We start from the raw sequence: 55225 nt of genomic DNA on the forward strand, positions 1-55225 counted from the left end.
ATAGCCTGTAAACCATGTCCCCGGTTAGAAATGTAAACGATGTCCCCGGTTTGTACCGGGGCAAGCCCGCTCACTACAACAGCTCGTCCATATCTCGGCCGCTTAATAAGCGGCTGATCATTTCCATCGAAAACCCGCGATAACTCAGGAAACGCCCCTGCTTCGCACGCTCTTTGGCATCCACCGGCAGATGCCCGGAGAACTTACGCCGCCAGGTGTCTTCCAACTGCGCCTGCCAACTGATACCGCACTCACGCAGGGCGAGGTCGATATCAGCACGTTGCAAGCCACGCTGGCCCAGCTCTTCGCGAATTCGCACAGGGCCGTAGCCAGAACGGGCTCGATAGGAAATAAAGCTTTCTAGGTAACGGGATTCGGAAAGCAGCCCCTCTTCCGTCAAACGGTCAAGGGTGGTTTCGATCATCTCAGGCTCTGCGCCGCGCTGACGCAGTTTACGCGTCAGCTCGACTCGACCATGCTCGCGGCGAGCGAGCAGGTCCATTGCAGTGCGCCGAACGGCGACGAGTGTATCCAGTACAACAGTCATCGTTTGCTTCAGATGTCAGTGTCGGCTTCTTCCATCTCGTCAACCGGTTCGCGGTTGGCGGCAGCTTTCACGTCAGGCGCTGCAGACAGCAGCTTGTCGCGGATCTGCTTCTCAAGCGTGGCGGCGATATCCGGGTTATCCGCCAGGAACTTGGCCGAGTTGGCCTTACCCTGACCGATCTTGCTGCCGTTGTAGGCATACCAGGCACCGGACTTCTCGACGAAGCCGTGCAGCACGCCCAGGTCGATCATCTCGCCGTTCAGGTAGATACCCTTGCCGTAGAGAATCTGGAACTCAGCCTGACGGAATGGCGGAGCCACCTTGTTCTTCACGACTTTAACGCGGGTTTCGCTACCGACAACCTCGTCACCTTCCTTCACCGCGCCAGTACGACGGATATCCAGACGGACCGAAGCATAGAACTTCAGCGCGTTACCACCGGTGGTGGTTTCCGGGCTGCCGAACATCACGCCGATCTTCATACGGATCTGGTTGATGAAGATCACCAGGCAGTTCGCGTTCTTGATGTTACCGGTGATTTTACGCAGCGCCTGGGACATCAGACGGGCTTGCAGGCCCACGTGCATGTCGCCCATTTCGCCTTCGATTTCAGCCTTGGGTACCAAGGCCGCCACGGAGTCGACCACGATCACGTCGATGGCGTTGGAGCGCACCAGCATGTCGGTGATTTCAAGGGCCTGCTCACCGGTGTCCGGCTGGGAAACCAGCAGGTCGTCAACGTTGACGCCCAGTTTGCCGGCGTATTCAGGGTCCAGGGCGTGCTCGGCGTCGACGAACGCGCAGGTAGCACCCATTTTTTGCGCCTGGGCAATCACCGACAGGGTCAGGGTAGTTTTACCGGAAGATTCAGGACCGTAGATTTCAACGATACGACCTTTTGGCAGACCGCCAATGCCGAGCGCGATGTCCAGACCCAGAGAGCCAGTGGAAATAGCCGGGATCGCCTGACGGTCGTGATCGCCCATACGCATTACGGCACCCTTGCCGAATTGACGTTCGATCTGACCCAGGGCCGCAGCCAAGGCTTTCTTCTTGTTGTCGTCCATTAAAGTCCTCACGTAATCAATAAGGCCTGGCGGCCAACACCTGTATAAGTAGACAGTATTGTTCCACAAAGATCCGAGATCGCCTACCCCTGATTTTCTATTTCTGCTGCAGCTCGTCGCATCAAGCCCTCCAGCGCGGCCTTTACCGTCTGTCGACGGACCTCATCCCGGTTACCGGGGAAGTGCGCCAGCTCACTCGTTACTTCGTCGCCCACACCGAACGCCAGCCATACCGTGCCCACCGGCTTGTCCGGCGAGCCGCCATCCGGCCCCGCCACCCCGCTGACCGCCACCGCAAAACGCGCCAGGCTTTTTTCCTGGGCACCCCGGACCATCGCCTCCACCACTTCCTGGCTGACGGCGCCAACCTTGCGAAACAGTGCTTCCGGCACATTCAGCTGCCGTGTCTTCTGTCGATTGGAATAGGTGACGTAACCCGCCTCGAACCAGGCCGAACTGCCCGGTATCCGTGTGATGGCCTCGGCTATACCGCCACCGGTGCAGGACTCGGCGGTGGTGACGTGGGCATTGAGCAACTGCAAACGGCGGCCCAATTCAGCAGCCAGTTGAGTGATTTCCTTCACGGTCGTCTCCAGGGATGGGCGGGGGGTTCGCCTACCCTACAGGAGCCCATCGGCCATGCAAGTTACAGCGTGCATCAAGAAACTACCGGGCGACGGCCTGCACATACGCCTGACAGGCACGCAAGGCAATCAGGGCGTTATCACCGTCGTCGGTGATGCCGATAATTCTTTGAGCATGCGCTGGGTCAAGTCGGGCTCGCGGGGCTGCATGAACCACGCCGCCGGAGGTGGCGGTGGCCGGCATTGCGCAACCGTTGGCGGGGTCGCTGGCGTCGAGAAGGACTGACAACCGCACATCAGCAGTGGCCAGGCGGTCACGCAAAGCAGTCTGGTTGCGTTGGGCATCGCTTAACTCCCGGGTGTGTTGTTGGTCGTTGGCGTTGAGTTGTTGCTCCAGGGCCAGCCGCCTGGATTGCTCAGCTTCCGCGTTTTGGTAGGCGGACCTGAGTTGCAGGTTGACGGTGTTAGCTTGAGACGCTAATTCACGCTCGATCTGTTCCTCATAACGCCAGGTTTGGATTTGCCAGGCAACGCCCCCGCTCGCGGCCATTGCGGTCAGTACCAACAAACCCAGAAGGGTCTGAGCGGGTGTCAACTCAACACCTTCGACGCCAACTGATATAGCGCTAGACGATCAGTTGCACCGTTTGGGACTTTACCCTTGCCGCCCGTGTTGATAATGCTGCCAATATTCTGCACATCACCGATGTCGGCCAGTGCATTTAGCCCATGGACAGACCAAAACCAGGCAGCGGACATCGACGCATATTGCGGCAGCTCCAACAGCTGCGGTTGATGGATCAGATCCAAGCCAAGCGCCTTCGCGCAGAGCGCGTAATTGGCCCGCCCGGTGACCTGGATCAGACCACGCCCACGAAACTTGAAACCGTCCCCTGCCACAGTGTTGCCCAGGTCAATACGTCCTTCGTACCGTGCCTGCTGAGCTGTTGGCCCCCACAGCTCCTTGAGCCAGCGCAACTGGCCAGACTCGTGCCCGACTTGAGCAATAAAGGCAGCCATGCGTTGTGGAGTATCAATGCCATATGCATCCATGGCGAGGTTCAGTACAGGAACAAAAACGCCGGCTTTTCGGCCGGCGTTGGGAAGAATCTGCAGTAACTGCTGTTGTGTCATCGGCATGAAATCCTCCGGATGATAAAAACTCGCTCAAGCAAGCCGTTCACGCTTCAAGTCCAGGCTCGACACTGACCACGTCTAAAGCTGCCTTGCGCTTGTACATAACGTCGGCAGGGATAGGTCGATCACGTTCGTATTTGGCGATCACCTGCCAATCGGTGGATTGCAGGTAAGCGACCGCTTTCATCCTGGCAACCTGGGGGTCTTCGACAGTCGTGCCGATTTTCTGAATGAATGTCAGTTTTATCAGGCTCATGCTTGAACCTCGATGGGGCGGATAACCGGATCGGCAATGATCAACGCCTTTGGAATAGAGACAGGCCCGTCTCGCGTGACTGCCAGTGGTTCCGGGTGACGCATCGATTCTGGCGAGTCACCGCTTACCGGCAACTTGAGAGTCAAACTCAACACACCGTTGCTACGCTCGATCACCGACATGGGCGCCAACCAGTCACACTCGATATCACTCGCTTTAACTTGGTACCCCTCAGGGATCAGCGACAAATCGAGGACATCTTCTCCAACAGTCAAAAGTTCCCCCTTGAGGCTCGCTGTCAGCTCGCCGTCCATCAGAACGGCAAATAGATTGATGATGATCACTTCCAAGCCCCCACTACCTGTATCTTGAAATTCGTAAACTGCTGCGCTGTCGCGCCGTTACGACAAGTAAACCCTACAGAGCCGCCATCAGCGTTGACCCACTTTGTATTGACGCCGTAGTGGTCGTAACTGATGGTGGGTTGAAAATTGACCTCGCACACGGCGAAGCGCGGATCCACAACTCGAATCGGGAGCGCCACCAGCTGACTGATGATGTCTCCCGGTTGCAGCGTTACACTCGTGCCCGTCCAGATATTGATCACAACCTTGCCGTTCTTGTAACGCCAAACCGCAGCGTTACCGTTCATGATGGTCAAGTCCATCAACCCGCTGTTATCGCTGTCATTGACCGGACGCAATGCGCTGGAGCTGTCCATCACCAGCCTCCAGGGCCCCCAGCGGGTGTCGCCAGTGCCATAGCCGGTACGTCTGTAAGCGTTCTGTGTAGTGCCAGGCGCACCGGTCAAACCAACAAAATCCTGGAATACCTGATCGTTCGGATTAAGGACAGTGTTCACAATTCCATAGGTAAAACCAGGAGGGATTGTTCCAGCCGTGTTGACGGTCACGTACCCGTATCCCGGCACCTGAGCGGTAGAAACGTCGTCGATGTTGGTGACATAGGTATAGGGATTAAAGGTCTTTAGCCGCTGGCGTATTACCAATGCACTCGCAATATCCAAATCACCATAGATTCCGCTTTGCCAGGGTTTTGCCATCGTCCCTTGAGCAAATTGACGGCTCCACTCACGTTCACTGAGCAGGTCGAATGCGACTTGCCGTACATAGCCGCCGCCGGCACCGCTTACGGTCTGGATGATGAAAACGTAGCTAGATGGCAGTGAGTACCCGCCATTACCGAACATGAACAGACCGTTGATCGCAGGCAATGCGTCGGCGCTATCAGTAGGTTTCATAGAAATGGGAGCACTGGCTCCCCAACCGCTTGCCTTGGCCAATGCATCGCCTCTGTACAGCTCTTCGGTCATTGCATTGAGCTTGACCATTGCACTGCGTGGCGTGTCACCGCCAACTCCCGTCGGAAGCGCACCTAGGTTAATTTCCTGTCGTGCCATTTGAGCCTCTCAAAGACAAACTATAAAAAAACCCGCTCATGGACGGGTTCTGGGAAGCGCGGATATCTCTCAGGGATATCTATCGATCAGAACGCCGGAACTACCGCACAGACGGGCTCCGGCAATTCGGCATGAAGGGACATTGCACCGACAAGATCATGGGGCTGCCCTTGCTTGAACAACTTCACCGTCATGATCTTTCGCGCATAGGAAATAACAGCCGAAACATCTTTTTCATCGTTTCCCATGCTGTAGCCCCAACCGTTGCTACGGGAATCAACAGGAATCAGCCCCAGCGTGCCGCGTATTTCGTAGACCCCCACAGCCGTACGCTTTGACGTGACCTTAAGAGTGCTTTGCGGGGTGACCAGACAAATACCCTGCCCATCCTTTAATTCAATAACTGCTCTCATATTCAAATCGCCTTTATCGTGCCATCGGCCTGCCTTGCGCAGTTGGCGGTATTCAAGGTACTGATGACCGTCAGCTCGCCCATATTCATGCTGGCGGTGGGCGGTGCTATATCGGCTACTGTGGTCCAGCCGGACATATAAGCCGTAGACACCTCAAGCGCACCGGTCTGGATCGAGTACATGGCAAAACGCGGCAGGTAGACCTTTCCGGGAAAACCGATATAGATGGAAATCAGGCCTGTCTCCGGACGCCGGTAAACGCTGACCTTCAACGCCGGTCCACCCTGCAGGTTGCCGATGCTCGAAGAAGCTGAGTTCAACAATGCAACGCCGGTGTTAAACGCCCCTTGGTAGTAATACCAGGAGAGATCCAAGGTAAAGGGACTGGTGTAGCCGTTGATGCAGCCTATACAACGAATCAGCGGCGATTCGGTCTCGGTATAGGGCATGGTGGTATGAACGGTCAGCGAGGAGACCAGTGAGCCGTTGACCTTGCCCGCCTCCGTGATGTTCTGCCCGACCAGGCGTTCACCATCAGCCTGGAACGCGCGTGATTTAAGGCCCAGACGCTGTTGGCTGGCAGCCAGGCCTGGTCCGTCTGTCAGGACCTTTTGCCAGGGTTGCCACACGCCCAGGACTTCGACCCTGACCCACTTGGAGCCGTCGGTAACAACGACGTACTCCTGCATCGTGTAGCCGATTCCTGCCTCGTTGACGGTCAACCAGCCGTTCACACCTGTTGGCGTATGCAGACCCGAAACCGAGTAGTAGGTACCCACCGAGCGAACGACATCCAGATCGGCTTGAGCAAGCATATTGTAGCCACCCACACCAAAATCGCCGACCCGTACGACACGACCTACTGTGTGGTCGTCAGGTCCCGTGGTCAGCGTGGCGGTCGCAGCGGTGCCGAGTGCTTCGACGCGGCTGTAGAGTTCCTGCGTCATGGCGTTGATTTTTACGTTGGCGCTGCGAGGCGTGTCTCCGCCAACTCCGGCGGGACGCGTGCCCAAATCTATTTCCTGCCTAGCCATACATCCTCCTGTCGTAACACTTCAAAAAACGCGAAACAATCACTTGCTTTGACAACCCTCAAACTCAGTGCTCTCATTAAAATAAGGCTTAAGGAACACCAACAAGCAAAGGCCAATTTAACTTTGGCGCGCTGACTTTCCCTGTAACTATTGATAACTCAATAGTTGCTCTAGACACGTCTGGAAACCCAACACTCACCGACGACAAACTCATGCCCGACAGAAAGTCCTGCCTGTACATATTCATCAAAAAATATGAGTCCTTACCATATGTCCAAGCAAGGCTATACACCCACACCCGGAACACAAAGCTCATGTCCATATAATAGCTAGACACCCAATCTTGAACACCACCAACAAACCTCATAACTTTATAATTACTATCGAATACGACTTGCCCGCCCTTATCAAAAACCTGCATTCCATAACCGCCGGTAGCAGGTGGGTGAGCTACACAAGCACAGTATCTTCCAGAATACGCAAGACCGACCGTAGGATAATCACCTGCAAAATAAACTGAAAAACCCGTCCATGCCCCTGCACTTCCCGCATGAACTATCGGAAAATATACACCCGCCCCATCCGGAGATATAAATACCAACGGGGGTCTAGGCGAATTAATCGCCGAGTTATAATTCACATAGATCCAGCAGCCTTTAATGTTAGGCGAAGCTGCGGCATAAGAGCCTGACGACATGACATGCAACAATGAGTTCTCATCATCAATTATCGTCTGATCCTTATTGCCAACACACAATATCCCATAACTCATTTATAGTGTACCGCCATGATAGAATATTCCTGATTTGCAAATTGGCCGCCAAAGCTAGCCACCCATTGCGCATCCAAAACTTCGAATTTTATGGCTGCTTCGGGATACACACCGACTATCGAGTAACCCGGCATAACTGTTTGCTCGATTCCGTATGCCTCGACCATGACAACGCCTTTAAGAGGATCAAACCTTGGTAAAGGTATGACAGGCCCGTCAACAGGCAAACCTTTTCCTTGTATGAGAGACACAGCCCTCATCGTGTTTGAGTCGAGACCTAAATATTCAGCCCCATTAGAATCGTAAAATCTAATACCCTGCGTCATGCATTCAAATCTCCAATTTTTATTCTGAGATTTCCATCTGCGTCGTAAATTTTGTCGACATTGGGACGAACTTCACGACGGCCACCCGCCCCTGAGCTATTAAGCTCAAATAAGCCAGACTTATCTAAAACCCATACCGGTTTGCCGTTAGCACCCAATGCATTAGATTGAATAGTTTCGCCAATTTTAGCGTTTGTAATCGTCCCATTTTTAATAAATGCGGAATCAATATAAGTGGCGCCATTTTCGACTGCAAAAGGAACGGAGCGACCGCCCTTTACTTTTTCGTTATAAATTGCAAACTTATCCGCAGAAATCAAAAACTGGCTTTCGACTACTCCACTGGTGCCCGTTTCAAGTCCCAAACCCACGCCTGCATATTTGTATCCCCCTCCCGTCGCAATCTCCATCCGCACAGACCAATTCGCCGCCAACTTGCCATTAGTATCCGCAATAGCCGAAGCGTTGGTTTGAACACTGACCGACTGCTGGTTAACTGTGGTCTTGACTGTTTCGATACTCTGCGCAAGAGCTCCATCCACTCCAGCCAACGTTTTCAATTGGGTTTCAATCAAAGAAACATTGTCATTGAACTTCGTATCCAACCGCGTAACCCGCTGGGCAAGTGCTTCGTCTCTCGAAGCCGACGCACTGTCCACATTAGTGATACTCGCCCGGTTCTGATTAACCTTCACCTCCAAAGCATCCGTCTTCAGCGCCTGGGCAATATCACCTTCGGCAATCGCCGACATCACCGACCAGGCGCCTGCCAGGGAAGTGTCATCACCGGCAAAAGACTTCTCGTCATCACCCGCCATCTTCGGATTGACCTGGGCATATACCCCATCGCTTTTCTCCGAAGTGCTGGTGACCTTGCCATCCAAAGTGGTGACCTGGCTTTTCAAACCGTTCAATGCGGTGGACGTGGCGGTCAAACCACTGACCGGATCATCCACCTTGGCGCGCACGCTGTTGAGTTGCGAGGCTTGGGCGGTGAGTTTGCCGTCCACCGTTTCAATCGCGGTTTTATTCTGTTGAATCTGCAGCGCCAAGGCGTTGGTGGTTTGCACCAGAGTGCCTATGTCCAGCCAATAGATCGTATTCGGCGGCGGACTGCCTGCGGGCACGGCCTGAAGCGCCTGGTAGAGATGATTGCCTTGACGAACAAACTCACCGCTGGCGTAAGCCTTGGTTGTGTCATACAGCAATGCATCCGTCACTTGATCGACCAACGCTTGCAGCTCTTTGCGGGTCTTATCCAGACGCTCGTTGACTGAACCTGCTCCCGGCCCATCGATCAACTCGATGCGATCCAACAGGTGCTTGCCCAGCTCCGTCTCACTGATTTGCCCAGCAATCAAATCCAGGATGGGGGAAGCATCAGAGCTGGCTTGCCCGTTGACACCTGCACCCGTCGGAAACCACGGCCCAATATTCCCCGTGCGATCCACCAACCGAGCCCAGAAAAACAACGAAGTACCCGCGCCCAACCCCATCAACGTCAGATCCGTCTGCGGATACGCGTAATCCCCCAACTTGGTCGCCAACGCCAGATCCGCAGTCTTCCCATACCAGATCTCCGTGCGCTGCAAATCCGCTGTACTCACGTCTTGCGGAATCTGCCACTTCACCTTGATCGCAAACACCAACGACTCGGTGGTCAACGCCGCGACGGTTGGCGGCAAGGTGGTTTTGCCGTTGAGCACGGTCTCGATCGATTCGCTGTACAACGAGCCGATATCCAGCGCATTGATCGCCCGCACCTTGGCCACATAACGCCCGGCGTAAATACCGGAAACTTCAATCGAGGTGCCGCCGGTGCGCCCGGCATAGATCCACTCGCCATCGTTTTTACGCCAGTAAACTTCGAAGGCGATGGCATTGGCAGGGCGCTGCCATTCGATGGTCATCACGTTGACCGCACTGCCCTGCTCGACAAAATGGTCGTTACTGACCTTCACCCCCGTGGGCGCCGCTTGCACGCTGGGCGGAATCACCGTGATCGGCGGGCTGTCGATTTTGGCGCCGTTGTCGATGGCGGTGAATTTGCTCGGCACGTGCTTGACCGCGCTGAGGCTGTATTTGATTTCGTTATCCGAAAAATCTTCGGAAATCGACAGCACGCGAAACTGTTGCAACGCCAGGGTCGCGGAGTCGATTGCCCAGATCGATTGGGCCGGAGGCAGAGCGTCGAGCCGGGTTTGCAGCACGACCTGTTGCTCATCCGCGCTGCTGGCGCTGACGGCTTTGACCACTCGGGAAACCGCCTTGCCGTTGGGCATCACCAGAGTGATGGTATCGCCTGCAGCCGCTGTGACTTCGGCGTCCAGGGTCAAGGTGTCGAGCGTCGCATCACGCAGGCGCCCACCAATGCGGCGGCCGGCGCGATCGTTGTCAGCCACGCGGATGATCTGCCCAGGGCGGGCCAATGTGCCGTCGAGGCCGACCGAGAACGTCACGCTCTCGGTTTCCAGGCGATTGGTCAGCAACGCCCATTTGCCGATGCGCTGGGCCTGGGCCTGCGACGTGCAACCGGTGGCGCTGATTTCGGTTTGCTGGATGCCATAACGGGCGATGCCGTCGGCGTCGTCGACGTATTGCACTTTCTGCCGGTAGAAATCCGTCGGGTCGTTCCAGCTGACCAGTGCCACGGTGTAGCGGGTCTTTTTCGCTGAACCACCGTAGATGAACTGACCGCCGATCACGTTAGCATTGGAATAGGTGTAGACCGGGTCTTCCGGCATGTCCGCCACCGCCATGACCGAGCCTGCGCCCCAATAGGACATGCCTCGGAACGTAGTCGCCAAGTCCTGCAGGACCTTCAATGCATCGGCACGCACTGACAGGTACAGGTTGCAGGTGAAACGCGGTTCGGTACCGCCCTTGCCGTCGGACACCGGTTGGTCGCAGTACTGGCCGATGCGGTACAGCTCCCATTTATCCACTTGGCCGGCGTTGAGCAGGTGGCCGAGGCCATAACGCTGGTGCAGCAGCAGGTCGTAGTAGATCCAGGCCGGGTTGTCGGTCCAGGCGGATTTGAAGGTGCCGTCCCACACACCGGCATATACGCGGGTTTGTGGATCATAGTTGCTCGGCACCTTGATGATCCGGCCGCGCAGTTCGAAAGAGCGTGACGGGATCGATTGAAATTGTGCAGCATCAAATTGCAGGCCGATCAGCGCCGAGCCCGGGTAGCGCAGTTTGGCGTCAATCACTTCGGTGGAGGATTCCACAGTGGTGGTATCGGCAATCGCACCGCTGGTGGAGTTCGGCGTGATTCGGCGCACGCGCAGGGTCCAACCACTCTTGGCGGGCGGCAGGTCAACGCGGTGGGAGCGCTCGTATTTGGTGGTGGTCTTGCCGCTGAACGCCGCCGCCAGAACCTGCACGAAGGCGCCGCCATCGGTGGACAGATCGATAGCGTACTGCACGGTGTAGCCGTTGGTATCGCCGTTACTGGTGTTGGTCTGCGAAAGCCGCGTGACCGCCAGGCGCACACGCACCGCCGACAGTTGCAGGTTGGAATAGGACTTGGTCCAGGGCTGGTCGCTGCGCAGCTCAATGGATACCGGGCTTTCGTTCTCCACCGCGGGGAAACCCGGGATATGAGTCTGGTCCTGGCTACCGTTGCGCGTATCGAGGGTCACACCACTGAAGTTGAGGCTGCCATCGGCGTTGGCCAGTGGCGTCTCGTCGAGGAACACCGAGCGCTTATCGTTTTTCAAACCGACAATCTCGCCTTCGCTGACGAGATCGAGGATACGGGCATAGGCCGTACTTTGCAGGCTGTCTGGCGCCTCCACGGAGGGACGGGGCTTGGAAGCGCCGCCTTTGCTGCCAGCGAGAGTGAAGTCAGTCATGGCTTTCCTTCAGGCGAAATAAAGCCCGCACAGTGGCGGGCTGGTTGAAGAGGAAGAACGTTAGAGTTGATCTTGGGCGTAGATCCCGGCGCTGATCACGCAGCTCCCAACGATCAACTGCCCGTAGAGCAGGCCAACCGGATTGCCCTGAGCGTTGGTGTTGACCGGGCCGTTGAAGCTGTAGCTCGGGCGGTTGTCGGGACTGTCCTGGGCTGAAAGCCCTTTGGGCGGCGGCGACAACATTTGCATGACGCCGCCCATCGCCATGGACGCGCCTGCCATCATCATCATGCTGGCGGCGGGACCGGTGATAAAACCAAACGGGTTGTAATACGCCACGGCGATCAGCACGGCACCAATGATGGTCTGCAACCCACCGGCACGCTTTGAGCCGGTCAACACAGGAGCGATACGGATCACGTCCTTGCCGAGCGGCTTCTGGATATCATCCTCTGCGATGTTGCGCTTGCCATTGAATACGGCGAAACGCAGCCCTTTGTCCGCGCTCTGCAGCATGTAGCGTTCAAAGCCGGGAAACTGCTTGAAATAGCCCATCACATCCCTGAAACCGCCGGAGGTGGTCACGCGATGCTCTCGACCGAAAAGCCTGGCGAGCGAACCTGATAACAAGACCGTTCGCATCGTGTGTTGTTCGACTGTAGCGGCCATGATTGCTCTCCTGGTCATAGCTGATCCTGCGCATAGATCCCAGCACTCACCACCGCACTGCCCACCGTCAGCTCGCCATACAACAAACCCACGGGGCTGCCTTGGATGCTGGTATTCACGGGGCCGTTGAAGCTGTAACTGGGCCGGTTTTCCGGGCGATCCATGGTGCCCAGGCCCTTGGGCATCGGGGACATCAGCTGCATGGCGCCGCCCATGGCCATGGAAATGCCGATGTTCGCGGCGAAGGTCCAGCCGGTGGTGGACGTAGCACCGATCAATGTCGAAGTACCATTGGACGCCGCAAGGCCGCCCGAGAAGTAGGACGCGGCCACAATCAACGCGACCCCGATAATGGTCTGCATCGACCCCGCGCGCTTGCTGCCCATCAGCACGGGTGCAATGCGGATATCCGACGCGCCGGAAGGTGCCTTGAGACGATCGGGACCGATATTTTCCCGGCCCAGGAAGATCGAATAAGTCACCCCCAGATCCTTGGACTCCATCAGGAAACGCTCAAACCCCGGCACCAGAATGCATAACGCATGAATGGCCTCCGATGCGTTTCTGACCGCCAATCGATGCACGCGCCCGAAACTGGCGCCCAGGCTGCCGTAGAGGCGCACCGTCCTGACTTTTTCTTGATGCATGGCATCCTCCAGGCGAATGAAACGCCCCTGTGATTAGTGTTTTAACCGCTGACGATGGCGCCAAATGCTGACCGTTACCTCGCCCCAATAGCCACCATAGGTGTCGCGCTTGCTGTCGCGACCATAGAGGTGATGCAGGATCGAGCCTGGCGCCGGGTAATGTTCGGGCTCGCTTTGCAGCACACCGTCAGCCAGGTAGATCGCGGCGTGGTTCGGTACTGGCGAGCGAATCTGCATCAGCACGATGTCACCCTGCTGCAACTGACTGACCTGGATAAAGCCGGCGGCAGGCAGGTTGTCCAGATAGAGATTGCCGCCTTTGTCCCACCAGCCGTCCTCGCGCTGATAGTCACCCAGCTCGATGCCCAGCTCGCGGCGGTAGTAGTCAAGGATGATGCTCAGGCAGTCATGCACACCGTGGGCAAAAGCGCGACCGATCAGGGGGGCCTGGTAACCGTTCGGTGTACAGCTGGCCCACTCCCCGATGCGGACCTGCCCATCGTCACCGGCGCGTACTTCGACAATGTGCCAAGGCAACCCGGAGGCTTCGCACGCCACGCGGTCCGCTTCACTGGGCGTCGCCGGGCAATCCGGATGGCTGTGCACCACTGCGAGGATTTCGCCGCGCTCTTCGGCGGCGGCATAGTCTTCGGGCGCGAGTCGAAAGTGTTCGCTCGGGGTACTCGCCGTGTTACGACACGGCACATACACACGCTTGCGCCCTTCACGAATCAGCAGGCCGCAGCACTCATGCGGGTAGTCGGCCACGGCATGCCGGGAGATCGCCGCCAGGTTGATCTTGTTCATGTTCAGCTCCGCAACAGGCCCGCTGCCGGAAAGGAACCGTAAGGCAGTGGATTATTCTCGCCGAAACGCAGCTTGCAACTGGTCAACCGCCCACCGCACTTGTCCTTGGCGGCATCCGTGACGATCACGTCATTGGTATCCGCCACCGGCCCGCCGTTGTAGCCGCAATAGGGGCCACGATAGCCGCCGCAGCTGAGCCACCAACACACGTTGGCGACGATCTGCCGGCGCGGCAGTTGTACACCGTTGAAGTCCAGCGCACTGGCCAGCTCGAACTTCACGGTCTCATTGCTTTCCGCGACCTTGCGCTCGACGTACCAGATGTCCGGCGGCAACTCCTCTTCGGGGTCTGCTTCGGGCTGGCCGTCGAGATACTTGCCCAGAGTGCGATGGCGAATCAGCCGCGCCCCCACGAGATCCTCGAAATACAGCACCAGCGCCGTAATGAAACCGCCAACGTTGCCCACGGCCAGGGTTGGCGTGGGTTGTGTACCCTGCCCCGACATTTCAAAGCCTTCGGCCTGGATCGGCCAGGGTGAATACTCGTGGCCCTGCCAGAAGATCGATGACGCCTGGGGATAACCGTGAAAGCGGTACAACTCGGCGCCAAGGGCGGTGGCATCGAGCTCGAAAAGCTCCACCCAGGCCCCGGGCTCCAGGGTCTGGATATCTGCGGTGATGGACATATAAATCTCCGGGCAAAGAAAACCCCGCGGATCGCGGGGTGTGGAGCGTCGCTTGAGACGCTAGGGGTGGAAGGCCTGCTCGAACGTCGCTGTCAGGGAGTAGATCCCGGCGCCCAGCGGTGTCGGTTGATACCCTTTGCAGCGATACAGCCCAGGCGAGGCCAACGGCGCGGTCCAACTGAACGCCCTGGCACCGGCATGACGGTCAAGGAACGTCGCAATCGCCCTGATCCGCGCCTCGTCGCCGACGAACGTCAGTGGCCAAGACTCGGTCTTGTTGTTGATTCCGTCAGCCGCTGTTTGCTGATAGCCGTCGCCAAACTTGGCCGATTTAAGGCGAAATTCAACGCTGCCGACAGGCTCGACTTTGGGCTCCCAGGTGAAGGTTTCTGTACTCATGTGTTCTCCAGGCATATGCCTTTGGTTGTCAGCGGCCGTTGATGGCCGACCAGATTTGCCCGCCCGGTTTCAGGTCACGCGCGATCTGCTCGGCGGCGCCCTGACGGGCGGAGCCCGCGTAGGCACGCGCAACGTTCTGGGCGTTGGTATCCGCGCCTGAACCCTGGCCGTCGGCGACATTGATGGTTTGCTGGATGACCACCTGGTTACTGCTGGTGCTGCCCGATTGGCCCGAGCCCAATGCGCGTACGCCAAGCGAACCATCGGAACCGCGACTCAAAGGCATGATGGCTTCGGGGCCGGCTTCGCCGAACAGGGCCAAGGGCGCCAAAGTTGGGCCCGTGGCAATCGAGTTGGTAAAGGCGCCACCGCCGGCAAACGCCTGGATACCGGCGTTCCATGCGCTCCCTTTTGCATGGTATTGAATGCCAGCAGCGTTGAGTTGGGGAGTGAAGGTGTTGCTGAAAGGACCGACGCTGGTAGTCGTCGAGGTGGGCGTGCTGTCGCCCCACAAGGCACTAAACGCTGAGCGGGCTATCCCGAACAACGAACTCAACGCACTGGACGCCGCCGTCTTCGCCGCCATTGTGGCCATGTCTTTGAGCACGGACGTGGCAAAATCCGAAAAGTTGAATTTCCCGGTAGTCGCGAACGTCTGCACCGCCGTGTCCATCTTTTCAAAAGCACTGGTGAACACGGCTTTGGACTGCTCGGCTGCCGTACCAGCCTTGTTCGAATACTCTTCGAAAGCAGCCGAGGCCCCCTGACGCCAATCATCAAGCAATTGGTTCATCTCGGCAAAGTTGCTCTTCATCTGCCGGGTTTTCTCGTCGTCCAGAAAGGCCATGACCTGCTCATCCCCCGAGGGCTTGGGCAGATCACTCCCGTACGCTCCCCCCCCTGGAAACTTCAGCCCCGCCCGCTCGGTATACGACTGCGTATCCAACGAGCCGACAAAACCATTCTGCGCGCCCTGGCTCTGCTTGAGCACCTCCACCAGTTGCGCATTTTTCTGGATAAATCTTTGCGCCGCATCCGTAGCCGGGTCATAAGACTTTTGAAAGTCCTTGAACTGGCCGGAAGTGACCTGCAACGCCGCTGCGGCAGAAGCGCTGACCTTTTTACCGGCGTCTTCGATCTTCTGCTGCATCTCGCGCATGCTTTGTTCGGTAATCCGTGACGCCTTCGCCAGGGCCTGCTCCAGGCTGCCGAGGTTGAGCGTCAGATTACCCTGGTAAGCAGTTGCCATAGGTTTCTCCGGGTCATGGATAAAACCCGCCTCGGCGGGTTTCAAGGAAAATGGCGTCGTCCTTAACGCCACTCGTTCATCGCACGTTCGAGTGACAGGCCCCGACGCAACTCATGGGGCATGAAGTCAATCAACTCGGCCGTGCCGCCGCCCAGCCGGTGGGTCTGCAGCGCCACCAACGCGCTGCCCGCCTCCAGCCGCCTACCGGCATGCAGGGAGCCATATCGGTCGATATAGCGCCCCCAGGCCAGGGCTTCTTGGTAGGTCATGCGTTCCTTGGCTTCGACAATCGTGCGGCCGCCCACTCCGTTCAGCACCAGCTCGTGCCAGAACTCATCGGCGGCCGTCAGTTCTTTGCCGACGCGCCACCCGTGCCATTCACCTCATTGACTGCGTTGAGGATCACGAACCCCAACGACGGCTCAAGGCTGTAGGCATCGTCGTAGCTCAGCGTTTCAGTGCCGTCGCTGCCCAGCGATACCGACGCGGCGAGGTAACTGGCATTGCGGCTCTGCTCGGACTCACCTTGAGTAAACAGGCGCTCGATCACACCAAAGGACTGACGGCGAATGTGCAGGGTAAACGTGTCTGTCACTTCCTTGCCGCTCTTGCTGTCCAGGTGCGTCCAGCTGACTTCTTTCTTGACCGGCACGCCATCGACGATGCCGCCCTTGGCTTTCAGTTGTTTGAGGTTCATGGCGTCTCTCAGGCTTTCTTGATCCAGGCGCTGCCGCCGGTGCGTTGGATGGTGACGGTGGTGGTGACCACGGCGTTCAGCGCGAAGTTGAACGGGAAGTCAGACACGTAGCCGTCGAAGGTGAACCAGGTGCGCGTCGCCGGCAGCTCAAAGCCGTCACCTTTGGTGTTCACGGTAGGCAGCACGTCCTTGCCGTCGGACCAACCGACAGCCCATTTGACGCCGGTGTCACCCTTGGCTTCGGACAATTGGTGCAGGCGAATATGGCTGGCGTTGGTGGGGTCGGCGTTCAGGCCCAGGCTCGCGGTGCCTGGGGTGCGCAAGCCTTTTTTGTAGCTGCGCTCCTCGGCGTTGAGGCTGGTGTCTTCGATCTGCTCAGCGGGCGCGCCGCCGGGTTCGAACGAAGTGGCGTGCTCGATTTCCAGCACGGTGTAAGGCCCGGTGCCGGAGACCGGCGGGACGAGGGCAAAAATCTGGGTACCTTGGGTAAGAATCGACATCGAGTGTTCTCCATGAACAATAAAAAACCCGCCAATGCGGGTTGTGGGGGTGCAACAGTTGTATGACGGTGGTCGAGGCTCAATCAGGGCGCCGGTTTGCCATCCAGATAAGGCGGAGCATTCGGGTCCGTTTCGCGGCTTTTGATCAGGTCGACCAGCGCCTGGTTGCTCTGAGCCAACAGCCGCAAGGCAGCATTGAGCGCCACCTGGCCATCGGTTTGGGTTTGCAGGGCGGCGATCAAGCGGTTGATCGCAGCCAAATCTTCGTCGTTCATCGGCATCTGGATTCCTGTTTCAAATCAGTTAGGTATTGCAAGCGAGGGAGGCATTCATCAACAACGTGCAACTCCGACCATCAAGACGACAACCCGACAGCCGAGATCGAACTGCGATACCCCGCCACCGGATCGCCGACATGGACCACCTTGGCAATCGACCACCGCCCCTGCATGTACGAGGGCCAGGATTCATCCAGTACCAAAAGCCCTTCGGCAGCCAACAAGGGGTTGCCCGGACAGTCGATCTGCATTTTCAAGTCTTCGCGCCCCACACGGCGCAGCTCGCCTTCGGCCACGGCACGGGCTTCGGCTTCGTTCTGACAGCGTTGGCGCACGGTCTTGAACGGAGCAACGCCGACCTGAACCACCTGCTGCTTGCCACTGGCGGCATCCCACCAACTGACGCGACTGCCCGCATACTTGGCGCGGGACTTTTCGTCGAGCGTCGCGGTGATGAACGACTGGTTGCCGGGGCGGTTGTCCTGCGTCACAGAGAGCGTTACCTGCGGCAGCATTTCACGGCCAGACAACGTCTTGACCTGCCCGGCCTCGGCCAGCACATAGAGTTCGTTGAATGGCTTGCTGATGGCGCTGTAGCGCTTGGCGAGACGTGTGATGAAGGCCATGTCGCTTTCGTTGGACTGATCGATATGGGCAATCGCAATGCCCTCCAGCGCCGGCGCCACTCGCGGCGAAAACCCGTGGCGGCTGACCAACTGACGGAACAGCGCACCCAAGGTCGTGGGCCCATAGCTGGCGGATCGACGCTGGCGATAGCCACTTTCATCCACCATGCTGAAGGGCGCAGCCGTGGCCACGATCTTCAAGCACATGGGAAACAGCACCGGGGTTCGCTGGGTAACGACGAACTCGCCCTTTTCCACCAACACCGTCTCCCGATAACCGACGCGCAAACCAATCTTGCCGCTCAAGCTGGGCAGGCCCTCCAAGCCTTCGATATTGAGGGTCAGCTCCAGCCGGTCGCTCTCGATACCCGTGGTGTCGGTGTGTTTCCAATACATGAGGCGTTGATTGAGCAGCGCCGCATTGGCACCGTAAAACTCGATAATCGGGGTAAATTCCTGGGCCATGCCTGCCTCCTTAATCCCAAGCCAGAACAGGCCGTGCAGCGCGCAGCCGTACCTGCATTTCCGGCACGATGATCCAGACACCGGCCGGCAATACCGGCCCATGTTCGGCAAGCTCGGGATTCAGCCGCCACAACGTTTCTTCCGCCGCATCATCACAACGCCCCAACTCACGATAGAGCAGCAGGTTGACCGAATCCCCGGCGATACTTCGTACTCTACGCATTGACGAATTCCTCCAGTTCCAGGCTCCAGGTCATGACCAGAGCGGTGCCGTCGTCAATCACATTGCCCTGGGTTTCCATCAGCGAATTGATCCGCCACAGGCCCCAGTTACGGCCAATACCATCTACCAGCGGTAACGGCGTCCGCCTGTTCTGCAGCGCACGCAACTCGTCCAGGCGCTGCATGCCGATGGCGTACATGGCTGTGCCGCTGAATGTGAGTTTTTCCAACTTCTGGCCGCTCTGCCGCGACTGGGACTTGCTGGCGATAATCGCCAGGTCACTCCAGCCACCGTCGCTAGTACGAACCAACGACGAATAGGCGAACCCTCGAGACAGACCGAAAATAAAGTCGCCGAGTACCATCTGCTGTCGCATCAATCACCTCCTGGATCAGTCAATGCCGCGTTGCGTCGGACACCGAGGGAGTCGGTGACCATCGGCATGCATTGGAACTGCAGAGCCTGGATCACCTGGTTGACGACCTGCTGGGCATCGGCGGGGTTTACGCCGGTGATCTGAATGCTCGGGGCAATACTGACCTGCACGTTATCCGTACGCGCCGCGTTGAGCTCCTTGCTCACCACGCCGGGCGCAGGCAAGCGATCACTTGGCCCAAACAATTTGTCCCCCAGCCAACTCCCCGCTTCACTGCCCAGCAAGCCTCCAATCGCACCGCCGACCGCCGTTCCGACACCGGGGAAAATCATCGTGCCGATGGCCGCACCGGCAGACGCTCCCGCCCAGGCGCCACCGGCAGTACTGAGCCCGGCGCCGACGGCTTTAGCGTCACCGTTGCGCACGCCCTGGACCACGTCGATGGCGGTGTCGACATACTTCAGTGGGCCAAGGCGGCGGGCGGCGGCCGACTCGAGACGCGTCAGGGTGCCGATGGCGGAACCGGCAGACGCTCCCATCAATGCGCCACCGGCAGTACCGAGGCCGGCGCCGATGGCTTTAGCGCCACCGTTGCGTATGCCCTGGGCCCCATCGATGGCGGTATCGACAACCTTCAGCGGGCCGAGGCGACCGGCTGTGGCCGATTCCGGTTTGGCTAATGCGTCCAACAGCCCGGTCACCTGGCCATTGGCTGCGCTATGGGCTGTGGGGCGTACCGTCGAGGGTGCTGCGTAGGAGGCAAATGTGTTGCCCGGCAGACGGGTCGAGCCCTGGCTCGCCAGTTTGCTGTCGAACGCACGCAACGGCTGGCCCATGACATTGAGCGGCTGTGAGACAGGCGCTGAGAGACCAGTAAGTTGCGACTTGAGATCGGCCCGCTTTCTGACGACGCTGGTCTTGATCGACCGTGAGATTGCCTGGCGGGTCGTGTAACGCTTGCCGCGTGGCCCCTTCGCATTAGCCTTGGCGCTTGGCTTGCCTTTGCCGCTGTCTTTGTCCCTGGCGGTTTCGCCGACACGTTCAGGCAACTGAGCGGTCGCTGAATCCAGCGGGCCGCGGATCCCGGCAGGCAGAGCCCCCGTACAGCAGCACTCCTTGCCTGCGTTGCTGCCCTTGCCCTTATCGTCCTTCTTGAGCCACTTGGCAGCGGTTGGAAACTTGTCAGCCACGGCATCAAGCGCCTTGTCCGAGACCCGTTCCTTGGCTTTATCCCACAAGCTGGTGAGCAGTTCTTTGCCGACAAACTTACCGGCATCCGTTGCGCCTTGCAGGCCTTTGTCCACCCAGGAGGTCGAAGCCGGAGCGGGTTCTTTCGGCTGACTTTTGGCAGGCTCGCCACTGACCTCAACCGTCTTGGTTGCCAGCGTATTACCGGTAATGAACAACGTGCTGGTGAGCGTTTCCAACGCCTCGCGCAGCTGCACTTGCTCCAACGTCAAAGCGTTGATATCCACGCTGACGGTCACCAGCGCCGAGGCGAGCACCGACTGCGGATCCTGTTGTGGCCGCGCTGCCGCATCCAGGCTTGCTGGCGCTGCAAGGCTGGCGGAAAACGGTGCCAGCACACTGCCAAGGTCCGCGTCGTCCAGCAGCCAGCGTTTGTCTTCCTGGGCGAGCCTCATCCCAGATTGAGTCTCTTGCATCCCGCTTACTCCTGTTTAACGCCAAGGCGGGTGATCGCGATGTCGTAGCGGCGCAATGCTTTGCCGACGTCCCAGTCGAGGATCTCCGCCTCATTGACCGAGTAGATCAGCGGCACCACATCGAGGATCACTTCGATGTCGCGCTCCGAAAGAAGTCCGCCGGTTGATTTAAAAAATCGTCGATGCGCTCCTGCAATTCCGTCCAGTCGGGCACGGTCAGGTTGGCAAGATCCGGGATCATCAGGCCGGTGCAATGAGCGGTGATGAACTCGGCGCGCTCTTTGTTGGTGGCGAGTTTTTTCATCACCTTGGTGGCGCGCAGCGCCGGCATTTCCAGCGCCAGCTCAGTCAGGGCGCGACCTGCGGCATCGAGTGGCAACAGCAGCTGGACGGGCTGGTCGTGGCTGGTTTTTTCGGGGGTTTTCAAGAAGAACGACGCAGGCTGCGTCGACATTTCGTGTACGTACTGCGCAATGCTTACGTAGTCCGGACGCTTGAGTTGGTCCAGTTCTTTTTCCGACAGGCCGGTGGCGAGTTTCGCCAGTTCAAAGAACTGATCGTCCTCGTCATCACCGGCCCGGGCCAGCGCGTCTTTTTGCGCGGCGTAGAACAGTGGCTTGAGTTGAATCTGCTCGATCGTCGCGCCGGTGTCGGCAGTGATCGGCGAGAGCAGCAGGTGCAAGGGTGGCATCCAGGCCATGGGGCTATTCCTTGGTGAAGTAGGGGGCGAGCAGGCCCGCCCCTTTGGGTTTAAGGCATCAGCACGGCGCGGCGGGCGTCGCCGAGAATGTCGACACCGTTAAGCACGAACTTCTGGGTGCGTACGTCGATGTCGATCACCGGGATACCGTTTTCCAGGCGGTTGTAGGTGCGGCAGGACAGTTCCAGGGTAGTGGTGGGCTTCTCGCCCATTTTCAGCGCAGTCTCGGCCAGGCTTTTCAGCTTGCCGCCGACGGTGTGATAGGTGAAGTAAGTCTTGCCATCCTGATCCTGGCCGGCTTCGCGCACGTTCAGCAGAATGTCGTCGCCCAGGCGCACACCCAGGGCCAGCATGACTTCCGGGCCTGCACCCTGCAGCTCCAACGTGGCGTTGAGCACTTTGGCGCTCTTGGCCATTTCCTCGGCGATGAATCGCCCGCCGGTCATGGGCTCCATATCGAAATCAATCTTCGGCGGCGTGAAGGAGTTGACCGTCGCGGACAACGGCAGGCCTTGAAGGGTGGCCGCAATGGCCTGTCTTACACGGTTGGTAAACATTAGAGAACGTCCTCCAGGAACTGCTCGATGATTTCATCGCGGGCGTTGAGTTGATAAATCATGTGTTCGTTCGGCGCGTAGCGGCCGTAGTCGATGACGATGAACCAGGTGCCGTTCTTGTACTTCTCGACACTGTTGAGTTCCGGGTGCAGGTAAACGCTGCCGCCAGGGATGGTTTCGTCGGCGACCAGGGTCTGCAGCCAGTCGTTGATGCGCTTGACCTCCTGGTCCATGAAGGACTTGGTGAGGTTCTTGGCCATGGCTTTCTGGCCGGCCTTGACCAGCTTGCGGCTGATGGCATCTTCCAGGCCGACGTAGCTGATGAACTTGCCGGTGATGGAACGGTTACCCAGCAGCGAGAAACCGCCGAGGATAGTGCGGGCGTAGTAGCTCACGCCGTAACGGTTGAGCAGGTCGCCTTCGGTGGAGGTATCGAGGATGTTGTACTCGACCACGCGGGAAACGTCTTCGGCGAAGGTCACCTGATTACCAGGGCTTTCCCATTGCTTGACCTTGGCCAATGCGGCAATGGCCAGGGACGATGGCGACAGGAACACGTTTTTCTTCGCGGCCTTGGAGTACACCGACGGCATATTGTGTACCAACAGGCAACGGTCGAACCCGAGGTCGGCACCGCCCAGTTCGCCGCTATAGGTCACTTGGTCGGCGACGGAGGCGTCCTTGCCATCCAGCACCACGCGGGCCTTGATGCGTTTGCCGAAGGCGGCGAACTCACCGGCCACGGCCTTGGTGCCGGTAAAGCCAGGCGCGCCGATGATGGTCAGGTCTTCCGGCACGCTGCTCAGGGCCGCCAGGCCCAGCTTGCGACCGGTGATGGGGTCGTTGCCGCCGATCACATTGTTGACGGTGTCGGCCGGGGTTGCGCCCTCCTCCACGATCACCACATAGACCGGCACCTTCACCACCTTGAGGATCTGGTACACCGCGTGAAACAACGTGCCCGACTCAGTACCGGTAGGGTCCAGCAGCGCCTGAGTGGTAAAGCTGTTGATACGGAATGGGGCGTTTTTCGGGATCGACGCATGAGCGTTCGGCGCGGTGCCGACCAAACCGATAACGTTATCGCCCAGGCCACCCATGGCCTCGGGGGATTCGGTGGCATTCACGGTGATGCCATTATGCTCGAAGTTCAAAACCTCAGCCATGATTAGTCAGCCTTCTTGGGGGTGGAGTTAAGGACGCTGGTCAGTTCCAGGCGGCCGGCGGTGCGCAGGGCGGATGCTTCGACGTCGAGCAGTTCCAACTCCTCGCCGACGGTGGACCAATGGCCACCTCCGGTGGGGAATGGGATGAGGACGGTGTAGGTTTGTCGGTTGTGCATAGGTGGAATTCTCCGGGTGAGAAACGCCAAAGCCCCTACGGAGAGGGGCTTTGGGCGGGCGTAAAAAAACCGCTTTAGCGGTGGGTTCAGATACGTTCGGGCAATGGATAAAGGGCCTTGATTTCGGCCACCTTGTCACGCCAAGCCTTTTCTTTTTCGGGGGTTTCGTCGTATTGCCACTCAAGGAAAAGGGGGTCTGCTTCAGTCTCGTACAATGTACGACGTGCAGAGATGACACCGTCCAATTTCGCGCTGTTTTCAGCTTGCTGACACAGTTCCTCTGCTCGGGTTTCGTCAAGCCCCAGCGCTACCAAGGTTGGGCGATCCGCCGGAACATTAATGAGCGTTTCACCGGAGGCAAGCAGCAGTTTTTTAATAGACCCAACCATGTTTATGCTCCCTTCACCGCGTAGCGCAGATCATTATCCAGTGTGTAAGCCAACCTGCTTTCCGGGTAGGTTTCTCCGAGCTCGGGTGCAGTGATGGCGAAAGGTTTGACCTTCCAGGAAATTTCATACTCAGGCGTCACTGCTTGGCTCAGTTCAACTTCGGCATCTGAACGACTGAACTTCACAGGCTCTTCAAAGCTTTTGGTGACGATATACGTCAGCCCGCCACGCAAGTAGCAGCCAGACTCCTGGGGAGAAGAGACCAATGCACCTACGGTCTGGTTAAGCCAGATTGGCTTCAGCCCGGTAACCGGACGAACGTAAGACAGCATCCCGAATTGGGCACGGCGTACGGTCTCCCGATAAGTCTGAGAGATTCGTTTGATAGTCAGGAAATTTGCGTCCCCGTTCCATGGGATCCCACAGCCTTCTATCTGAAGGTTCAGACCTGCAACATGTGACTCGAAATTGTTATTGAACGGATTGAGGTTGGCGTCCAAAGCGTAGTTTCTCGAGATAATAATCTCCGACATCCCTTTTTCGTTACCGGGCATACGCCACCAGACCGGATAAAAGATATTGGTGGACAACCCCGTAAGATCGATCGTTTGCGTATAAGACGCACGGCCATTGATATCCTTGGCCTGTACACTATTGCGCCATGCCGTGAATTGAGCCGATGCGACCTCAACACGCGCATCGATTTTGCCAATCTGATTAGTCACGGTATCCGTGAGTTTGTTACAAGCATCCACAACTTTCGTAATCGTCGCTTCAATTCCCATCATCAACTCCCTGTCGATTTTCGTCTTTCCAGCACTTTTGCAAGCACTCTTACTTCGCTTCGAGATGCATAACCCTGAACATCAAGTCCACATGTCGCGACATGTTGTCCACCGAAGCCGCCGCTAAAATCGCGATCTCTTCGGCCAGCAACACATTCAGGTTTTCACTGCCCACCACAATCGTCACGCTATCCGCCGGCAACGGCGAAATATCCAGCGTGAACTTTTGCAGCACCCGCGCCGCCGCCGCCTTATACGTCAGCAACTTCCCCGCGACGGAATACACCGCCAGCAACGTCCCGCTGGCGAGGTAGAAACCGAACTCGCCAATTTCATACTCGGCCTCGCCATCGAACAGCGCGGCCATCCTGAGTTGGCGGTCGCCGAGGTCTTCGTAATCGACGATGGCAACCCGCTGACGCTCGTCCCGCAAGGCCACTTCCGTGCCGTCCGGGTTGTAGCGGCCGGTGCCGGCGCCGATGTGGGTGATTTCGCCTTTCAGGCCCTGGTTCTTTGCCTGCAGCACTTCATCCAAACCTTTGGAGGTGAAGCGCACCAGGCGCGTAATGTCATCTGTCATGGCTGCGCCCTGAGGTCGTAGTCGTTAATTGTGTAGTGCTGGGCGACCCCTGCACTGTTAATTCGAGCAACCAGCGCCAATTCCGGCAGTGCGCCGTCCAGATACAACTCACCGTCGCTCAATGGGGCATCGAGTACCTGCGTGAGCGCGAGCTGACCTTCGGTCTCATGAACAACTGTGATCGTCGCCCGATCCCGCTCACTCTGCGCCGCATTGATGCGGCGGATCAGCCGGTTATGGTCACCGCTGGACCAAGTGCGCCCGATGATCGCCTGGACGTCGAAGGTGTAAGGCACACCCAGCGGGCGCTGTTGATACCAGGCGCTGATGTTGGGGGTGAAACCCAGCGACTCCACCGCGTAGCTCAAGGCCTTGGGCGTGCCCGCCTGGCGCTGGATCTGCCAGGACAGGGCCACGGTGAGGCGCTTTTCGGTTTCGCTGGCGTCGGCATCCCACTCACTGACGCCACGGTCGGCCGCCAGGTAGGGCAGGAATTGGGTGGGGGTTTGCAGCGGGTTCATCAACGCCGGAAACGGCGGCATGACCCGGTCGAGCAACTGTCCGAACCCCAGGTCCAAGGCTTTTTCCAACGGCGAACTGTTGGCCGGCAGCAGGCTTGCTTTGGGTTCATCACTCATAGCGTGCGCACCTCCACCTCAACCCCCGTGCAATACGGGGCCTGGAACGCGGTGCTGATAATCGGCTGCAAGGGTTCGAGGATTTGCAGTTGTGCCGCACCCGCACTGTGGATGGCGTAGTCGATCCAGCTCGGGTCCACTCGCCCTTCCAGGCGATGGCAGGAGTCTGCATAGGTTTGCAGCAGTTTCTGGGCGGCGACTTGAGTGAGCCCGGAGTCAGGGCCCGCATTGATCTTGGCCACCACACGAATTTTGTAGGGTTGAATCTGTGCCCCCTGCACGCTGACCAGGTCTGTCTCCGGTCGCACATCGGGCCTTGCGAAATGGCGCCGCACACCGTCAAGCAGATCGGCGGATGGCGTGCCGTCACCTTCCCGCGAAAGCACCGTGACCATCACTTCGCCCGGCGCGGTGCGGCGGGCGTTGCCGTCCTTGACCTGGGCGGCATAGCCGTCCGGGTCGAAGGTGTAGCTGACGGTCACCACGCCCGGTGTCGCACTTTGCACCTTTACCGCAGGGCGTTCACCCAGGGTGAAGACCTCGCGGCGATACTGCATCCGCGAGCCCGCCGCAGGAGCGTGGGGTGCCAGGTAGTAGCGCAGTCGAGCGTCGTCGTCGCTTTCCAGAGTCGGCGGCACCGGCGGGAAAGCCGCGGGGTCGCCCGGGTCGAGCACTTGGCGTTCCAGGCCCATGTCGGCCAGGCGGGCATCCAGGTTACTGCCGGTAGCCCACCACGCCAGCATCTGCTTGATGCGGGCGTTGTATTTGCGTTCGTGAGTCTGCAGGCGCACGCAAAACGCTTCCAGGGCCAGGGTCAGCAGCTCGCTTTCGTTGTCGAGGCTGACCTTGAGTTTGGCCGCGCTTTGCGGCGCTCGGGTGGCGACATAGTCGACGACAAACGCCTTGAATTCGGCCAGCAGCGGTTCGAACTCATCCACCGCAATGATGGCCGGCTCCGCCAGTTGGTTCTGGCCTGGGATCAGCATGCTCATGTCACGACCTCGAAGGTTTGTTGGCGGTTTTTCCAGGTGCCGGCGAACCGCAGCAGCAGGCCGGCGCCCTGGCGGGTGGCGACGATGACCTGGGGTTGAAAGTCGCCAATGCCGTTCTGGGTGTTGTAGAACGCCTGGGCAGCATGGCTTTGGGCGAGGATCAGCAAGTCATCGCCGAGGTTCTGGCCCAGCAGTTGCGGGATCATCGAGCCGTACAGCGGGCGCTTCTGACGAGTGCCCAGGGGGGTGGTCAGCGCTCGGGTGGCGCGCTGCACGAATTGCAGCCAGTCATCGACGGCTGCCCCGGTGTTGCGATCGATGCCGATCATGGGATGTCCTTATCACGGGCTGATGACCCGACCTTGGTGGTCCACCAACGGGCCGCTGAAGTGCGCGCCGCCGGCATCCAGCACCAGGCGGGTACCACCGATTTGCAGGATGATGCCTTGGGCGCTGAGGGTCAGGCCGGCAGCGCCGACCTTGACGTCGACTTGCTCGCGCGAACCGCTGAACGTGGTGGGGCCGTTGACCCAGTTGAAGGTGTGGCTGGCGTCGTCGTAATCGCTTTGGGTGCCGTCTTGATGGCGCCGCCGGGTCAATGTCGCCAGGCTCGAAACCGGCGGGAAGCGATCACTGTTCAAACCGAACAAGGCCACGGACTGCCCGCCACCTTCACCGCCGCCATAGTTGAACAACAGGCATTGTTCGCCCACGGATGGAATGCGGGTCTCGGTCTGCGTACCGGCGCTGGGGTTGAAAAAGCGGATGGCCGGGGTTAGCAATTCACCGTGGCTGACCTTGCAGGTATGACTGGCAGCGTCGACCTCCTGGCACACGCCGATGCGACAGAAGCTTTCGGCGCGACGATAAAGGTCTTCGAGCTGGGCTTCCATTTCCGCCAGGCGCTCGACAATCGGCCCCAGTTGCATGCGTAACAGCGCGTCGAACATGGGCTACTCCGACAGGGGTTTGTATTGAGCGGGGTCGTCAATGTTCGTGACGTCCCAGGTGCAGGCAAACAGCGGCTGGCCTGTGGGATCGTTGAGCAACACAGGCCCGATATAGAGGGTTTGGGTGAAAGAAACCGTCCAGGTGTCATAGTCCATCCCTGCGCCAGCCCGCAGCGTAGGAGCAGCGACGATATTCGTCGGCAGATCACACTGTGGTTGGGGCAGGTTCCAGCGGTTATCCAGCACCAAATCCATGAGCTGGCTGGCCAGGTCGCAGGCGTCAAACGGCAAGGCGCCTGGCGCGACCATGGTCTTGAGCGAAATCGCCAAGGCGTGCGCCTTGCGCCCTTCGCGGGAGCGGATGCCCGGGCCGTTGCCCTCGACCGTGATCATCACGCCGGTTTCGCCCCCTGTGCCCTGGAAGTCCTGATGACTGCCGACCTTCAAATTCGGGAACGCAGCGTGCAGCGCCTCGCCGATGGCCTGGGGCAGTTGAGATGGCTTTTCAATAAGCGTCATTTAAGTAGCGTCCTTGCAGCGGTTACTGCGGGTCCTGGCGGGAACTTTCATTGACCCCGATGCGCTTGGCTGCCCACCGTTCATAAAGGCCGATGGCAACATCGGCACCGGCCATGGCGGTCAAGCACCCAATGGCGCCGGCGGTCCAGATCGACATGCCGGCGGCGTAGCACAGCATCAGCGCCGAAACCCCGCACACCATGCAGGCTCCAGAGCGCAGGGCGAGCCGGCGGATCAGCGACCAACCACGGGCGCCCTCCTTGTCTGCACGCCACATTTCGCCGGATACCCCGCCGATCACTGCCAATACGATGACCAGCCAGATAGGCATTTCCGCTAACGCTTGCTGTTCATTTGTCATGTCACGCCTCCTGGCTGAGCACTAGATAGTCCGTTTTTCATTTACACATGCTTCGATAGGTAGGCATTCCAAAAAGCCCGGTCGCCCGGGCTTTTCAGTAATGATGTCCTCGAACTTTCGGCGCTACTGGCGCGGTACGGTTCTTTCCTCAATGTTTTTCCGACCACGATCCCTGTCTGCCGGATAACTGCTTTTGGTGCTTTACGCTGCACACCCGGGTCAGTTGCCAACCCTCTGAACCGTTATTAGGCCGGTTCATCGCTGCCTGTTTTGTGCTTCCTGTCAAGAAAGCCGGTTGAAACTAAAGAGCGTCGGCATCCTTGCCGGTGTTGCCTGGCATCCCTGCCATCGCTTCGATGGCGTCCTTGCCGATGTTGCGTGCCTTCCTTGTCTTCCCTGGCAGCATCCTTGCCGCCTCCACCAAGCCTTGTTGGCTGGCTTGAGACAAAGAATATGCATGTATGCATATACAGTCAATGCGTAAATGCATTTATTTTTGCGCTGGAAATGCGCATGTGCATTTTCGGCCTTGTGGACAAAGGGTTTGGCGATTTTCTACGGGCGAAAAAAAGCCCGCACAATGGCGGGCTGTGTCTTACGCATGAGGGTTAACGGGCGTACATGCCCCACCAGAACACATGGCCGAGGATGCTGATCTGCTCATCCTGGATATCCTGGAAGCTATAGTCCTCGTCCGGGTGCTCGTCACGGTTGAAACTGCGCAGGCGAATTCCGGAAGGCAGGCGGTAGAGCTGCTTCACGCGCAACTGGCCATTGTGATTGATGGCATACAGGTCGCCATCGACGATATCGCCAATGCCACTCTTGCCCGCATTCACCCCCACCGTGGCGCCGTCGCGCAGCACCGGCAACATGCTGTTGCCACGTACCGTCACACACTTGGCCTGGTCGAACTGCACACCGTTATGTCGCAGGCTGCGCTTGCCGAAACGCAGGCTGGCCTTCTCGCTTTCCTCGATGACGAATCTTCCTGATCCAGCAGCCAATTCAACCTCGCGCAGAAAGGGGATCGACACCTCGTCATCATTAACGGGCGTGTCGTCATCCCACAGGCTTATGTCCTTGAGTTCCGAATGCATCGGGTCGCGCCCTTCATCCCGCTGCGCACCCACTGCCGCGCGCCCGCGCAGGTAATCGGTGCCCACGCGAAAGTACTCGGCGATGCGGGAAATGTGCTTGTCCGACGGGTCAACGATCTTGCCGCTGAGGATCCGGGACAACGTGGATTGAGGCACGCCGGTACGCCGGTGAAGCTCCGTGGGGGAGATCCGGTCGCGGTCCAGCAGCTCTCTTAAGACGATAGAAACGTTGCGTTTTTGCATAGAGTGGATATTGACGGGAGTTTTGAGGGATGGCAAATGCTAATTTGCATATCTTATGCATTTGCCATGCCTTTTGCCTGTCCACTTATGACCTGCGAAGCGCCAACCTCGCGTGTTAACCTTGCGGCCATTGCAAAATCAGCCGGGCCAGTGCCCTATCTTTGCCCCACCACTTTCAACGAATTTGCCAACTAATCTGATGAGTAAAAACACTTCCGATCTGTCCTCCCACACTCCGATGATGCAGCAGTACTGGCGCCTGAAGAACCAGCACCCTGATCAGTTGATGTTCTATCGCATGGGCGACTTCTACGAGATCTTCTATGAAGACGCAAAGAAGGCCGCCAAGCTGCTGGATATCACCCTGACCGCACGCGGGCAGTCGGCGGGGCAGTCGATTCCGATGTGTGGGATTCCTTACCATTCGTTGGAAGGTTACCTGGTCAAATTGGTGAAGCTGGGCGAATCGGTGGTGATCTGTGAGCAGATCGGCGATCCGGCGACCAGCAAAGGCCCAGTCGAGCGCCAAGTGGTGCGGATCATCACGCCGGGAACGGTGAGTGACGAGGCGTTGCTGGATGAACGGCGCGACAACCTGATCGCGGCGGTGCTGGGCGATGAGCGCCTGTTTGGGCTTTCCGTACTGGATATCACCAGCGGCAACTTCAGCGTGCAGGAGATCAAGGGTTGGGAAAACCTGCTGGCGGAGTTGGAGCGCATCAATCCGGTGGAGCTGTTGATCCCGGATGATTGGCCGAAGGACTTGCCCGCAGAAAAACGCCGTGGGACCAAACGTCGTGCGCCGTGGGATTTCGAACGCGATTCGGCGCTGAAAAGTCTGTGCCAGCAGTTCTCGGTGCAAGACCTCAAAGGCTTCGGCTGCGAGACCCTGACCCTGGCGATCGGCGCCGCCGGTTGCTTGCTCAGCTATGCCAAGGAAACCCAGCGCACCGCCCTGCCCCATTTGCGCAGCCTGCGTCATGAGCGCCTGGACGACACCGTGGTGCTGGATGGCGCCAGCCGTCGAAACCTGGAGCTGGATACCAACCTGGCCGGTGGGCGCGACAACACGTTGCAATCGGTCGTGGACCGTTGCCAGACCGCGATGGGCAGCCGTTTGCTGACGCGCTGGTTGAACCGTCCGCTGCGCGACCTCGGCGTGCTGCAAGCCCGTCAGTCCTCCATTACTTGTCTGCTGGATGGCTATCGCTTTGAAAAGCTGCAGCCGCAACTGAAGGAAATCGGCGATATCGAGCGCATCCTGGCGCGGATCGGCCTGCGCAATGCGCGGCCCCGCGACCTCGCGCGCCTGCGCGATGCCCTCGGCGCGTTGCCGCAACTGCAAGTGGCGATGACCGAACTGGACACGCCGCACCTGCAACAACTTGCCGTCACCGCAGGCACTTATCCGGATCTCGCGGCCCTGCTGGAAAAAGCCATTATCGATAATCCGCCGGCGATCATCCGTGACGGCGGCGTGCTCAAAACCGGTTACGACACCGAGCTGGACGAGCTGCAGTCGCTGAGCGAGAACGCCGGGCAGTTCCTGATTGATCTGGAAGCCCGTGAAAAAGCCCGTACGGGCCTGGCCAACCTGAAGGTCGGCTACAACCGCGTGCACGGCTACTTTATCGAGCTGCCGAGCAAGCAGGCCGAGTCGGCCCCGATCGACTATCAGCGGCGCCAGACCCTCAAGGGTGCCGAGCGCTTTATCACGCCGGAGCTCAAAGAGTTTGAAGACAAGGCCCTGTCGGCCAAAAGCCGTGCCCTGGCTCGGGAAAAGATGCTCTATGAAGCCTTGCTCGAAGACCTGATCAGCCGTCTGGCACCGCTGCAAGACACCGCCGCCGCCCTGGCCGAACTGGATGTGTTGAGCAACCTGGCCGAACGCGCACTGAACCTTGACCTGAATTGCCCGCGCTTCGTCAGCGAGCCGTGCATGCGGATCGTCCAGGGACGTCACCCGGTGGTGGAACAAGTGTTGACCACCCCGTTCGTGGCCAATGACCTGTCGCTGGACGACGATACCCGCATGCTGGTGATCACCGGTCCGAACATGGGCGGTAAATCCACCTACATGCGCCAGACCGCATTGATTGTGTTGCTGGCGCACATCGGCAGTTTTGTACCGGCAGCCAGTTGCGAGCTGTCGCTGGTGGACCGCATTTTCACGCGGATCGGTTCCAGCGACGACCTGGCCGGTGGCCGCTCGACCTTTATGGTGGAAATGAGCGAAACCGCCAATATTCTGCACAACGCCACCGAGCGCAGCCTGGTGCTGATGGACGAAGTCGGTCGCGGCACCAGCACTTTCGACGGCCTGTCCCTGGCGTGGGCGGCGGCTGAACGTCTGGCGCACCTGCGTGCCTATACGCTGTTCGCCACCCACTACTTCGAACTGACCGTATTGCCGGAAAGCGAGCCGCTGGTCGCCAACGTGCACCTCAACGCCACTGAGCACAACGAGCGCATCGTGTTCCTGCACCACGTGCTGCCAGGCCCGGCGAGCCAGAGTTACGGCCTGGCTGTGGCCCAGTTGGCTGGCGTGCCCAACGATGTGATCACCCGCGCCCGTGAACACCTCAGCCGCCTTGAAACCACGGCCCTGCCCCACGAAACCGTGGTCGCAAACCCGGCCAAGGCGCCCCGCAAGCCCAGTACGCCGCATCAGAGCGATATGTTCGCCAGCCTGCCTCATCCGGTGCTGGATGAGTTGGCTAAACTTGATGTGGACGACTTGACGCCGCGAAAAGCGCTCGAAATGTTATATGCACTGAAGACTCGGATATAACGCAGACGCTTGCAAGCTGGTAGACTCTCGCGCGGTTTGGGATGCTGCAGGCTCTTAGCCTGGCCTGCAGACTATCGCTCCCGAACCTCGCGAGCCCTGCCACAAAGGGTTTCGCTGCCGCCGCCTGAGGAGAAAATTAGAAATGACCTTCGTCGTCACCGACAACTGCATCAAGTGCAAGTACACCGACTGCGTAGAAGTGTGTCCGGTGGACTGCTTTTACGAAGGCCCGAACTTCCTGGTCATCCACCCGGATGAGTGCATCGACTGCGCCCTGTGTGAACCGGAATGCCCGGCCGTCGCGATTTTCTCCGAGGACGAAGTCCCGGCAGAGATGCAGGAATTCATTCAGCTGAACGTCGAGCTGGCGGAAATCTGGCCGAACATCACCGAACGCAAAGACCCGATGCCGGATGCAGCGGAGTGGGATGGAAAAAAAGGCAAGATTGCAGACCTCGAACGCTGATAGCGTCGTCGCCCCCCAAAAAGGCCCCTTGCGGGCCTTTTTGCGTCTCTGGGTGAACCGTTGCTTTTCTACAGGCAAAAAAAAGGGGCGGTTTGACCCGCCCACATTTTTTCCCTAGTCCCTGTATTCCTTTTCATCATCCTGATGAATCGCATCCTGCGACGTTCCTTCAAACCATCGTTCCTTGATGGCCGTGTCAATCCGTGGACACGGGGCTGATGTTAGAGAGTTCCAAAGGAAGTTCAACGGGATGCGTCCAGCCACCCCGTCAACGACCACCACCAAAACTCGATAAATAATTCTTATATTTCAAACAATTAGAAAAATCTCTCGACGATTCGAGGCGCCCGTGCAGGGCAAAAAAACCAAACACTTACGAAAAAGTAAGCGAATGCTTACACCCGCAATTGCGTAAAAGCGCGAGCGCGCCTCATTGACTATCTTGCAGGCAAGAAAAAGCCCCGACAGTGTCGAGGCTTCTTTCCCTGCAACCTGCTCAGTCTTCGCTGACGGTAATCGTCGGCATTGCTGGCGCGACGGCCTCCTGCAAGACAATCCGTGCGCCCACATGGCGCGCCAGCTCTTGATAGATCATGGCGATCTGGCTGTCCGGCTCAGCCATCACAGTAGGCTTGCCACCATCGGCCTGCTCACGAATCAGCATCGACAGGGGCAACGAGGCCAGCAATTCGACACCGTACTGGGTCGCCAGCTTCTCGCCTCCACCTTCACCAAACAGGTGCTCGGCATGCCCGCAGTTGGAACAGATGTGCACCGCCATGTTTTCCACGACACCGAGTACCGGGATGTTGACCTTGCGGAACATCTCCACACCTTTCTTCGCGTCGAGCAGCGCCAGGTCCTGGGGCGTGGTCACGATCACCGAGCCGGCCACCGGGACCTTCTGCGCCAGGGTCAGTTGGATGTCACCGGTACCCGGCGGCATGTCGATCACCAGGTAATCCAGGTCGCCCCAAGCGGTCTGGGTGACCAATTGCAGCAGCGCACCGGACACCATCGGCCCGCGCCAGACCATCGGCGTGTTGTCATCGGTGAGAAAAGCCATGGACATCACTTCCACGCCCAAGGACTCGATAGGCACAAACCACTTCTGGTCCTTCACTTTGGGGCGCGTACCTTCGGCGATACCGAACATCACGCCCTGGCTCGGGCCGTAGATATCCGCATCGAGAATGCCCACCCGCGCGCCTTCGCGGGCAAGGGCCAGGGCCAGGTTGGCCGCCGTGGTCGATTTACCTACGCCGCCCTTGCCGGAGGCCACCGCCACCACGTTCTTGACGTTGGCCAGCCCCGGAATTTGCGCCTGGGCCTTGTGCGGGGCAATCACGCACTGGATGTCGACCTTGACGGAACCGACGCCGTCGAGGCCCTCGATGGCCATTTGCAACATCTGCGCCCAGCCGCTTTTGAACAGGCCGGCGGCATAGCCCAACTCCAGCTGGACCGACACCTGGTCGCCCTGAACCTCGATGGCCCGCACACAACCGGCACTGACCGGGTCCTGGTTCAAATAGGGGTCGGTGTACTGGCGAAGAACGGCTTCCACCGCTGCGCGATTGACGGCGCTCATGGGCTACTCCCGAAAAAGACTGACTGAAACAGGCGGCTATCCTAACCGTTCCCGTCGCCCAACGGCATGCGTTTCGAACGCCGGGATGATTTTGAAACAACGCCACGGGGTGAAATATATTTCCCGGCGCTTTATAGTGGCCGACCTCCGTTTCATCAAGTAGCCGAGCCCCATGTCCGAGCCACGCAAGATCCTCGTCACCAGCGCCCTGCCCTATGCCAATGGTTCCATCCATCTTGGCCATATGCTTGAGTACATCCAGACCGATATGTGGGTGCGCTTCCAGAAGCATCGCGGCAATCAATGCATTTATGTCTGCGCGGACGACGCCCACGGTTCGGCCATCATGTTGCGCGCCGAAAAAGAAGGGATCACGCCAGAACAACTGATCGCCAATGTGCAGGCTGAACACAGCGCCGACTTTGCCGAGTTCCTGGTGGATTTCGACAACTTCCACTCGACCCACTCCGAAGAAAACCGCGAGCTGTCGAGCCAGATCTACCTGCGGCTCAAGGATGCCGGGCACATCGACCAGCGTTCGGTCACCCAGTATTTCGACCCGGAAAAGAAAATGTTCCTGGCCGACCGCTTCATCAAGGGCACCTGCCCTAAATGCGGCTCCGAAGACCAATACGGCGACAACTGTGAGAAATGCGGTGCCACCTACGCACCCACCGACCTGAAAGATCCGAAGTCGGCCATCTCCGGCGCCACCCCGGTACTGAAGGACTCCCAACACTTCTTCTTCAAGCTCCCGGATTTCCAGCAGATGCTGCAAGCCTGGACCCGCAGCGGCACCCTGCAGGACGCCGTGGCCAACAAACTGTCCGAGTGGCTCGACAGCGGCCTGCAACAGTGGGACATCTCCCGCGATGCGCCGTACTTCGGTTTCGAGATCCCGGGCGAACCTGGCAAGTACTTCTATGTATGGCTGGATGCGCCGATCGGCTACATGGCCAGCTTCAAGAACCTGTGCGACCGCACCCCGGCGCTGGACTTCGACGCGTTCTGGGGCAAGGACTCCACCGCCGAGCTGTATCACTTCATCGGCAAGGACATCGTCAACTTCCACGCACTGTTCTGGCCGGCGATGCTTGAAGGTTCGGGCTACCGCAAGCCGACCGGCATTGCCGTACACGGCTACCTGACGGTCAACGGCCAGAAGATGTCCAAGTCCCGTGGCACCTTCATCAAGGCGCGCACGTACTTGGACCATCTGTCGCCGGAATATCTGCGTTATTACTACGCCTCCAAGCTGGGCCGTGGCGTCGACGACCTGGACCTGAACCTGGAAGACTTCGTACAGAAGGTCAACTCGGACCTGGTCGGCAAGGTGGTCAACATCGCCAGCCGTTGCGCCGGCTTTATCCACAAGGGCAACGCCGACCTGCTGGTCGCCGAAAACGCCGCGCCGGAGCTGACCGAAGCCTTCACGGCCGCTGCGCCAAGCATCGCCGACGCCTATGAAGCCCGCGACTTTGCCCGCGCCATGCGCGAAATCATGGGCCTGGCCGACCGAGCCAACGCCTGGATCGCCGACAAGGCACCGTGGTCGCTGAACAAGCAAGAAGGCAAGCAGGCTGAAGTGCAGGCGATCTGCGCCACGGGCGTCAACCTGTTCCGCCAATTGGTGATCTTCCTCAAGCCGGTACTGCCACTGCTGGCCGCCGACGCCGAAGCGTTCCTGAACGTCGCGCCGTTGACCTGGAATGATCACGCCACCTTGCTCGGCAACCATCAGTTGAATGAGTTCAAGCCACTGATGACCCGCATCGACCCGGCCAAAGTCCAGGCCATGACCGACGCTTCGAAAGAAGACCTGACTGCCAGCCAGACCGACACCGGCGAGTCCGCTACGACCGGCAATGGAGAGCTGGCCAAGGACCCGATTTCTCCGGAAATCGAGTTTGACGCCTTTGCGGCCGTGGACCTGCGTGTTGCACTGATCGTCAAGGCCGAAGCAGTAGAGGGTGCCGACAAGCTGCTGCGCCTGACCTTGGACATTGGTGACGAGCGACGCAATGTCTTCTCCGGGATCAAGAGCGCGTATCCGGACCCGTCCAAACTCGACGGGCGCCTGACCATGATGATCGCCAACCTCAAGCCACGGAAGATGAAGTTCGGCATTTCCGAAGGCATGGTGATGGCGGCAGGCCCTGGCGGCGAAGAAATCTACCTGCTCAGCCCGGACAGCGGCGCAAAGCCGGGCCAACGCATCAAATAACCGGCTGTGTAGTGAGCGGGCTTGCCCCGCGCTGGGTGGCGCAGCCGCCCCAATAAGGACGCCGCAGTAGTTTCAGAAACACCAAGGCGCCTGGATTTGGGGAGGCTTCGCCCCAATAAGGACGCCGCGGTAGTCTCAGAAACACCAAGGCGCCTGGATTTGGGGCGGCTTCGCCACCCAGCGCGGGGCAAGCCCGCTCACTACAAGCCCTGTTTGTTCAACTGGCATGCCAATGGTCACGAACCTGATTCAACGTATCGACGCGCTGCTGCCGCAGACCCAATGCGGCAAATGCGGGCATCCGGGCTGCAAGCCTTATGCTGAGGGTATCGCCCTTGGTGAGGCGATCAACAAGTGCCCTCCCGGTGGGGAGGAAACCATCGCCGGCCTGGCGCAATTGCTGAAAGTGCCGATTCTGGCGCTGGATACCAGCCGAGGAGAAGCCCCGGCCCAAGTCGCCTACATCCGAGAAGCCGAATGCATCGGTTGCACCAAGTGCATCCAGGCCTGCCCGGTGGACGCGATTGTCGGAGCCGCCAAGTTGATGCATACCGTTATCATCGATGAGTGCACAGGTTGCGACCTTTGTGTCGCGCCCTGCCCGGTCGATTGCATTGAGATGCGCCCAGCGACCTCTGTGTTGCCGATTGTGGGTGGCCTGGCAGCTAATGACCACCAGCACCATGAACGCGGCCTCAAGCGCGACCGGGCACGACGGCGCTTCGAGCAGCGTAATGCCCGCCTGCAACGCGAAGAAGCGCGCAAGCTCGACGAACGCCTGGCACGGGCCAAGCGCTCGGCGCCGGTTATGCCCATGCCGACCGATTCAGCCCAGGACGCTGCGGTCAAAAAAGCCAAAATCACGGTCGCAATGAGTCGCGCTCAGTTGCACAAATCCTTGAAAGCTTTTGGTCACCCACCGACCTTTGAGCAACAGTCGCAACTGATCGTGCTGCAACAGCAGTTCGAAGCGGCGGAGCAGGCCCTCGCGGCCCTGGAGGTCCCCAGCCCGACAGCGCTGCCGAGTCAAAAAGACCCAGCGCTCAAGCGCGCAAAAATCCAACTGGCAATGCGTCGCGCCGAACTGAAAAAAGCCCAGGACCTGAACGCTGACCAACAGCAATTGGCAACCTTGAGCGCAGCGCTGGTCAGCGCCGAGCAAGCCTTGCATGACGCTGAGAATGACAGCGAGCAACCCAGGCCCGACTTGCAGCGCGTAGAAAAACGCCCCATCGACGCAGAACTGCGCCAGTTGAAAACCGCCTTGGCCTATGCCCGGGCCGAGGTCAGCAAGTTACAACGCCAACCTGGCTGCAGCGCGACTGAGCTGGACGCCGCACAGCACAAGCTGGACGAGGCACAGCGCCAAGTGAACGCGCGTACCGGCGCTTAAGCCGCGACAGACGCTGCCGGGTGTGCGGATGATGGTTTATCCTGCACGACCCGGCCCCCCACCTTTGAACACTATGCTGCCCGCTTGCAAGGAAACGCCCGCCCCATGAACGCTGCCAAACGCCTGGAAATTTTCCGCAGGTTTCACGAAGACAATCCCGAACCCAAAACCGAGCTGGCCTACTCGTCGCCGTTCGAGTTGTTGATTGCGGTGATCCTTTCGGCTCAGTCCACAGACGTTGGCGTCAACAAGGCCACGGCCAAACTGTATCCGGTGGCCAATACACCGGAGGCCATTTACGCCTTGGGCGTGGACGGTCTGTCGGAATACATCAAGACCATCGGCTTGTACAACAGCAAGGCCAAGAACGTCATTGAGACCTGCCGCCTGCTGATTGAACTGCATGGCAGTGAAGTGCCGCAAACCCGTGAAGCGCTGGAAGCGCTCCCCGGTGTGGGCCGAAAAACCGCTAACGTCGTACTCAATACGGCATTCCGGCAACTGACCATGGCGGTGGACACGCATATCTTCCGCGTCAGCAACCGTACCGGGATTGCTCGCGGCAAAAACGTGGTGGAGGTGGAAAAACAATTGATGAAGTTCGTGCCCAAGCCGTATTTGCTCGATTCCCACCACTGGCTGATCCTGCACGGGCGATATGTCTGCCAGGCCCGCAAACCACGCTGCGGGAGCTGCCGCATCGAAGACCTGTGCGAATACAAGGACAAGACGTCCGACGATTGAGTGATCATTAGTTTTTGCAATCAATCGATTGAAAAAATCTTTTTTACCCGATCATGGATTATCGTTATAAGGAGCGCCAACGGCAGTCTTAGCCTGGAGTTAACCTTATGAGCACTGGCAAAGAACAACTGGATGTAGAAGACGACCTCATTGCAGAGGCGGATGACGAAGGAGATGCCCCTGTTGTAGAGGTGGCCAAGACCAATTTGAGCAAACGCCGCACTATCGACAATCTTCTGGAAGAGCGACGCTTGCAAAAACAGCTGGCCGATTACGACTTCGATCTCTGATCGACTCGTGAACGACCGGAAGCCTCCCTGACGGAGGCTTTTTTGCCGGTATACGAATGCCGGAGCGGTGGAATGTCTTAACTCATACCAGCCCGTTGCGCTGGGCCAGTTCAATCAGGTCGACGAGGGAGCGGGCATTGAGCTTGAGTAGCAAACGGGTCTTATAGGTGCTGACGGTCTTGTTGCTCAGGAACATACCGTCGGCAATCTCCTTGTTGGTCTTGCCCCGGGCCAGTTGCTGCAGCACCATCATCTCTCGCCCCGACAAGCGCTCGACCATGTCAGCTTCGCTGGCGTTGCCCATGGTGGAGCGCACCGAATTAAGCGCCTGGTTCGGAAAATAGCTGTAGCCGGAAAGCACCGCCTTGATGGCACTCAACAACTCGGTCAGGTCCTGCTGCTTGCACACATAACCGGCCGCCCCAGCCTGCATGCAGCGCATGGAAAAATGCCCCGGGGCCTGGGATGTCAGTACCAACACCTTGAACGGTGCAGGTTGTTTGGTTGAAGCCAGCCGGCAGATGACTTCCAGCCCATCGAGCTTGGGAATTCCGATGTCCAGTATGACAATGTCCGGCGTATGTTCCCGTGCAAGTTGCAAGGCATCGACACCGTTATCAGTCTCGGCAACGACCTCATAACCATGACGTTCCATCAGCATGCGCACAGCAAGACGAATGACGGGATGATCATCCACGATCAGCACTTTATTCATGAGAAAGTCCAATTTCGCTGTTCGAATTATTTAGAGCAAGCACAATAGCCTAGTCGTTTCATAGTTGGCATAGCGTTACCCCCCGAGCAACAGCAAGCAGAGACCCAACCCACAACGATATAAGAATTAACCTACAAAAAACCAACAACTCGGATGTGTCGAGTTTTATAAGACCTTTCAGACCTTTCCGGGCTTTTACATATTTTGAGTGAAATCTCCAGCGGGTATGGGGCATGCGGTAAACGCGGCGCACACACCTTTCAGCAAATGCCCCTTGCCTCTTGCCTGTACACGGGAAAGCCGGCATAAAAAAATCGACTGCTTTAGTTCCATTTAACATATTTTCTTACACCCAAAATTCCTACAGACGTTTCAGCGCCAAATGGCTTCGCTGTACTTTTGTGAGTGAATTTCCTGTAAGGCTAGTTCCTGTTCAGGTGTAAAAAATTCATTCCCCCTACAAAATTCAATTATCCCTGGAGCAAATCAAACGAAATAAAAATCGCCAACTACAAAACTATCAACAGGCGTTTATAACTTTAAACACTTCACTCCGGTTAAAAATAACAGGCAAAAAAAATGGCCCCTTGAGCAAGGGGCCATTTTCACTGCGGGCGAATCACTCAGAACAACGAGCGACCTTTGTTGGCCGCGATGCGCATGCGCAATGCGTTCAACTTGATAAAGCCTGCCGCGTCCGCCTGGTTGTAGGCGCCGCCATCTTCTTCGAAAGTGGCGATGTTCGCGTCGAACAACGACTCATCGGACTTGCGACCGGTGACGATCACATTGCCCTTGTACAGCTTCAGGCGCACAACGCCGTTCACGTGGACCTGGGAAGCGTCGATCATCTGTTGCAGCATCAGACGCTCAGGGCTCCACCAGTAGCCGGTGTAGATCAGGCTGGCGTACTTGGGCATCAACTCATCTTTGAGGTGTGCCACTTCACGGTCCAGGGTGATGGACTCAATGGCACGGTGAGCACGCAGCATGATGGTGCCGCCAGGGGTTTCGTAGCAGCCGCGGGACTTCATGCCCACGTAACGGTTCTCAACGATGTCGAGACGACCGATACCGTGTTCGCCACCGATACGGTTCAGGGTCGCCAGTACGGTGGCCGGGGTCATTTCAACGCCGTCCAGCGCGACGATGTCGCCGTTGCGGTAAGTCAGTTCCAGGTACTGCGGCTTGTCGGGCGCGTTCTCCGGGGAGACGGTCCAACGCCACATGTCTTCCTCGTGCTCGGTCCAGGTGTCTTCCAACACGCCGCCTTCGTAGGAGATGTGCAGCAGGTTGGCGTCCATCGAGTACGGGGATTTCTTCTTGCCGTGACGCTCGATCGGGATTGCGTGCTTTTCAGCGTAATCCATCAGCTTTTCACGGGACAGCAGGTCCCATTCGCGCCAAGGTGCAATCACTTTTACGCCGGGCTTGAGCGCATAGGCGCCCAGTTCAAAACGGACCTGGTCGTTGCCCTTGCCGGTGGCGCCATGGGAAATGGCGTCGGCGCCGGTTTCATTGGCGATTTCGATCAGACGCTTGGCGATGAGCGGACGCGCGATCGAAGTACCCAGCAGGTACTCGCCTTCGTAGACGGTGTTGGCGCGAAACATCGGGAAGACGAAATCGCGGACGAATTCTTCGCGCAGGTCGTCAATGTAGATCTCTTTCACGCCCATGGCTTGCGCCTTGGCACGTGCAGGTTCGACCTCTTCGCCCTGACCCAGGTCAGCGGTGAAGGTCACCACTTCACAGTTATAAGTATCCTGCAGCCACTTGAGGATCACCGAAGTGTCCAGGCCGCCGGAATACGCGAGAACGACCTTGTTTACGTCGGCCATGCCATCACTCCACGGGGTTGTACGGAAAGGCGTCGATTCTACCGACCAAAACCGTGAATTTACAGAGGCGCGACAGCAAATGAAGATAAAGCGACAGATTATGTCGAGCGGGCGACCGATGGTCGCACCTTATGAGCGCGCTTTATGAAATATGCGCGGGGTTGCCTGGGGCTGCGGTCGAAGGCGCCGGCTTCTCGGGCGCCGCGACCCGTTCAAGCTGGATATTCACGCGACGGTTGCGCGCACGGTTGGCCGCATTGGTGTTGGGCGCCAGCGGGTAGCTTTCGCCGTGGAAACGCAGGGTGATTTGCGATTCTGGAATACCGTTGGCCTTGAAGTAGTCCATCACTGCCAGCGCACGACGCCGCGACACATCGCGGTTGGTCAGGCGGTTGCCACTGTTATCGGAATGGCCGTTCAACTCGATATGATTGACCGTGGGATCGGCTTTCATGAACGCAAGAATCACCGACAGCTTTTTCTTGGCCGCCGCATCCAGCTCGATACCACCGCCAGGGAACCCGACCTCGGCCTGCTTGACCTGATCGTAATTCATCGGCAGCAACTTTGCGGTGCACAACTGATAATCGTTGTAGGCCTTGCTGAACTTCACCGGCAGCAGGCGAATTTCCGAATAGCCGCCTTCACGCGCGTAATGCCGCACGGTTGGGCTACGCCCTTCCAGTAAACCACTGAACAGACGACCGGCTTGGGCCTGGGAGCTATTGAACAACACGTCGCCGCTGCCGACCCGCACGGCACCCAGGTTGATATCACCGCGGCCGGGTTGCCAGGGAGCAGCGGCGGCCAACAAGGTAGCTGAACCGGCACCCAGCGACCCGTTAAAGGCTTTCAGACGAAACGTCGCCTGCTCGCCGGCCCGGCGCACGAACTCACCAGAGCCGAAATCGGTGATCGGCTGGGTCAGACGGCACTCGAACTGATCGCCCTCCACCTTCCACTCAATATTCTCCAGGCGTGTCTGGAACGTGAGGGCCATCACAGGCAGGCTGGCGAACGCACTGAGCAGGGCTAGATAATGCTGGCGCACGGGAGGCTCCACTGGTTTCTACAACACTTCAAAGCGTCATACATCGTTAAGGCATACCCGGGGATATCGGTCGCATCCTGCAAAACTTGATAGCGAGTGCCTGCAAGAGTCTTTTCCGGTAGCATTCCCACCAGATTGACCCGCCTGGAATCCCCAATGTCCGACCGCCTGACCCTGCTGCGTCCCGACGACTGGCATATTCATCTTCGCGATGGTGCTGCGTTACCCCAAACTGTGGCTGATGTCGCGCGCACGTTCGGCCGCGCCATCATCATGCCTAACCTGGTACCGCCGGTGCGTAATGCCGCCGAAGCCGATGCCTATCGCCAGCGTATCCTCGCTGCACGGCCGGCCGGCAGCCGCTTCGAACCGCTGATGGTGCTCTACCTGACCGACCGCACCCAACCTGACGAGATCCGCCAGGCCAAAGCCAGCGGTTTCGTGCATGCCGCCAAGTTGTATCCGGCGGGCGCGACCACCAATTCCGATTCCGGCGTGACCAGTATCGACAAGATCCTGCCGGCCATCGAAGCCATGGCCGAAGTCGGCATGCCGTTGCTGATCCACGGTGAAGTCACCCGTGGCGATGTCGACGTATTCGATCGTGAAAAGATTTTCATCGACGAGCATATGCGCCGGGTGGTCGAGCTGTTCCCGACCCTCAAGGTCGTGTTCGAACACATCACCACAGCCGACGCCGTGCAGTTCGTCACCGAGGCTTCGGCCAACGTCGGCGCTACCATCACCGCCCACCACCTGCTCTACAACCGCAACCACATGCTGGTAGGCGGGATTCGGCCGCACTTCTATTGCCTGCCGATCCTCAAGCGCAACACCCACCAGGTGGCCTTGCTGGATGCGGCGACCAGCGGCAACCCGAAGTTCTTCCTCGGCACCGACTCCGCCCCCCACGCCCAGCACGCCAAGGAAGCCGCGTGCGGTTGTGCCGGCTGCTATACCGCGTATGCGGCGATCGAGTTGTATGCCGAAGCGTTCGAACAGCGTAATGCCCTGGACAAGCTCGAAGGCTTCGCCAGCCTCAATGGCCCGCGTTTCTACGGCCTGCCGGCGAATACCGACCGTATTACCCTGGTCCGTGAAGACTGGACCGCCCCTGCCAGCCTGCCGTTCGGCGAGCTGACTGTCATCCCGCTGCGCGCCGGTGAAACACTGCGCTGGCGCCTGCTGGAGGAAAACACGTGAGTGAAGACCATTTCGACGACGAACACGAGCACAGTGGCGGCGGCTCCCGTCACCCGATGGCCGAGCGGTTTCGCGGCTATCTGCCGGTTGTCATCGACGTAGAAACCGGTGGTTTCAATTGCGCCACCGACGCGCTGCTGGAAATTGCCGCCACCACCATCGGCATGGATGAACAGGGTTTCGTGTACCCGGAGCACACCCACTTCTTCCGTGTCGAGCCGTTCGAAGGCGCCAACATCGAAGCGGCAGCCCTGGAATTTACCGGCATCAAGCTGGACCACCCGCTGCGCATGGCTGTAAGTGAAGAAGCGGCACTGACCGATATCTTCCGTGGCGTACGCAAGGCGCTGAAGGCCAATGGCTGCAAGCGTGCAATCCTGGTGGGGCACAACAGCAGCTTCGACCTGGGCTTCCTGAACGCCGCCGTGGCGCGGCTGGACATGAAGCGCAATCCGTTCCATCCGTTCTCCAGCTTCGACACGGCAACGCTCGCCGGCCTGGCTTACGGCCAGACGGTATTGGCCAAGGCGTGCCAGGCAGCCGGTATCGACTTTGACGGTCGCGAGGCCCACTCGGCACGCTACGACACCGAGAAGACCGCCGAGCTGTTCTGCGGCATCGTCAACCGTTGGAAAGACATGGGCGGCTGGGAAGACTTCAACGACTGAAGTCATACCCCGCACATAAAAAAACCGGCCTTCTCAGGCCGGTTTTTTTGTACCGCGATTCTGGCTTACAGCTTGCCTGCGTTCTCGGTCAGGTAAGCCGCAACGCCTTCTGGCGAAGCGTTCATGCCTTTGTCGCCTTTTTTCCAGTTGGCAGGGCAAACTTCGCCGTGCTCTTCGTGGAATTGCAAAGCGTCAACCAGACGGATCAGCTCTTCCATGTTACGGCCCAGCGGCAGGTCGTTGATGATCTGCGAACGCACGACGCCCTTGTCATCGATCAGGAATGCGCCACGGAAAGCCACGCCGCCTTCGGACTCAACGTCGTAGGCTTTGGCAATCTCGTGCTTCATGTCGGCAGCCATGGTGTATTTGACTTTGCCGATACCGCCATCATTGATGGCAGTGTTGCGCCAAGCGTTGTGGGTGAAATGGGAGTCGATGGAAACGGCTACCACTTCAACGTTGCGCGCCTTGAAATCGTCCATGCGGTGGTCCAGAGCGATCAGCTCCGAAGGGCAGACGAAGGTGAAGTCCAGCGGGTAGAAGAACACCAGGCCGTATTTGCCTTTGATGGCTTCAGACAGTTTGAAGCTGTCTACGATTTCGCCGTTGCCGAGGACGGCAGGTACGTCGAAATCCGGGGCTTGTTTACCGACGAGTACGCTCATGGGGTATCTCCTGATGTGGGGTGACGATTGAAGTAAAAGGACCGGTCGCGAGTCTGCCGCATTCCGACGACAGCCCTGTGACGCAGTCACGCTTCGTGAAGACCGACCATCATACACTGAAAAAACCGTTCGTCAGTGCGGGCGCAGTGCCAGTAACGGACCCTAAGATTCTACTTTGACAATCATTCTCGTTAACATTAAGATCCACCGCACTTAAGCCTCAAACCTGCGACGGTTCTCCCTTATGTATGTCTGCCTCTGCACTGGCGTCACCGACGGACAAATCCGCGAAGCAATCTACGAAGGTTGCTGCAGCTACAAGGAAGTACGCGAAACCACCGGCGTTGCCAGCCAGTGCGGAAAATGTGCGTGCCTGGCCAAGCAGGTGGTACGGGAAACCCTGACGCAGTTGCAGACAGCCCAGGGCGCGCTCCCCTATTCAGCAGAATTTACACACGCTTGAATCAGCATATTTTGAAGAACCGGACTTAGTGTCCGGTTTTTTTATGCCCGTAATTCAATTAGTTAGCGCCAAGACGCGGAACACAAACATTCTTATTCCTATTAATTTTCATTTATTATTCAATAACTTAGGTTTGACACCCTGTAATTGGCCGCTCAAACTCCGCCCTATACACAGCAATTACAGGGCAGGACCCCAGTCATGAAAGGCGACATCTCAGTCATCCAGCAACTCAATAAAATCCTTGCCAATGAACTGGTCGCGATCAATCAGTACTTCCTGCATGCACGCATGTATGACGATTGGGGCCTGGAAAAGCTGGGCAAGCGTGAATACAAGGAATCCATCAAGGCCATGAAGGATGCGGACGCCCTGATCAAGCGCATCCTGTTCCTGGAAGGCCTGCCGAACGTGCAGGACCTGGGCAAGCTGAACATCGGCGAACACACCCAGGAAATGATCCGCAGCGACCTGAAGTTCGAACACAAGAGCCACAGCGACCTCAAGGCTGCCATTGCACATTGCGAAAGCAAGGGTGACTTCGGCAGCCGTGAACTGCTGGAAGACATCCTGGAAGATCAGGAAGAGCATATCGACTGGCTGGAAACCCAACTGGGCCTGATCGACAAAGTCAGCCTGGAAAACTACCTGCAATCGCAGATGGGCGAATAAGCCCTTCGTACGCAGGTACAAAAAAGCCCCGCTCTCTCACGAGAAGCGGGGCTTTTTATTGCAGGACTTTCTACAAGAGCATCAAGCGTCAGTCTTGGCTGCTGCGTTTGCCGCTGCATCTTTGATCAGCGTTTGCAACGAACCATCAGCCGCCATCTCAACGATGATGTCACTGCCGCCGACCAGCTCACCGGCTACCCACAGTTGCGGGAACGTCGGCCAGTTGGCGTATTTCGGCAGGTTGGCGCGGATCTCAGGGTTTTGCAGGATATCCACGTAAGCGAATTTCTCGCCACACGCCATGATGGCCTGGGAAGCCTTCGCGGAGAAACCGCACTGAGGAGCGTTTGGCGCGCCCTTCATGTAAAGCAGAATGGTGTTGTTGGCAATCTGCTCTTTGATCGTTTCGATGATATCCATGGAACACCTCTGCAGGAACTTCGCGACTCACAGGTCGGCACGGTGACGCATTGTAACGCAAAATTCCAGCGTGGTGCTCAGGCAGCTTAAGCCGCCGCCACCCGCACGGGCACCCCGTTCAGCGCGGCGTTCCCGGATAACTCATCCAACTGCCGTTCATCGGTCAAGTCATTCGCACTGGCCCCTGGCTGCCCGCTGGCGATGGTCATCTGTACCCCGGGGCGGCCATGGCCCCAACCGTGGGGCAGGCTGACCACCCCGGGCATCATGTCCAGGCTGGCGAGCACCTCCACTTCGACCATGCCGATACGCGAGCTGACGCGTACCCGCTGACCATCACTCAACTGGCGCCGGGCAAGGTCGTCGGGATGCATCAGCAACTGGTGGCGAGGCTTGCCTTTCACCAGGCGGTGATAGTTATGCATCCAGGAATTATTGCTGCGTACGTGCCGGCGACCGATCAGCAGCAGCTCATCGGCCATGGGCACCGGCTGTGCCGCGAAGCGCGCCAGATCCGCCAGGATCACGACGGGCGCCGCCTGCACCTGGCCATTCGCGGTTTTCAGGCGCGCCGCAAGATTGGGCTTGAGCGGTCCCAAGTCCACGCCATGGGGATGATCGACCAACATCGCCACCGACAATTTGTGGCTGGAGGCATCGCCGTACACGCCGGCACGCAACCCGAAATCAATCATCTGCGCGGGCTCCATGGTCGGCTTGAGCGCCACACCGGTCCGCGTGGCAAAGGCCTTGGCCAGGCCGACAAAGATCTCCCAATCATGCAAGGCGCCTTCAGGCTTGGGCAGGATCGCGCGATTGAAACGGGTGACGTTACGCACGGCGAACATATTGAAGGTGGTGTCGTAGTGGTCGTTCTCCAGCGCCGAGGTGGACGGCAGGATCAGGTCGGCATAGCGCGTGGTTTCGTTGATGTAAAGGTCGATGCTGAGCATGAACTCAAGGCCATCCAGCGCTTGCTCCAACTGGCGGCCGTTGGGCGTCGACAGTACCGGATTGCCTGCCACCGTCACCAGCGCACGGATCTGCCCTTCGCCTTCGGTCAGCATTTCTTCGGCCAATGCCGACACGGGCAACTCACCACCGTACTCCGGACGCCCGGAAACCCGACTCTGCCAACGGTTGAAATGCCCGCCGCCGGTGGACGCCACCAGGTCCACCGCCGGGGTGGTGCACAGCGCACCGCCGACACGGTCCAGATTGCCGGTCACCAGGTTGATCAGTTGCACCAGCCAATGGCACAGCGTGCCGAAGGCCTGGGTCGAAACGCCCATTCGCCCATAGCACACGGCCCTGTCGGCGGCGGCAAAGTCCCGCGCCAATTGGCGAATCTGCTCGGCCGGCACTGCACATTGACGGCTCATGGCGTCGGCGCTGAACCCGGCGATCGCGCGCCTCACCTCCTCAAGCCCCTCAACCGGCAAATGACTGGCGCGGGTCAGGTTCTCGCTGAACAGCGTGTTGAGCACTCCGAACAACAGCGCTGCATCCCCTCCCGGGCGCACGAACAGGTGTTGATCAGCTATCGCTGCCGTCTCGCTGCGCCGTGGGTCGACCACCACCACTTTGCCGCCACGCGCCTGGATGGCTTTCAGTCGCTTCTCTACATCCGGCACGGTCATGATGCTGCCGTTGGACGCCAGCGGGTTGCCGCCGAGGATCAGCATGAAGTCGGTGTGGTCGATATCCGGGATCGGCAACAGCAGGCCGTGGCCGTACATGAGGTGGCTGGTGAGATGGTGGGGCAACTGGTCCACCGAGGTCGCCGAGAACCGATTGCGCGTCTTGAGCAAGCCGAGGAAGTAGTTGCTGTGGGTCATCAGCCCGTAGTTGTGCACGCTGGGGTTGCCCTGATACACCGCCACTGCGTTCTGCCCATGCCGGGCCTGGATGCCGGCCAGCCGCTCGGCGACCTGTGTGAATGCCTCCTCCCACGAGATCGGCTGCCACTCGCTGCCCACCCTCAGCATCGGTTGGCGCAGACGGTCGGGATCATTCTGGATATCTTGCAGCGCCACGGCCTTGGGGCAGATATGCCCGCGGCTGAACGTGTCCTGCGGGTCACCCTTGATCGAGGTGATCGCCAGGTGGCCGTCGTCGGCCAGGGTGGTTTCCAGGGTCAGCCCGCAGATGGCTTCACACAGATGGCAGGCTCGGTGGTGGAGAGTCTTGGTCATGGCCAGTCTCTTTATAAGGGCTTTGGCCAGACTATGGACCCAGCCCCCCAGCGCTGCCAGCACCGTTCGCCGTGTGAATCGACGGCTATCAGGCCCAGCCATGGGGGTAAGCATGAGCAAATGTTACAAGCTGCGTATGCCCCCTCTGAAACCGACACAGCCTGGCCTGGGCCCGCCCTCGCGCATTGCAAAAGGCTGCAACGCCAGTGTACAAAGGCCCTACTGCTGTGAAGAATCAGGCTTCAAAAGCGCCTTCGCGCCCTTCTTGAACACCCATAAAACCGTAGCCCTATTGGTAAGACGCGACATTTAATGTCAATATCGCGCCTTCCCCTATTTCGTCGCCCCGTGCGGCTTTCGCCGCAGGTCTCGCCCGTTGTCACAATAAACAAGGCTTTGAGTATCTGCGGTCTGTTGCAAAAAGGTAGTTAATGATGAGCGCAAGGCACTTTCTCTCCCTGATGGATTGCACGCCCGAAGAGCTGGTCAGCGTGATCCGTCGAGGCATTGAGCTTAAAGACCTGCGTAACCGCGGCGTACTGTTTGAGCCCTTGAAAAACCGCGTACTCGGGATGATTTTCGAAAAGTCCTCGACACGCACCCGCTTGTCCTTCGAAGCCGGCATGATCCAACTGGGCGGCCAGGCGATCTTCCTGTCGCCGCGTGATACCCAACTGGGACGGGGTGAGCCGATCAGCGACTGCGCCATCGTCATGTCGCGCATGCTCGATGCGGTGATGATCCGTACCTTCGCCCACAGCACATTGACTGAATTTGCCGCCAACTCCCGTGTACCGGTGATCAATGGCCTGTCCGATGACCTGCATCCCTGCCAATTGCTGGCCGACATGCAAACCTTCCTTGAGCATCGCGGCGCTATCCAGGGCAAGACAGTGGCCTGGATCGGCGATGGCAACAACATGTGCAACAGCTATATAGAAGCGGCGATCCAGTTCGACTTCCAACTGCGCATTGCTTGCCCCGAAGGCTACGAGCCGGATGCGCGCTTCCTTGCGCAGGCGGGTGACCGCGTCACCATCGTGCGCAACCCGCGCGATGCGGTGATCGGTGCGCACCTGGTGAGTACCGACGTCTGGACCTCCATGGGCCAGGAAGAAGAAACTGCCAAGCGCCTGACCCTGTTCGCACCCTTCCAGGTCACCCGCGCCCTGCTCGACCTGGCTGCGCCGGACGTCCTGTTCATGCACTGCCTGCCGGCTCACCGTGGCGAAGAAATCAGCCTCGACTTACTCGACGACCCTCGCTCGGTCGCCTGGGACCAGGCCGAAAACCGTCTGCACGCGCAGAAAGCCCTGCTCGAATTCCTGGTTGAGCCGGCGTATCACCACGCATGAGTCATAGTCTTCTGCTGAACCTGCACAATCTGGCATGCGGCTATCAAGCTCAACGGGTGGTGCAGAACCTCAACCTGCACCTCAATGCAGGTGACATCGGTTGCTTGCTGGGCTCCTCGGGCTGCGGCAAAACCACCACCCTGCGTGCGATTGCCGGGTTTGAACCGGTGCACGAAGGTGAAATCCGCCTGGCCGGCGAAGTCATCTCCAGTGCAGGTTTCACCTTGGCACCCGAGAAGCGTCGCATCGGCATGGTGTTCCAGGACTACGCACTGTTTCCGCACCTGAGCGTGGCCGACAACATCGCCTTCGGCATTCGCAAACACCCGCAAAAAGACCGCGTGGTCGCCGAGCTGCTCGAACTGGTCAACCTGAAAAGCCTGGGCCAGCGCTTTCCCCATGAGCTTTCCGGTGGCCAACAGCAACGGGTCGCCCTCGCCCGCGCCCTGGCGCCGGAGCCGCAGCTTTTGCTGCTCGACGAACCCTTCTCCAACCTCGACGGCGAACTGCGACGCAAGCTCAGCCATGAAGTGCGTGACATCCTCAAGGCACGCGGCACCAGTGCGATCCTGGTCACCCACGACCAGGAAGAAGCTTTCGCCGTCAGTGATCAGGTCGGGGTTTTCAAAGAGGGTCGCCTTGAACAGTGGGACACGCCCTACAACCTCTATCACCAGCCGCAGACACCTTACGTGGCCAGCTTCGTCGGCCAAGGCTATTTCATTCGCGGCCAGCTGAGTTCGCCGCAATCGGTCAGCACCGAACTGGGCGACTTGCGCGGTAAGCGTGCCTATACCTGGCCTACAGGTGGCGCAGTGGACGTATTACTGCGCCCGGATGACATCGTTTATGCACCGGACAGCCCGTTGAAAGCGCGGATTGTCGGCAAAACCTTCCTCGGTGCCTCGACCTTGTACCGCTTGCAGTTGCCAACGGGCGCTCAATTGGAGTCGATCTTCCCCAGCCATGCCGATCACCGGGTCGGGGCAGATGTGGGCATTCGTGTTGCCGCTGAACATCTGGTGCTGTTCCAGGCGTCAGGCAGCGTTGCCGCGCAGGTCCCGCACGCCAACGCCGGCGTACGCCGCTACAACCCGGCGTAACGACCGGTCACGCCCTAATGCCAGTCAGTTAAAGGGTGGGATGTAGAACACATCGTCTGTAGTGAGCGGGCTTGCCCCGCGCTGGGTGGCGCAGCCGCCCCAACAAGGACGCCGTGGTGTTTCAGGAAGATCGCGGTGACTGGATTTGGGGTGGCTTTGCCACCCAGCGCGGGGCAAGCCCGCTCACTACAGACTTTGGTCGCGGCAGGTTCTCTTAATTGACGAGCATTAGGTCATGCCCGGCCAATTTCGGCGAATTTGGCCTGGGTATGTTCAGCCAGTACGGCCGCCGGTAGCTCAACCTCCAAGCCCCTCCTGCCTGCACTGACAAAAATCGTCGCAAACGGTTGTGCCGTTACATCGATGAACGTGCGCAAACGCTTTTTCTGGCCCAAAGGGCTGATTCCGCCCAACAGGTAACCGGTAGCGCGCTGCGCCGACGCCGGGTCCGCCATCTCGACTTTTTTCACCCCTGCGGCGTGGGCCAGGGCTTTTAAATCCAGACTTCCGACGACCGGCACCACCGCCACCAGCAACTCACCTTTCTCGCTGCTGGCCAGAAGCGTCTTGAATACCTGCGCCGGGTCGAGCGCCAATTTTTCCGCGGCCTCCAAACCATACGACGCCGCCTTGGGGTCATGTTCATAACTGTGAATGCGATGTTCGGCGCGAACTTTTTTCAACAGGTCCAATGCGGGGGTCATGAGCGCTCCAGGCTGGGCAAACTGATGGCCAATTCTAGGCCAAGTCCATGCAAAACGCTCTAGTGCGCCCCTGAGATAACCCATGTGCAACGCGCCTGGCATGATCATTCACCACACCAATAGTTCGAAAATGACCAATAGTTCACTTTCGACCTTTGACAGGCGTCATTCTTGTCTATATTTTTTCGTTTACGAATACTGCAGGAATACCACCCGCAGCACTCGAGCAGTAGACCGCGAGTCAGGATGGGGATCCTTTCCACGGTAAAAGTCGACGCTCGCCCATTGCGACGAGACAACAGACAACAACAAAAACAGAGGTTTTCCATGACAACTGCTCTTCAACAGCCTTCACTTTCGAGCCAATGCATGGCCGAGTTCCTGGGGACTGCGCTTCTGATCTTCTTCGGTACCGGTTGTGTGGCTGCGCTCAAGGTCGCGGGTGCCAGCTTCGGGTTATGGGAAATCAGCATTATCTGGGGGGTCGGCGTAAGTATGGCGATCTACCTGAGTGCCGGCATTTCCGGGGCTCACCTCAACCCGGCAGTCAGCATCGCCCTGTGCATCTTTGCCGATTTCGAAAAGCGCAAACTGCCCTTCTATATCCTGGCCCAGATCGCCGGTGCGTTTTGCGCCGCCGCGTTGGTCTATACGCTCTACAGCAACCTGTTTTTCGATTACGAACAAACCCACCATATGGTTCGCGGCTCCCAGGCCAGCCTGGAATTGGCGTCGGTGTTCTCCACCTACCCCCATGCGCTGCTGAGCACAGCCCAGGCGTTCCTGGTAGAGATGATCATCACCGCGATCCTGATGGGTGTGATCATGGCACTGACTGACGATAACAACGGTTTGCCACGCGGCCCGCTGGCACCTCTGCTGATCGGCCTGCTGATTGCGGTGATCGGTAGCGCCATGGGCCCGCTGACCGGTTTTGCGATGAACCCGGCACGTGACTTTGGCCCCAAGCTGATGACCTTTTTCGCCGGTTGGGGTGAAATGGCCTTCACCGGTGGTCGCGATATTCCTTACTTCCTGGTGCCGATTTTCGCACCAATCGTTGGCGCATGCCTCGGCGCTGCTGCCTATCGCGGGTTGATTGCCCGTCACCTGCCGAGCGCCGCCCCCACTGTTTCTGAAACAACTGACACGGCTGTCAACGGCAAGACGCATATTTCCTGATAGCGCCGGCCTGGCGCCCACTGCCCTTTTTGCGGCCCAGGCTGGTTAATAACTTCCTTATTTTCGTCCAAGGCAATCGACATGACCGACATTCAGAACAAGAACTACATCATTGCCCTTGATCAGGGCACCACCAGTTCGCGGGCGATCATTTTCGATCGCGACGCCAACGTGGTGTGCACCGCCCAGCGTGAATTCGCTCAGCATTACCCACAGGCTGGCTGGGTCGAACATGACCCGATGGAAATCTTCGCCACCCAAAGCGCGGTGATGGTCGAGGCACTGGCCCAGGCTGGCCTGCACCATGATCAGGTGGCCGCCATCGGCATCACCAACCAGCGTGAAACCACCGTGGTATGGGACAAAATCACCGGCCGCCCGATCTACAACGCGATCGTCTGGCAGTGCCGCCGCAGCACCGAGATCTGCCAGCAGCTCAAGCGCGATGGCCATGAGCAATACATCAGCGACGCCACGGGCCTGGTGACCGACCCGTACTTCTCCGGCACCAAGCTCAAGTGGATCCTCGACAACGTCGAAGGCAGCCGCGAGCGTGCCCGCGCCGGCGAGCTGCTGTTCGGCACCATCGACAGCTGGCTGATCTGGAAATTTACCGGCGGCAAGACCCACGTTACCGACTACACCAACGCCTCGCGCACCATGCTCTTCAACATCCACACCCTGGAGTGGGATGCGAAGATGCTGGAGATCCTGGACATCCCGCGGGAAATGCTGCCGGAAGTGAAATCTTCCTCGGAAATCTACGGCCGCACCAAAAGTGGCATTGCCATCGGCGGCATCGCCGGTGACCAGCAAGCCGCCCTGTTCGGCCAGATGTGCGTAGAAGCCGGTCAAGCCAAGAACACCTACGGCACCGGTTGTTTCCTGCTGATGAACACCGGCGACAAAGCCGTGAAGTCCAAGCACGGCATGCTCACCACCATAGCCTGTGGCCCGCGCGGCGAGGTGGCCTACGCCCTGGAAGGCGCGGTATTCAATGGTGGCTCCACCGTGCAGTGGCTGCGCGATGAGTTGAAAATCATCAACGACGCCCACGACACCGAATACTTTGCCGGCAAGGTCAAGGACAGCAACGGCGTATACCTGGTACCGGCCTTCACCGGCCTGGGCGCTCCATACTGGGACCCCTATGCACGCGGCGCACTGTTCGGCCTGACCCGTGGCGTACGCGTGGACCACATTATTCGTGCAGCCCTGGAGTCGATTGCCTACCAGACTCGCGACGTTCTCGACGCCATGCAACAGGACTCGGGCGAACGCCTCAAGGCCCTACGCGTGGACGGCGGCGCAGTGGCCAACAACTTCCTGATGCAGTTCCAGGCCGATATCCTCGGCACTCAGGTCGAGCGCCCGCAAATGCGCGAAACCACAGCCCTCGGTGCGGCATACCTGGCAGGCCTGGCGTGCGGTTTCTGGGGCAGCCTGGACGAGTTGCGCGGTAAAGCGGTGATCGAGCGCGAATTCGAACCTCAGCTCGATGAGGCAGCCAAGGAGAAGTTGTACTCCGGCTGGCAAAAAGCGGTCAGCCGCACCCGCGACTGGGAGCCTCACGAAGGCGCTGAATAAGCCAGGTACCGAGCCCAAATCGGGTTGTAACTGGCGGGGAG

63 protein-coding genes and 1 pseudogene are annotated in these 55225 nt (G+C 58.7%); 14 read left to right on the forward strand and 50 right to left on the reverse strand.

Annotated features, from left to right (window positions below):
- Positions 1-73: 73 nt before the first annotated feature.
- From recX to ACQRBV_RS03290, 42 genes are all read right to left on the reverse strand, one after another.
- Entirely contained in the window at positions 74-547 is a 474-nt protein-coding gene (recX, locus tag ACQRBV_RS03085; protein ID WP_411985796.1) for a recombination regulator RecX, read from the reverse strand.
- 8 nt (positions 548-555) lie between these two features.
- Positions 556-1614, reverse strand: a complete 1059-nt coding sequence (recA, locus tag ACQRBV_RS03090) for a recombinase RecA (protein ID WP_060753979.1) — start codon at positions 1612-1614, stop codon at positions 556-558.
- A gap of 83 nt (positions 1615-1697) precedes the next feature.
- Positions 1698-2198 carry a CinA family protein gene (locus ACQRBV_RS03095; RefSeq protein WP_060753978.1) on the reverse strand — a complete coding sequence of 167 codons (501 nt, stop codon included), beginning with the start codon at positions 2196-2198 and terminating at the stop codon, positions 1698-1700.
- A gap of 82 nt (positions 2199-2280) precedes the next feature.
- On the reverse strand, positions 2281-2793 hold the full coding sequence (locus ACQRBV_RS03100) for a lysis system i-spanin subunit Rz (protein WP_411985795.1): 513 nt from the start codon (positions 2791-2793) through the stop codon (positions 2281-2283).
- Entirely contained in the window at positions 2790-3338 is a 549-nt protein-coding gene (locus ACQRBV_RS03105; RefSeq protein ID WP_411985794.1) for a glycoside hydrolase family 19 protein, read from the reverse strand. The genes ACQRBV_RS03100 and ACQRBV_RS03105 overlap by 4 nt, the downstream gene beginning before the upstream one ends.
- 40 nt (positions 3339-3378) lie before the next feature.
- Positions 3379-3591, reverse strand: a complete 213-nt coding sequence (locus ACQRBV_RS03110; RefSeq protein ID WP_411985793.1) for a hypothetical protein — start codon at positions 3589-3591, stop codon at positions 3379-3381.
- Positions 3588-3941, reverse strand: a complete 354-nt coding sequence (locus ACQRBV_RS03115) for a hypothetical protein (protein WP_411985792.1) — start codon at positions 3939-3941, stop codon at positions 3588-3590. The genes ACQRBV_RS03110 and ACQRBV_RS03115 overlap by 4 nt, the downstream gene beginning before the upstream one ends.
- Entirely contained in the window at positions 3932-5011 is a 1080-nt protein-coding gene (locus ACQRBV_RS03120) for a hypothetical protein (RefSeq protein ID WP_411985791.1), read from the reverse strand. Before ACQRBV_RS03120 ends, ACQRBV_RS03115 begins: the two co-directional genes overlap by 10 nt.
- An 86-nt stretch (positions 5012-5097) precedes the next feature.
- Entirely contained in the window at positions 5098-5424 is a 327-nt protein-coding gene (locus ACQRBV_RS03125; RefSeq protein ID WP_411985790.1) for a hypothetical protein, read from the reverse strand.
- Positions 5425-5426: 2 nt separating this feature from the next.
- The gene (locus tag ACQRBV_RS03130; protein WP_411985789.1) at positions 5427-6437 is read right to left on the reverse strand and encodes a pyocin knob domain-containing protein; all 1011 of its coding nucleotides are present in this window, start codon (positions 6435-6437) and stop codon (positions 5427-5429) included.
- A gap of 109 nt (positions 6438-6546) precedes the next feature.
- On the reverse strand, positions 6547-7230 hold the full coding sequence (locus ACQRBV_RS03135; RefSeq protein WP_411985788.1) for a hypothetical protein: 684 nt from the start codon (positions 7228-7230) through the stop codon (positions 6547-6549).
- Positions 7227-7556: a hypothetical protein gene (locus tag ACQRBV_RS03140; RefSeq protein WP_161549891.1), complete on the reverse strand. Its 330-nt coding sequence runs from the start codon at positions 7554-7556 to the stop codon at positions 7227-7229. Before ACQRBV_RS03140 ends, ACQRBV_RS03135 begins: the two co-directional genes overlap by 4 nt.
- The gene (gene gpJ / locus ACQRBV_RS03145; protein WP_411985787.1) at positions 7553-11416 is read right to left on the reverse strand and encodes a TipJ family phage tail tip protein; all 3864 of its coding nucleotides are present in this window, start codon (positions 11414-11416) and stop codon (positions 7553-7555) included. The genes ACQRBV_RS03140 and gpJ overlap by 4 nt, the downstream gene beginning before the upstream one ends.
- A gap of 60 nt (positions 11417-11476) precedes the next feature.
- Positions 11477-12085 (reverse strand): tail assembly protein, encoded by a 609-nt coding sequence (locus ACQRBV_RS03150; protein ID WP_104995666.1) that lies wholly within the window; start codon positions 12083-12085, stop codon positions 11477-11479.
- A 14-nt stretch (positions 12086-12099) separates the two neighbouring features.
- Positions 12100-12732: a tail assembly protein gene (locus ACQRBV_RS03155; protein ID WP_104995665.1), complete on the reverse strand. Its 633-nt coding sequence runs from the start codon at positions 12730-12732 to the stop codon at positions 12100-12102.
- Between the two features lie 33 nt (positions 12733-12765).
- Positions 12766-13539 carry a C40 family peptidase gene (locus ACQRBV_RS03160; RefSeq protein WP_161549893.1) on the reverse strand — a complete coding sequence of 258 codons (774 nt, stop codon included), beginning with the start codon at positions 13537-13539 and terminating at the stop codon, positions 12766-12768.
- A gap of 2 nt (positions 13540-13541) precedes the next feature.
- Positions 13542-14225: a phage minor tail protein L gene (locus ACQRBV_RS03165; RefSeq protein ID WP_161549894.1), complete on the reverse strand. Its 684-nt coding sequence runs from the start codon at positions 14223-14225 to the stop codon at positions 13542-13544.
- A 60-nt stretch (positions 14226-14285) separates the two neighbouring features.
- The gene (locus tag ACQRBV_RS03170; RefSeq protein WP_104995662.1) at positions 14286-14624 is read right to left on the reverse strand and encodes a phage tail protein; all 339 of its coding nucleotides are present in this window, start codon (positions 14622-14624) and stop codon (positions 14286-14288) included.
- A gap of 28 nt (positions 14625-14652) precedes the next feature.
- Entirely contained in the window at positions 14653-15873 is a 1221-nt protein-coding gene (locus ACQRBV_RS03175) for a phage tail tape measure protein (protein ID WP_411985786.1), read from the reverse strand.
- Between the two features lie 62 nt (positions 15874-15935).
- Positions 15936-16190, reverse strand: a complete 255-nt coding sequence (locus ACQRBV_RS03180) for a hypothetical protein (RefSeq protein WP_104995660.1) — start codon at positions 16188-16190, stop codon at positions 15936-15938.
- Between the two features lie 29 nt (positions 16191-16219).
- Positions 16220-16570: a phage tail assembly chaperone family protein, TAC gene (locus ACQRBV_RS03185; RefSeq protein WP_104995659.1), complete on the reverse strand. Its 351-nt coding sequence runs from the start codon at positions 16568-16570 to the stop codon at positions 16220-16222.
- 8 nt (positions 16571-16578) lie between these two features.
- A complete protein-coding gene (locus ACQRBV_RS03190; RefSeq protein WP_104995658.1) occupies positions 16579-17070 on the reverse strand; it encodes a phage tail tube protein in 492 nt (163 codons plus the stop codon).
- An 83-nt stretch (positions 17071-17153) separates the two neighbouring features.
- Positions 17154-17345, reverse strand: coding sequence for a hypothetical protein (locus ACQRBV_RS03195; protein ID WP_411985785.1), 192 nt, complete (start codon positions 17343-17345; stop codon positions 17154-17156).
- Between the two features lie 80 nt (positions 17346-17425).
- Positions 17426-18439 (reverse strand): phage late control D family protein, encoded by a 1014-nt coding sequence (locus ACQRBV_RS03200; protein WP_411985784.1) that lies wholly within the window; start codon positions 18437-18439, stop codon positions 17426-17428.
- A gap of 10 nt (positions 18440-18449) precedes the next feature.
- On the reverse strand, positions 18450-18662 hold the full coding sequence (locus ACQRBV_RS03205) for a tail protein X (RefSeq protein ID WP_161549896.1): 213 nt from the start codon (positions 18660-18662) through the stop codon (positions 18450-18452).
- Entirely contained in the window at positions 18655-19038 is a 384-nt protein-coding gene (locus ACQRBV_RS03210) for a phage tail protein (RefSeq protein ID WP_104995655.1), read from the reverse strand. Before ACQRBV_RS03210 ends, ACQRBV_RS03205 begins: the two co-directional genes overlap by 8 nt.
- Positions 19038-20702, reverse strand: coding sequence for a tail tape measure protein (locus tag ACQRBV_RS03215; protein ID WP_411985783.1), 1665 nt, complete (start codon positions 20700-20702; stop codon positions 19038-19040). The genes ACQRBV_RS03210 and ACQRBV_RS03215 overlap by 1 nt, the downstream gene beginning before the upstream one ends.
- A gap of 5 nt (positions 20703-20707) precedes the next feature.
- Complete coding sequence (locus ACQRBV_RS03220; RefSeq protein WP_411985782.1) at positions 20708-20833, reverse strand: hypothetical protein; 126 nt, start codon at positions 20831-20833, stop codon at positions 20708-20710.
- Complete coding sequence (locus ACQRBV_RS03225) at positions 20830-21402, reverse strand: phage tail assembly protein (RefSeq protein WP_161549897.1); 573 nt, start codon at positions 21400-21402, stop codon at positions 20830-20832. The genes ACQRBV_RS03220 and ACQRBV_RS03225 overlap by 4 nt, the downstream gene beginning before the upstream one ends.
- 50 nt (positions 21403-21452) lie before the next feature.
- Complete coding sequence (locus tag ACQRBV_RS03230) at positions 21453-21959, reverse strand: phage major tail tube protein (protein WP_060753970.1); 507 nt, start codon at positions 21957-21959, stop codon at positions 21453-21455.
- The gene (locus ACQRBV_RS03235) at positions 21959-23125 is read right to left on the reverse strand and encodes a hypothetical protein (protein ID WP_060753969.1); all 1167 of its coding nucleotides are present in this window, start codon (positions 23123-23125) and stop codon (positions 21959-21961) included. Before ACQRBV_RS03235 ends, ACQRBV_RS03230 begins: the two co-directional genes overlap by 1 nt.
- Positions 23126-23127: 2 nt before the next feature.
- Positions 23128-23301 (reverse strand): hypothetical protein, encoded by a 174-nt coding sequence (locus ACQRBV_RS03240; protein WP_162843515.1) that lies wholly within the window; start codon positions 23299-23301, stop codon positions 23128-23130.
- A gap of 86 nt (positions 23302-23387) precedes the next feature.
- Positions 23388-23690: a hypothetical protein gene (locus ACQRBV_RS03245; protein WP_104995653.1), complete on the reverse strand. Its 303-nt coding sequence runs from the start codon at positions 23688-23690 to the stop codon at positions 23388-23390.
- Positions 23691-23692: 2 nt separating this feature from the next.
- The gene (locus tag ACQRBV_RS03250; protein ID WP_104995652.1) at positions 23693-24475 is read right to left on the reverse strand and encodes a phage tail protein; all 783 of its coding nucleotides are present in this window, start codon (positions 24473-24475) and stop codon (positions 23693-23695) included.
- A 49-nt stretch (positions 24476-24524) separates the two neighbouring features.
- The gene (locus ACQRBV_RS03255) at positions 24525-25055 is read right to left on the reverse strand and encodes a hypothetical protein (RefSeq protein WP_104995651.1); all 531 of its coding nucleotides are present in this window, start codon (positions 25053-25055) and stop codon (positions 24525-24527) included.
- Entirely contained in the window at positions 25052-25693 is a 642-nt protein-coding gene (locus tag ACQRBV_RS03260) for a phage tail protein I (RefSeq protein WP_104995650.1), read from the reverse strand. The genes ACQRBV_RS03255 and ACQRBV_RS03260 overlap by 4 nt, the downstream gene beginning before the upstream one ends.
- On the reverse strand, positions 25690-26685 hold the full coding sequence (locus ACQRBV_RS03265; RefSeq protein WP_104995649.1) for a baseplate J/gp47 family protein: 996 nt from the start codon (positions 26683-26685) through the stop codon (positions 25690-25692). Before ACQRBV_RS03265 ends, ACQRBV_RS03260 begins: the two co-directional genes overlap by 4 nt.
- Complete coding sequence (locus tag ACQRBV_RS03270; RefSeq protein WP_060753964.1) at positions 26682-27014, reverse strand: hypothetical protein; 333 nt, start codon at positions 27012-27014, stop codon at positions 26682-26684. The genes ACQRBV_RS03265 and ACQRBV_RS03270 overlap by 4 nt, the downstream gene beginning before the upstream one ends.
- Before the next feature lie 12 nt (positions 27015-27026).
- Positions 27027-27635, reverse strand: a complete 609-nt coding sequence (locus ACQRBV_RS03275; protein WP_198762282.1) for a phage baseplate assembly protein V — start codon at positions 27633-27635, stop codon at positions 27027-27029.
- A gap of 3 nt (positions 27636-27638) precedes the next feature.
- Positions 27639-28154 (reverse strand): hypothetical protein, encoded by a 516-nt coding sequence (locus tag ACQRBV_RS03280; protein WP_411985781.1) that lies wholly within the window; start codon positions 28152-28154, stop codon positions 27639-27641.
- Between the two features lie 22 nt (positions 28155-28176).
- Positions 28177-28515, reverse strand: coding sequence for a phage holin family protein (locus tag ACQRBV_RS03285; protein WP_090366475.1), 339 nt, complete (start codon positions 28513-28515; stop codon positions 28177-28179).
- 608 nt (positions 28516-29123) lie between these two features.
- Positions 29124-29858, reverse strand: a complete 735-nt coding sequence (locus tag ACQRBV_RS03290) for a LexA family transcriptional regulator (RefSeq protein WP_081086987.1) — start codon at positions 29856-29858, stop codon at positions 29124-29126.
- A 199-nt stretch (positions 29859-30057) separates the two neighbouring features.
- On the opposite strand from ACQRBV_RS03290, the gene mutS reads away from it, so the two are divergent.
- Positions 30058-32649: a DNA mismatch repair protein MutS gene (gene mutS / locus ACQRBV_RS03295; protein ID WP_411985780.1), complete on the forward strand. Its 2592-nt coding sequence runs from the start codon at positions 30058-30060 to the stop codon at positions 32647-32649.
- 142 nt (positions 32650-32791) lie between these two features.
- Positions 32792-33115 (forward strand): ferredoxin FdxA, encoded by a 324-nt coding sequence (gene fdxA, locus ACQRBV_RS03300; protein ID WP_003208688.1) that lies wholly within the window; start codon positions 32792-32794, stop codon positions 33113-33115.
- Positions 33116-33611: 496 nt separating this feature from the next.
- On the opposite strand, the gene apbC is transcribed toward fdxA, so the two are convergent.
- A complete protein-coding gene (apbC, locus tag ACQRBV_RS03305; protein ID WP_411985779.1) occupies positions 33612-34706 on the reverse strand; it encodes an iron-sulfur cluster carrier protein ApbC in 1095 nt (364 codons plus the stop codon).
- Positions 34707-34878: 172 nt separating this feature from the next.
- Here apbC and metG point away from each other — a divergent pair, with 172 nt between their 5' ends.
- From metG to ACQRBV_RS03325, 4 genes and pseudogenes are all read left to right on the forward strand, one after another.
- Positions 34879-36930: a methionine--tRNA ligase gene (metG, locus tag ACQRBV_RS03310; protein WP_411985778.1), complete on the forward strand. Its 2052-nt coding sequence runs from the start codon at positions 34879-34881 to the stop codon at positions 36928-36930.
- Between the two features lie 250 nt (positions 36931-37180).
- Positions 37181-37555, forward strand: a pseudogene (gene rsxB / locus ACQRBV_RS03315) (electron transport complex subunit RsxB); the annotation flags it as partial.
- 873 nt (positions 37556-38428) lie between these two features.
- Entirely contained in the window at positions 38429-39067 is a 639-nt protein-coding gene (gene nth / locus ACQRBV_RS03320) for an endonuclease III (RefSeq protein ID WP_060753955.1), read from the forward strand.
- 107 nt (positions 39068-39174) lie between these two features.
- Entirely contained in the window at positions 39175-39357 is a 183-nt protein-coding gene (locus tag ACQRBV_RS03325) for a PA3496 family putative envelope integrity protein (RefSeq protein WP_060753954.1), read from the forward strand.
- Positions 39358-39439: 82 nt separating this feature from the next.
- Here the strand turns inward: ACQRBV_RS03325 and ACQRBV_RS03330 are convergent, their stop codons facing one another.
- The 3 genes from ACQRBV_RS03330 to ACQRBV_RS03340 form a co-directional block, all read right to left on the reverse strand.
- Positions 39440-40072, reverse strand: coding sequence for a response regulator transcription factor (locus tag ACQRBV_RS03330; protein WP_060753953.1), 633 nt, complete (start codon positions 40070-40072; stop codon positions 39440-39442).
- Between the two features lie 623 nt (positions 40073-40695).
- Complete coding sequence (locus ACQRBV_RS03335; RefSeq protein WP_025856870.1) at positions 40696-41913, reverse strand: argininosuccinate synthase; 1218 nt, start codon at positions 41911-41913, stop codon at positions 40696-40698.
- A 142-nt stretch (positions 41914-42055) separates the two neighbouring features.
- Complete coding sequence (locus tag ACQRBV_RS03340; RefSeq protein ID WP_411985777.1) at positions 42056-42964, reverse strand: flagellar protein MotY; 909 nt, start codon at positions 42962-42964, stop codon at positions 42056-42058.
- Between the two features lie 156 nt (positions 42965-43120).
- On the opposite strand from ACQRBV_RS03340, the gene pyrC reads away from it, so the two are divergent.
- Together pyrC and rnt are read left to right on the forward strand one after the other, a co-directional pair.
- Positions 43121-44167, forward strand: coding sequence for a dihydroorotase (gene pyrC / locus ACQRBV_RS03345; RefSeq protein WP_060753950.1), 1047 nt, complete (start codon positions 43121-43123; stop codon positions 44165-44167).
- Positions 44164-44835: a ribonuclease T gene (rnt, locus tag ACQRBV_RS03350; RefSeq protein ID WP_060753949.1), complete on the forward strand. Its 672-nt coding sequence runs from the start codon at positions 44164-44166 to the stop codon at positions 44833-44835. The genes pyrC and rnt overlap by 4 nt, the downstream gene beginning before the upstream one ends.
- A 65-nt stretch (positions 44836-44900) precedes the next feature.
- Here rnt and ACQRBV_RS03355 read toward each other — a convergent pair whose 3' ends face one another.
- Positions 44901-45503 carry a peroxiredoxin gene (locus tag ACQRBV_RS03355; RefSeq protein ID WP_034096135.1) on the reverse strand — a complete coding sequence of 201 codons (603 nt, stop codon included), beginning with the start codon at positions 45501-45503 and terminating at the stop codon, positions 44901-44903.
- A gap of 244 nt (positions 45504-45747) precedes the next feature.
- Here ACQRBV_RS03355 and ACQRBV_RS03360 point away from each other — a divergent pair, with 244 nt between their 5' ends.
- The gene (locus tag ACQRBV_RS03360; RefSeq protein ID WP_081086986.1) at positions 45748-45966 is read left to right on the forward strand and encodes a bacterioferritin-associated ferredoxin; all 219 of its coding nucleotides are present in this window, start codon (positions 45748-45750) and stop codon (positions 45964-45966) included.
- 201 nt (positions 45967-46167) lie between these two features.
- A complete protein-coding gene (gene bfr / locus ACQRBV_RS03365) occupies positions 46168-46638 on the forward strand; it encodes a bacterioferritin (RefSeq protein WP_060753948.1) in 471 nt (156 codons plus the stop codon).
- Between the two features lie 81 nt (positions 46639-46719).
- Here the strand turns inward: bfr and grxD are convergent, their stop codons facing one another.
- Positions 46720-47058 carry a Grx4 family monothiol glutaredoxin gene (gene grxD / locus ACQRBV_RS03370; RefSeq protein WP_060753947.1) on the reverse strand — a complete coding sequence of 113 codons (339 nt, stop codon included), beginning with the start codon at positions 47056-47058 and terminating at the stop codon, positions 46720-46722.
- 86 nt (positions 47059-47144) lie between these two features.
- Positions 47145-49253, reverse strand: a complete 2109-nt coding sequence (locus ACQRBV_RS03375; protein WP_411985776.1) for a molybdopterin oxidoreductase family protein — start codon at positions 49251-49253, stop codon at positions 47145-47147.
- A gap of 434 nt (positions 49254-49687) precedes the next feature.
- On the opposite strand from ACQRBV_RS03375, the gene argF reads away from it, so the two are divergent.
- Positions 49688-50608: an ornithine carbamoyltransferase gene (gene argF / locus ACQRBV_RS03380; protein ID WP_090366486.1), complete on the forward strand. Its 921-nt coding sequence runs from the start codon at positions 49688-49690 to the stop codon at positions 50606-50608.
- Positions 50605-51711, forward strand: a complete 1107-nt coding sequence (locus ACQRBV_RS03385) for an ABC transporter ATP-binding protein (RefSeq protein WP_411985775.1) — start codon at positions 50605-50607, stop codon at positions 51709-51711. Before argF ends, ACQRBV_RS03385 begins: the two co-directional genes overlap by 4 nt.
- Positions 51712-51944: 233 nt before the next feature.
- Here the strand turns inward: ACQRBV_RS03385 and ybaK are convergent, their stop codons facing one another.
- The gene (gene ybaK, locus ACQRBV_RS03390) at positions 51945-52415 is read right to left on the reverse strand and encodes a Cys-tRNA(Pro) deacylase (RefSeq protein WP_060753943.1); all 471 of its coding nucleotides are present in this window, start codon (positions 52413-52415) and stop codon (positions 51945-51947) included.
- A gap of 327 nt (positions 52416-52742) precedes the next feature.
- Between ybaK and ACQRBV_RS03395 the strand changes: the two genes are divergently transcribed.
- Together ACQRBV_RS03395 and glpK are read left to right on the forward strand one after the other, a co-directional pair.
- Positions 52743-53597, forward strand: a complete 855-nt coding sequence (locus ACQRBV_RS03395; protein ID WP_060753942.1) for an MIP/aquaporin family protein — start codon at positions 52743-52745, stop codon at positions 53595-53597.
- Positions 53598-53678: 81 nt separating this feature from the next.
- Positions 53679-55184, forward strand: a complete 1506-nt coding sequence (gene glpK / locus ACQRBV_RS03400) for a glycerol kinase GlpK (protein ID WP_090366489.1) — start codon at positions 53679-53681, stop codon at positions 55182-55184.
- Positions 55185-55225: the final 41 nt, after the last annotated feature.

The organism is Pseudomonas sp. R11F (assembly GCF_050312575.1).
Lineage (GTDB): Bacteria > Pseudomonadota > Gammaproteobacteria > Pseudomonadales > Pseudomonadaceae > Aquipseudomonas > Aquipseudomonas palleroniana.

Bases quoted from the DNA above. Each gene is read 5' to 3' on its own strand.
- ACQRBV_RS03150 (WP_104995666.1), bottom strand. From the start codon at position 12,085: ATGGCCGCTACAGTCGAACAACACACGATGCGAACGGTCTTGTTATCA.
- ACQRBV_RS03105 (WP_411985794.1), bottom strand. From the start codon at position 3,338: ATGCCGATGACACAACAGCAGTTACTGCAGATTCTTCCCAACGCCGGC.
- ACQRBV_RS03245 (WP_104995653.1), bottom strand. From the start codon at position 23,690: ATGGTTGGGTCTATTAAAAAACTGCTGCTTGCCTCCGGTGAAACGCTC.
- mutS (WP_411985780.1), top strand. From the start codon at position 30,058: ATGAGTAAAAACACTTCCGATCTGTCCTCCCACACTCCGATGATGCAG.
- ACQRBV_RS03210 (WP_104995655.1), bottom strand. From the start codon at position 19,038: ATGCGACAGCAGATGGTACTCGGCGACTTTATTTTCGGTCTGTCTCGA.
- glpK (WP_090366489.1), top strand. From the start codon at position 53,679: ATGACCGACATTCAGAACAAGAACTACATCATTGCCCTTGATCAGGGC.
- bfr (WP_060753948.1), top strand. From the start codon at position 46,168: ATGAAAGGCGACATCTCAGTCATCCAGCAACTCAATAAAATCCTTGCC.
- ACQRBV_RS03170 (WP_104995662.1), bottom strand. From the start codon at position 14,624: ATGAGTACAGAAACCTTCACCTGGGAGCCCAAAGTCGAGCCTGTCGGC.
- ACQRBV_RS03110 (WP_411985793.1), bottom strand. From the start codon at position 3,591: ATGAGCCTGATAAAACTGACATTCATTCAGAAAATCGGCACGACTGTC.
- ACQRBV_RS03200 (WP_411985784.1), bottom strand. From the start codon at position 18,439: ATGGCCCAGGAATTTACCCCGATTATCGAGTTTTACGGTGCCAATGCG.
- ACQRBV_RS03215 (WP_411985783.1), bottom strand. From the start codon at position 20,702: ATGCAAGAGACTCAATCTGGGATGAGGCTCGCCCAGGAAGACAAACGC.
- ACQRBV_RS03160 (WP_161549893.1), bottom strand. From the start codon at position 13,539: ATGAACAAGATCAACCTGGCGGCGATCTCCCGGCATGCCGTGGCCGAC.
- nth (WP_060753955.1), top strand. From the start codon at position 38,429: ATGAACGCTGCCAAACGCCTGGAAATTTTCCGCAGGTTTCACGAAGAC.
- pyrC (WP_060753950.1), top strand. From the start codon at position 43,121: ATGTCCGACCGCCTGACCCTGCTGCGTCCCGACGACTGGCATATTCAT.
- ACQRBV_RS03195 (WP_411985785.1), bottom strand. From the start codon at position 17,345: ATGAACGACGAAGATTTGGCTGCGATCAACCGCTTGATCGCCGCCCTG.
- ACQRBV_RS03270 (WP_060753964.1), bottom strand. From the start codon at position 27,014: ATGATCGGCATCGATCGCAACACCGGGGCAGCCGTCGATGACTGGCTG.
- argF (WP_090366486.1), top strand. From the start codon at position 49,688: ATGAGCGCAAGGCACTTTCTCTCCCTGATGGATTGCACGCCCGAAGAG.
- recX (WP_411985796.1), bottom strand. From the start codon at position 547: ATGACTGTTGTACTGGATACACTCGTCGCCGTTCGGCGCACTGCAATG.
- ybaK (WP_060753943.1), bottom strand. From the start codon at position 52,415: ATGACCCCCGCATTGGACCTGTTGAAAAAAGTTCGCGCCGAACATCGC.
- ACQRBV_RS03325 (WP_060753954.1), top strand. From the start codon at position 39,175: ATGAGCACTGGCAAAGAACAACTGGATGTAGAAGACGACCTCATTGCA.
- gpJ (WP_411985787.1), bottom strand. From the start codon at position 11,416: ATGACTGACTTCACTCTCGCTGGCAGCAAAGGCGGCGCTTCCAAGCCC.
- ACQRBV_RS03275 (WP_198762282.1), bottom strand. From the start codon at position 27,635: ATGTTCGACGCGCTGTTACGCATGCAACTGGGGCCGATTGTCGAGCGC.
- ACQRBV_RS03125 (WP_411985790.1), bottom strand. From the start codon at position 5,424: ATGAGAGCAGTTATTGAATTAAAGGATGGGCAGGGTATTTGTCTGGTC.
- ACQRBV_RS03175 (WP_411985786.1), bottom strand. From the start codon at position 15,873: ATGGCAACTGCTTACCAGGGTAATCTGACGCTCAACCTCGGCAGCCTG.
- ACQRBV_RS03165 (WP_161549894.1), bottom strand. From the start codon at position 14,225: ATGTCCATCACCGCAGATATCCAGACCCTGGAGCCCGGGGCCTGGGTG.
- ACQRBV_RS03155 (WP_104995665.1), bottom strand. From the start codon at position 12,732: ATGCATCAAGAAAAAGTCAGGACGGTGCGCCTCTACGGCAGCCTGGGC.
- ACQRBV_RS03290 (WP_081086987.1), bottom strand. From the start codon at position 29,858: ATGCAAAAACGCAACGTTTCTATCGTCTTAAGAGAGCTGCTGGACCGC.
- ACQRBV_RS03280 (WP_411985781.1), bottom strand. From the start codon at position 28,154: ATGACGCTTATTGAAAAGCCATCTCAACTGCCCCAGGCCATCGGCGAG.
- ACQRBV_RS03230 (WP_060753970.1), bottom strand. From the start codon at position 21,959: ATGTTTACCAACCGTGTAAGACAGGCCATTGCGGCCACCCTTCAAGGC.
- ACQRBV_RS03235 (WP_060753969.1), bottom strand. From the start codon at position 23,125: ATGGCTGAGGTTTTGAACTTCGAGCATAATGGCATCACCGTGAATGCC.
- ACQRBV_RS03140 (WP_161549891.1), bottom strand. From the start codon at position 7,556: ATGACGCAGGGTATTAGATTTTACGATTCTAATGGGGCTGAATATTTA.
- ACQRBV_RS03255 (WP_104995651.1), bottom strand. From the start codon at position 25,055: ATGACAGATGACATTACGCGCCTGGTGCGCTTCACCTCCAAAGGTTTG.
- ACQRBV_RS03285 (WP_090366475.1), bottom strand. From the start codon at position 28,515: ATGACAAATGAACAGCAAGCGTTAGCGGAAATGCCTATCTGGCTGGTC.
- ACQRBV_RS03375 (WP_411985776.1), bottom strand. From the start codon at position 49,253: ATGACCAAGACTCTCCACCACCGAGCCTGCCATCTGTGTGAAGCCATC.
- ACQRBV_RS03240 (WP_162843515.1), bottom strand. From the start codon at position 23,301: ATGCACAACCGACAAACCTACACCGTCCTCATCCCATTCCCCACCGGA.
- grxD (WP_060753947.1), bottom strand. From the start codon at position 47,058: ATGGATATCATCGAAACGATCAAAGAGCAGATTGCCAACAACACCATT.
- ACQRBV_RS03120 (WP_411985791.1), bottom strand. From the start codon at position 5,011: ATGGCACGACAGGAAATTAACCTAGGTGCGCTTCCGACGGGAGTTGGC.
- ACQRBV_RS03360 (WP_081086986.1), top strand. From the start codon at position 45,748: ATGTATGTCTGCCTCTGCACTGGCGTCACCGACGGACAAATCCGCGAA.
- recA (WP_060753979.1), bottom strand. From the start codon at position 1,614: ATGGACGACAACAAGAAGAAAGCCTTGGCTGCGGCCCTGGGTCAGATC.
- ACQRBV_RS03190 (WP_104995658.1), bottom strand. From the start codon at position 17,070: ATGTCGATTCTTACCCAAGGTACCCAGATTTTTGCCCTCGTCCCGCCG.
- ACQRBV_RS03250 (WP_104995652.1), bottom strand. From the start codon at position 24,475: ATGGGAATTGAAGCGACGATTACGAAAGTTGTGGATGCTTGTAACAAA.
- ACQRBV_RS03225 (WP_161549897.1), bottom strand. From the start codon at position 21,402: ATGGCCTGGATGCCACCCTTGCACCTGCTGCTCTCGCCGATCACTGCC.
- ACQRBV_RS03335 (WP_025856870.1), bottom strand. From the start codon at position 41,913: ATGGCCGACGTAAACAAGGTCGTTCTCGCGTATTCCGGCGGCCTGGAC.
- ACQRBV_RS03135 (WP_411985788.1), bottom strand. From the start codon at position 7,230: ATGAGTTATGGGATATTGTGTGTTGGCAATAAGGATCAGACGATAATT.
- ACQRBV_RS03185 (WP_104995659.1), bottom strand. From the start codon at position 16,570: ATGAACCTCAAACAACTGAAAGCCAAGGGCGGCATCGTCGATGGCGTG.
- ACQRBV_RS03260 (WP_104995650.1), bottom strand. From the start codon at position 25,693: ATGAGTGATGAACCCAAAGCAAGCCTGCTGCCGGCCAACAGTTCGCCG.
- ACQRBV_RS03330 (WP_060753953.1), bottom strand. From the start codon at position 40,072: ATGAATAAAGTGCTGATCGTGGATGATCATCCCGTCATTCGTCTTGCT.
- ACQRBV_RS03355 (WP_034096135.1), bottom strand. From the start codon at position 45,503: ATGAGCGTACTCGTCGGTAAACAAGCCCCGGATTTCGACGTACCTGCC.
- metG (WP_411985778.1), top strand. From the start codon at position 34,879: ATGTCCGAGCCACGCAAGATCCTCGTCACCAGCGCCCTGCCCTATGCC.
- apbC (WP_411985779.1), bottom strand. From the start codon at position 34,706: ATGAGCGCCGTCAATCGCGCAGCGGTGGAAGCCGTTCTTCGCCAGTAC.
- fdxA (WP_003208688.1), top strand. From the start codon at position 32,792: ATGACCTTCGTCGTCACCGACAACTGCATCAAGTGCAAGTACACCGAC.
- ACQRBV_RS03395 (WP_060753942.1), top strand. From the start codon at position 52,743: ATGACAACTGCTCTTCAACAGCCTTCACTTTCGAGCCAATGCATGGCC.
- ACQRBV_RS03205 (WP_161549896.1), bottom strand. From the start codon at position 18,662: ATGCGTAGAGTACGAAGTATCGCCGGGGATTCGGTCAACCTGCTGCTC.
- ACQRBV_RS03385 (WP_411985775.1), top strand. From the start codon at position 50,605: ATGAGTCATAGTCTTCTGCTGAACCTGCACAATCTGGCATGCGGCTAT.
- ACQRBV_RS03265 (WP_104995649.1), bottom strand. From the start codon at position 26,685: ATGAGCATGCTGATCCCAGGCCAGAACCAACTGGCGGAGCCGGCCATC.